The organism is Curtobacterium sp. AG1037 (assembly GCF_003349855.1).
GTDB classification, from domain to species: Bacteria; Actinomycetota; Actinomycetes; order Actinomycetales; family Microbacteriaceae; genus Curtobacterium; species Curtobacterium citreum.
In genome coordinates this window covers 396,956-450,676 of record NZ_QQAO01000003.1, presented here as the reverse complement: position 1 = coordinate 450,676, position 53,721 = coordinate 396,956, and the positions used below count along the sequence as shown (strand labels likewise).

Below are 53,721 nucleotides of genomic sequence, written 5' to 3'. Positions count from 1 at the left end.
GGGGGGCGGGCGGGGGCGCGGGGGCGCGGGGGGGGGGCGGGCGGGGCCCCCGGGGGGGGGGGGGGGGGGGGGGGGGGGGGGGGGGGGGGGGGGGGGGGGGGGGGGGGGGCAGGGACGGGTCGCGTCCGGACGCGACCGGGAACGGACGGGAGGCGCGGTGCCAGCCGGCACCGCGCCTCCCGTCCGTGGGGTGGTGGGGTCTACGAGACCTTCTTGCTCTCGCCCAGCCAGCCCGCGAGCTTCGTCATGTAGTCGGCCTGCGACGCGTAGTCGAGGGCCGGGAAGGTCCAGCTGTGCACCTGGCCGGCCTGCAGGGCCGCGTTGTCGGCGAACGTCGGCTGCTTCTCGAGGTCGGACACCTGGTAGCCCTGCTGCGACAGCAGGATCACGTCACCGGAGATCTGGCCGGCGTTCTCCCACGAGTAGATGCCCCAGTAGAAGCCCTTCGGCTTCGGGGTCACGAAGTAGACGCCGAACGACGAGTACATCTGCAGCGTGGGCTCGTCGGAGGGTCGCGTGACGTACGCGCCGTCGCCGTCCGCGTACATCGAGACGACCGAGACGTCGCTCGCCTTCGCGGCCTTCTCGAGCTCGTCCTCGGCCTTGTCGAAGCGGTCCTCGGCGGCCTCGACCGTCGACTCCGGGGCACCGAGCGACTCGGCGAGGTCGGCGATCTTCTCGATGACGTCCTCGCCCTTCCCGCCCCACTCGACCTGGACGACGGGCGCGATGGCCTCGACCTGCTGCTGCTGTTCCTTGTCCTTGAAGCCGTAGCCCGGCTGCGTGGTGTCGAGCGTGCCCTTGTCGTCGGTGGGGTAGACCGACGTGACGACGAGGTCCGGCTTGAGTGCCGCGAGCTGCTCGAGGTCGATGTCGCCGTAGCCGGTGCCGAGCTGCGCGATGCCCTTGGTGTCCAGGCCCTCGAAGCGCTGGTCCTTCGCCATGGTGAGCTGCCCGAAGGTGCCGACCGGGCGGAGGCCGTACTCGATGAACGAGATGGCGATGTCGTTGAGGACCACGACGCGCTTCGGGGTGCTGTCGAGCTTGACGGTCTTCCCGGTGGCGTCCTCGTACGACCAGGGTCCCTTCGCGGCGGCGCTCGAGCCGGAGCCGGCGGCGCTGCCGTCGCCGGAGCGGCCGGAGCCGTTCGAGCCGGTGCAGCCGGCGAGCAGGAGGGCCGAGAGGGCCACGGAGGTCACGAGGGCGGCGCGCACGGAGCCGCGGCGGGGGATCTTCACGTTAGGAGAGCCTAACCTAAGTCTGTACGGCCTGCCGGCCCCTGCTGGTTCAGGCCGGTCCTGCTCGTCCGGTTCAGTCCTGCTCGTCCGCCTCGGGGACGATCATCGGGGTGCCGGTCACCGGGTCGGGGACGACGCGGGCGTGCAGACCGAAGGCCCGCTCGAGCACTTCGGGCGTCAGGACCTCGTGCGGGGTGCCGTCCGCGACGACCCCGCCGTCGTGCAGCACCACGAGCCGGTCGGAGTACCTCGCGGCGAGCGACAGGTCGTGCAGGACCATCACGACGGTGGAGCCCTGCTCCCGGTTGAGCCGTCGCACGAGCCGCAGGACGTCGAGCTGGTGCGCGAGGTCGAGGTACGTCGTCGGTTCGTCGAGCAGGAGCGTCTCGGCCTGCTGCGCGACCACGAGCGCGATCCACGCCCGCTGTCGCTGCCCGCCGGACAAGCTCGCCACGTCGCGGTGCGCCACCTCGGTCAGCCCGGTCGCGGCGATGGCCTGCTCGGCGACGTCGGCGTCCTCGGCGGTCCAGGGGCGGGCCCAGGACTGGTGCGGGTTCCGGCCCCGCATCACGAGGTCGAGCACGCTCGTGCCGGCCGGGGCCACGGGGGTCTGGGGCAGGATCGCGAGCTTCCGCGCGACCGCACGGTTCGGCTCGCGTCGGATCGGGGTGCCGTCGAGCAGGACCTCGCCGGCCTGCGGCCGCAGCACCCGGCCGAAGGCCTTCAGCAGGGTCGACTTCCCGCAGCCGTTCGCTCCGAGGAAGGTCGTCACGGTGCCGCGTTCGATGCGCAGGTCCAGGTCGCGGAGCACCGGTTCGCGGTCGTAGCCGACGGACAGGCCGCGGGCCTGCAGCACGGGCACTCCGACTGGAGGCGCGGTGCGGGTCGGTCCATCGGCCGGCGTCGTCGAGGTGGTCGCGGCTGCGTCCGTGGTGGCGGACGTGGCGGCCGTCGCTGCCGTGGTGTCTGCGGTGGTCGCGGGTGCGGTGCGTGCGGTCATCGGGACATCTCCTTGCGGTGCCGGACGAGGAGCCAGATCAGGTAGGGGGCGCCGACGACGGTCGTGACGATGCCGACGGGGACCTGCCAGGGGAAGGCGGACCGGGCGAGCAGGTCGGCACCGAGCACGAGAACGGCCCCGAGGGCGCCGGCGAGCAGCAGCGGCGGCCGGTTCGTCCCGGCGAGCCGCAGCGCGACCTGCGGCACGACGAACGCGACGAACCCGACGGGTCCCGCGGCGGCGACGGCGGCGGCGGTCAGGACCACGGCCAGCGCGATGACGAGCAGCCGGTGCCGCTGCACCCCGAGGCCGACGCCCGTCGCGACCTCGTCACCGAGCTGCCCGATGCCGAGCGCCGCACTCGTCGCGAGGGCCAGGGGGACGGCGACGGCGGCCACCACGAGCAGGGGCCACACGGACGACCAGGACGTGCTCGACAGGCTGCCCACGAGCCACTGCGAGGCGGCGGTCGCCACGGTGATCTTCGCGCGGACGAGCAGGTAGCTCGTCATCGCGTCGAGGGTCGCGCTGACGCCGATGCCGACGAGCACGAGCCGGTAGCTCTGCACACCGCCGCGCCACCCGAAGCCGTACACGGCGGCGGCCGCGACGAGGGCGCCGATCGTCGCGGCGACCGGGATGCCGCCGCTGGTGACGACGCTCGACACCGAGTACGAGCCGCCGCCGAGGACGATGGCCGCCACCGCACCGACGCTCGCGCCGGAGGTGACGCCGATGATGTCCGGCGTGCCGAGCGGGTTGCGCGTGACGGTCTGGGTCAAGGCGCCCGCGACGCCGAGGACGAGCCCGACGAGCGCGCCGACCAGCACCCGGGGGAGTCGGAGCGTCGTGACGATGAAGCCCTCCGGGCCGTCCTCGACGCCGAACAGGGCGCGGACGACGGTGCCCGGTGCGATCCAGGTGCTGCCGACCGCGACGCCGAGGACGACGAGCACGACGGCGAGGGCGAGCGCGGCGACCGTGTACCCGAGCACCCGCGGGCGCCAGGCCAGGCCGACGGGGCCGACACGGACGCCGCGGCGGACCGGGGCGGCGGTGCTGCGGGGTGCTGCGGCGCTGCGCGGTGCGGCGGCGCTCACAGGGACACCAGCGATCGGCGGCGGGCGACGGCGACGAACACCGGGCCGCCGATGACCGCGAGGACGATGCCGACCTCGACCTCGGAGAACCCGCCGACGAGCCGCCCGACGACGTCCGCGACGAGCACGAGCGACGCCCCGACGAGGGCCGAGACGGGCAGGGTCCAGCGGTGTCCGGTCCCGACGAGGGCACGGGCGACGTGCGGCACCGTGAGTCCGACGAACCCGATCGGACCGGCGGCCGCGGTCGCGCCGGCGGCGAGCAGGGTGATGCCGCCGAGGCCCACGAGCCGGGCGACGAGGACGTTCTCGCCCAGGCCGCGCGCGAGCTCCGCGCCGAGGCCGAGCGCGTCGAGCGACCGGACGTTCCAGATCGCGAGGGCCAGTCCGACGAGCAGGAACGGTGCCGCGGCCGTCAGCACGTCGAGCTGCCGCGCCGCCAGGGAGCCGACCACCCAGAGCCGGTACGCGTCGAGCGACTGCTGGTCGGTCAGGACGATGAAGGACGTGACCGCGCCGAGCAACGCCGAGACCGCGGCGCCGGCCAGGGCGAGGGGCACCGGGCTGGCCGTCCCGCTGCCGGCGATCGTCACCGAGAACACCACGACGCTCGCGACCACCGCGCCGGCCAGGGCGAACCAGACCGTCGCGCCGGTGCTCGTGACGCCGAAGACGTAGACGCCGAGGACGACCGCGAGCCCGGCGCCCGACGAGACGCCGAACAGGCCCGGGTCGGCGAGGGGGTTCCGCGTGTGCCCCTGCATGAGCAGGCCCGCGATGCCGAGGGCCGCGCCGACCGCGGCGCCGATGAGCGTTCGGGGGATGCGCGAGCCCCACACCACGGCCTCGGTCGTCCCGGACCCCGAGCGCGTCAGGCCCGCGAGCACCTGGTCGACGCCCAGGCGATTGCTGCCGAACAGCATGCTGGCGACGGCGGCGAGTGCGAGGACCACGACCAGGCCGAGGACGACGGTCGTCCGACGGCGGACCGCGGTGCGGTGGACGCCCGTGGCGCTCGGCGGAGCGGGCGGTCGCGCGGGGGTCACGACGAGATCGGGGGATGGCACGCGGACCATCTTAGGTTAGCCTTGCCTCATGGCGAAGATCCCGCGGCTCATGCCCGAGAACCCCCGGCTCTTCCGTGCCCGCGTGCTCCGCTCCGCCCGGGTCACGCCGTCGATGCACCGGGTGACGGTCACCGGGGCCGACCTGCACGAGTTCCCCTTCGCCGGGTACGACCACTGGTTCCGCCTGTTCCTGCCGCTCCCGCACCAGCAGCACCTGACGCTGCCCGAGATCGACGGCAACCGCTGGTACCCGCAGTACCTCGCCATCCCGCAGGACACCCGACCGCACCTGGCGAACTACACCGTCGCGGGCTTCCGACGACTGCCGGACGGCACCGCCGAGCTCGACGTCGACTTCGTCGTGCACGCCCACGCCGACGGCACACTCGAGGGGCGTGCCGCGATCTGGGCGTGCGCGGCCCGACCCGGCGACGAACTCGCGATGCTCGACCAGGGGCGCATCTTCGACTGCCCGGACGACGTCAGCCAGGTCCTGGTCGCCGCCGAGGAGACCGGGCTGCCCGCGGTCGTCGGCATCGCCGCGTCACTGCCGCGGGACACCGTCGGCCGCATCGTGCAGGAGGTGCCGACGGCCGCCGACGTCCGCGTGCTCGACGCCCCGGCCGGCGTCGAGGTCACCTGGATCGTCCGCGAGCACCTCGACCCGCACGGGGTCCCCGGACGTGCCGCGCTCGCCGAGCTCCAGCGGCACGTGCCGTGCGACGACCGGGTGTACGCCTTCGTCGTGGGGGAGTCCCGGCTCGCAACCGAGGGGCGCCGGCACCTGCACCGCGCGGGGGTCCCGAAGTCCCGGATCACGTTCTCCGGGTTCTGGAAGCACGACGCCCGGCAGGCCGTCCCCGCGTGAGCCCGGCCGTCCCCGCCTGACCCCGGCCGGGTAGCGTGCGGGCATGAGCGTCCGACTGAGCGAACTCGTGCTGAACTGCGACGACCCCGAGGTGCTGTCGCGCTTCTGGTGCGCCGTCCTGGACTACGTCGAACTCGGCAAGGACGAGGACGGCATCGAGATCGGCCCGGCGTCCGGCTTCGGCGGGGCGACCCCCACGATCATCCTGTCGAGGAACCCGCAGCCGAAGCACCAGCCGCTCCGCCTGCACCTCGACGTCTCACCGGTCGACCAGGACCAGGACGCCGAACTCGAGCGGCTGCTGGCCCTCGGCGCGCGCCCGGCCGACGTCGGGCAGACCGGGGAGGAGTCGTGGCACGTGCTCCAGGACCCCGAGGGCAACGAGTTCTGTCTCCTCCGGACCCGCCTCGATCCGCTCTGAGTCGTCTCCGACGCGGACGTTCCTTCCCATCGCACTCGCGGTAGGAGGACGTTCCGCGCACGGAACGCCGTTCCTCCGGGTCTCCTTTGCGCGGATCTGCCTCCCACGCGCGGATCGGCTTCCGACGCGCGGATCGGCGACCGGCGAGCGTGGGCGCGGGGTCGCGCCGGGACGGACGGGAGGCGCGGTGCCAGCCGGCACCGCGCCTCCCGTCTGTCGTGGGGTGGCGTCAGCCCTTGAGACCGGAGCCGGTCACACCCTCGACGATCTGCCGCTGGAAGACCAGGTACAGGATGATCAGCGGCAGGGCCGCCAGGATCGCCCCGGCCTGGATGTCGGCGTACCGCTGGCCGAAGCTGCCCTGGACCGTGGCGAGTCCGACCGGGATCGTCATGAGGTCCGGGTTCGACAGCACGAACAGGGGCAGCAGCAGGTTGTTCCACACCCCGACGAACGTCAGGATCGCCACCGCGGCGATGACCGGACGCGACAGGGGCAGGATGACCGACCAGTAGATCTTCCACATGCCGGCGCCGTCGATGCGCGCGGCCTCCTCGAGCTCCTTCGGGATGCCGTCGAAGAACTGCTTGAAGATGAACACCGCGATCACGGCGGGCACCTGCGGGAAGATCACCGACCAGTAGGTGTTCAGCAGGTTGACGGCGTTGAGCTCCTGGAAGATCGGGATGATCAGGACCTGCGTCGGGATCATGATGCCCAGGATGATGAGCAGGAACGCGACGTTCCGCCCGCGGAAGGCCAGCCGGGACAGTGCGAACGCCGCCATCGAGGCGAACAGCACCGTGAGGGCCGTGGTGAGCAGGCTCGTGATGCCGCTCGCCAGGTACCAGTTCCAGATGTCGCCGGCCTGGAACAGCGACGCGTAGGAGTGCAGCGTCGGGTTCCAGTTCGACAGGATCGCGTTCGCGCCCAGGGCTGCGACGCCGTTGTCGGACAGCGACGTCTTCAGGGCGAACAGGCTCGGGATGAGCCAGATGATCGCGAACACGGTCAGGATGATCGCGGCCGTGATGTTGAAGCCCTTGCCGGAGACGCCGATCTTCGCGGCGTTCGCGGGAGCTGCGGCCGAGACGCCCGTGCGGACGCGCCGGCGGCCGGTGGTGATGCTCTCGGTGGCGGTCATGTCAGGCACCGATCTCTCGCTTGGCGGCAGCGCGCTCGACGAGCTGCCGGATGACCGCGATCGCGACGATCACGATGAACAGGAGCACCGAGGCCGCGGACGCCGCACCGAGGCGGTTGTCCGTGAAGCCGACGCCGGTGATGAGCTGCAGCGAGACCTGGGTCGAGATGCCCGGCCCGCCGTTCGTCATCAGGTACACCTGGTCGAAGATCTTCAGGCTCGCGATGATCTGCAGCAGGATGACGAGCGTCGTGGTGCGGGCGAGCAGCGGCAGCGTGATCGACTTGATCTGCTGCCAGCTCGACGCCCCGTCGACGGCTGCGGCCTCGTAGAGCTCGCGGGGGATCTCCTGCAGCCCGGCCAGGTACAGCACGAAGTTGAACCCGAGCGTCCACCAGACCGTGGCGATCGCGACGCCGATCATGGCGGTGTTCGGGCTCGCCAGGACGCCCGCGCCGGGGGTCAGGCCGATCGCCTGCTGGACCGAGGCGAACAGGCCGGTGGCCGGGGTGAAGATGAACACCCAGATCAGCGAGATCGTCGCCGACGGCAGGATGAACGGCAGGAAGAACGCCAGGCGGAAGAACCACTGCCCGCGGTTCATCCGGTTGGTCAGCACGGCGAACACGAACGCCAGGATGACGAGCGGCGGGGTCGTGTAGAGCGTGAACTGCAGGGTGTGCCAGAGCGACGACCAGAAGTCGGCGCGTCCGAGCATCTCGGCGTAGTTCGCGAACCCGGCGAAGCTGCCGAGTCCGGTGCGGACGGTCGAGGTGTTGAAGAAGCTCGTGACGAGCATCCACACCGTCGGGCCGAGCAGGAAGGCCAGGTAGAACAGGCCGAAGGGGGCGAGGAAGAGCCAGCCGGAGCGTCCCTGACCACGGCTCATGGCGTTGACGCGGGGACGCGAGCGGCCGGTGACGGCCCTGGCGTCCGTGGGTCGGGTGAGAACTGGTGCAGCGGTCACGTCATCGTGCCTCTCGTGCGGGGTCCACGTGGATCGAAGGGGTCGCGCGCCGGATCACAGCGGGCTCGGGGTGTTGAGGTACGTGGACAGCTGGTCCTTGATCGCCGAGAGCGCCTGGGCCGGTGAACTGCTGCCCTGCTGCACCAGGGCGAGCTGCGCCCCGACGGTGTTCTCGAAGGTGGACCCGGAGCCGCCGTACCAGGCGGGGTCGTCGAAGACGGCGGTCTCGGCGGCCGACGCGTAGTTCGACTGCGGTGTGAGCTCCTTGAACGCCGTGCTGTCGAACGTCGGCATGTAGGCCGGCACGTGCCCGCCCTGCGCCCACGTCAGGCTCTGCTCGAGCATCTGCTTGATGAACAGCATGTGGGCCTTGCGCTGCTCGGGCGTGCGGTCCTTGCGTGGCAGGATGAACGTGTGCGAGTCCGCCTGGGTGGCCGGCTCGTCGTACAGCTGCGGTACGGGCACCATGCCGAACTTCAGGCCCTTGATCGACTGGGCGGTGCTGATCTCCCACTCGCCCTGCATGAAGAAGCCCGCCTTGCCCGTGAACATCAGTGTCTGGGCGGTGGCGTAGTCGAGGCCCTTGTTCAGCCAGCCGTTCTTCACCCACTTCTGGGTCATGTCGGTGACCTTCATGTAGGCGTCCTCGTTGACGGTGAGCTTCGCGCCGCCGTCGCTGATGAACGGCGTCGCCCCGTTGATCTGGTTGTACATCGTCCAGAAGAAGCGCCACGGGGTCGCGACCTCGCTGACGTTCGCGACGTTCAGCGCGGTGCCGCCGGTGACCTTCGCGACCGCGGCGAGCGCGGCCTCGAAGTTCTCGAGCCCGTTCAGGTCCTTGAGCTTGCCGTCCGAGTCGATCAGGCCCGCCTTCTGGCACACGTCAACGTTGTAGAAAAGGACGAAGGGGTGCGTGTCGAGCGGGATGCAGATGTTCTTGCCGTCGGTCTTCTGCGCCGTCCACGCCTTCTGGTTGAAGTCGCTCGCGCTCAGGCCGACGCTGGCCAGGTCGTCCGCGGAGATCGGGTCGAGCAGGTCCCCGTCCCAGAGCGGCTTCGCCCGGGTCAGGTGCGCGATGGCGACGTCCGGTGGCTTGTTCCCGACGGTCGCCAGTGTGACCTTCGAGTAGTACGGGTTGCCCCAGGCGAACGTGGTCGCCTGCAGGGACGACGAGCCGCCGTGCTGCTTGGCGTAGCCCGCCTCCATCGCCTGCATGCGGAGGCCGTCGCCGCCGCCGAACAGGTTCCAGAAGACGAGCGTCTCGGGGTTGAGGGGAGCGCCGGCGACACCGGCGGCGAGCGGGCTGGAACACGCTGCGAGGGGCAGGACCGCGGCTCCGGCGGCGGCTCCGGCGAGCAGGCTCCGCCGGGTGAAGGCACCGCCGCGGGACTGCGGGGTGGGGACAACGGATCGGATCGGCATGGCATCACTCCATCGGGACAGGCCGAGTCGGAGCAGGGTCGGTGCTCCGTGAGCGCTCACACTAGTGGTGCTCGGGGAGCCCCGCCACCCCTTCCGTGAACGTCACGACGAGGGCGCCTCCCCGCTTCCGCACGGCGCCGGAACCCGCTAGCGTTGCCGAAGGACGTGAGCGCTCACTTTCGTGTCGGGCTGCGCACGTCCACCTGCAGCACGACGCACGAACCGCACACGGCACCGCCGCCGCCAGCAGATCGAAGGAGATCCATGCCCCGCACACACCTCGTCCTCGACAGCGCGTTCACCGTGGGGCCGGTGCGCCGTCGCCTGTTCGGCGGGTTCGTCGAGCACCTCGGACGCCACGTCTACGACGGCATCCACGAGCCCGCGCACGAGACCGCCGACGAGCACGGCTTCCGGAAGGACGTCGTCGAGCTCGTCAAGGAGCTCGGTGTCTCCGCCATCCGCTACCCGGGCGGCAACTTCGTCTCGGGCTACAAGTGGGAGGACGGTGTCGGCCCGGTCGAGCAGCGCCCCCGCCGCCTCGACCTGGCGTGGCACTCGACCGAGACGAACGAGGTCGGCCTGCACGAGTTCCAGCACTGGCTCGACGCCGTCGGCTCCGAGCTCATGCTCGCCGTGAACCTCGGCACCCGCGGCACGCAGGAGGCCATCGAGCTCCTCGAGTACGCGAACATCGACGCCGGTACCGCCCTCAGCGAGTACCGCCGCTCGAACGGCCGCCAGGAGCCCTTCGCCATCAAGATGTGGTGCCTCGGCAACGAGATGGACGGCCCGTGGCAGCTCGGTCACAAGAACGCCGAGGACTACGGCAAGCTCGCCGCGATGACCGCCAAGGCGATGCGCCAGATCCAGCCCGACCTCGAGCTCGTGGCCTGCGGATCGTCCGGTGCCTCGATGCCCACCTTCGGCGAGTGGGAGCGCACGGTCCTCGAACACGCCTACGACGATGTCGACTACATCTCCGCCCACGCCTACTACGAGGAAGAGGGCGACCTGTCCTCGTTCCTGGCCTCCGGCGTGAACATGGACCACTTCATCGACACCGTGACGACCGCGGCCGACCACGTCAAGGCGCACAAGAAGTCCGACAAGCGGATCGACATCTCGTTCGACGAATGGAACGTCTGGTCGCTCAGCAAGTGGAACGAGCAGCAGAAGACGTTCGAGCTGCAGGACTGGCCGGTCGCGCCGCGCCTCCTCGAGGACGTCTACACCGTCGCGGACGCGGTCGTCGTCGGCGGCCTCCTCATCACGCTGCTCCGCCACGCCGACCGCGTCGCGTCGGCGAGCCTCGCGCAGCTCGTCAACGTGATCGGCCCGATCATGACCGAGCCCGGCGGGCCGGCCTGGCGCCAGACCACGTTCTTCCCGTTCTCGCTCACGTCGCGCCTGGCGAACGGCACGTCGCTGCAGGTGAAGGCCTCCGGTGACACCGTCGACGGCGGCAAGCACGGCGAGGTCCCGGTCGTCGACTCGGCCGCCACGGTCGAGGACGGCAAGGCGGCGGTGTTCCTCGTGAACCGCCACCAGACCGAGACCACCACGGTCACGATCGACCTGGCCGGCCTGCAGGTCGACGGTGACGTCCGTGCCGAGGGCGTCTGGGACGACGACGTGCACGCCGTCAACGACCTCGGGAACCGCGAGCGCGTCGGGCTGCGGACGAACGACACGGTCCGTCGCGACGGCGACACGATCACCATCGAGCTGCCGCCGGTCTCCTGGACCGCGGTGTCGATCGGCTGAGCTCCGCCGGCTCCGGCCGGCGGTCGAGCGCCTCGGCGAGCGCCACGGTGAGCGTCGAGTGAGCACGGGAGGGCGTCGGTCCGCGTGAGCGGGTCGGCGCCCTCCCGCTGTCCGTCGGACCGCTCGCGACCCGGCACAGGACGGACGGGAGGATCGTGGCGGGGCCGCCACGATCCTCCCGTGGCGGGGCCCGGTCCCCGCACCGGGCCCCGCGCACGCGGCGGACGTGCCTGCAGTGCGGGGCATGACGGGGACGGAGGAGCCGGACGGAGCGGGACAGCTCGGGCCGTTCCAGGACGACTTCGTCGCGTCGATGGCAGCCTGGACACCGTCGGGGGACGCCGGACCCGAGCCCGGTTCGTCCGCAGGACGAAAGATCCGGTGACCGGCGGTTGACGTCTGCCGTCGGTCCGGTCATCCTCGGAGCACGGCAGCGTTGCGGTGGTGGATCAGGTCCCCGTGACGCGGGGTCGGTGCCTGTTCGGGTCAGGTCGCCCCGGTGACCGCGACCGACCGGGTCGCGGTCACCGCCGTCACCGCCGTCACCGCCGTCACCGCCGTCACCGCCGTCACCGCCGTCACCGCCGTCACCGCCGTCACCGCCGCAGCGTCTGTCGCGGGTACTCGCGGACGGCGCGGAGGTACTCGCCCGCGAACCGGCCGAGGTGTCGGCCGACACCCGCCGCTGACGATCACCGGGTCCGTGCCGCCCGGTCCTTGATCGCCTCGATGACCTCGGTCTTGGCGTCGGCGTACGCGTTCATGTCGTCCCAGCTGCGGGTCATCAGCGCCCGCTTGACGTCCTCGTAGCGCTGCCGGTCCGCGGCGTCCCGGCGGAGGTGGTCCCGGAGCAGCAGGTACGCGTCGAGCGCGGGCGCGCCGTGCTCGTACACGTGGACGTGCACGTCGCGCTCCGGGGTCCGGACGAGCCGGTGCCCGGGCTCGCGGACGCGCAGCTCGTAGCCGGCGGCCAGGAGCGGCTCCAGGTACGCGGCCTCGTCGGTGACGTCCGGCACGGCGACCGCGACGTCGACGATCGGCTTGGCGGCGAGCCCGGGCACCGCCGTCGACCCGATGTGCTCGACCGCGACGTGCTGCCCGGCGAGCGCGGTCGTGATGCGGTCCCGGTGCGTCGCGAAACGCTCCGCCCAGGCCGGGTCGTGCTCGTGCAGCCCGACGGTCAGTGCTTCGGGACCGCCGACGATCTCGGTCGTGTCGACATCCGGCGCGCGGTGGGCGCCGGTGCGGATCCAGAAGCGCAGCAGGGTCTGGCCGTCCGGGGTGACGACGCTCCGCTCGTACCGGCCGCCGTTCCGTTCGATGACCCGACGGGACGCGGGGTTCGTGGCGTCGCACGTCAGGAGCACCTCGGGCATCCCGCGCTCGGCGGCCGTGTCGAGCGTGGCCGCGAGGGCCGCCGACGCCAGGCCGCGCCCGCGCGCGGACGGGCGGATGCCGTACCCGACGTGGCCGCCGTACTCGCGGAGCCAGTCGTTCAGCTCGTGCCGCAGGGCGATGCTGCCGAGGTACTCGTCGCCCTCGACGATCCACCGGTAGGTGCAGGTCACGTGGCCGAGCTCGACCGCGGCCGTGGTCTCCTCGGCGAGCAGCTGGTCGACCCAGCGGCCGAAGCCCTCCGGGTCGCGCAGTGCCGCGGCGTCCCGGACACCGGCGCCGTCCTGGTGGGCGTCGCCCCACTCGTCGAGGGCGCGGACGAACGAGGGGAAGAAGGCGTGGGACGGCGGGACGAGTTCCATCACGCCGAGCCTAGGGGCTGGCCGGGCGGCCGGGCGCGCGCGCAGCGCTGTCCGGCGTGGTCAGGCCGGTGGTGCCGCCGTGCTCGCCCGCTCCACGAGCCGCACGGGGACCAGGTCCGTCGCGGTGTGGACCGGGTCGCCCTCGATCTGCGCGAGCAGGTTCGCGACCGCACGGCGGCCGACCTCGTCGAAGGACTGGTGCACGGTGGTCAACGGCGGCCAGAAGGAGTCGGACTCGGGGGAGTCGTCGAAGCCCACGACGCTGAGCGAGTCCGGGACGCTCCGGCCGGACTCGTGCGCCGCGCGCAGGACCCCGAGCGCGGTCTGGTCGTTCGCGGCGAACACGGCCGTGATCTCCGGTCGCCCGGCGATCTCGAGCCCGGCGGAGTATCCGTGCTCGGTCGTCCACCCGCCGTGGAACACCGGCGGGACGGTCCGTCCGGCGCGCTCGAGGGTGTCCTGCCACGCGGCCAGCCGGCGTGCGGCGGAGTACTACGACTCCGGGCCGGCGACGTGCCAGACGGTCTCGTGCCCGAGGTCGAGCAGGTGCTGCGTCGCCTGGCGGGCACCGTCGGCCTGGTCGGTGTCGATCGCAGGGTGCTCGGTGGTGCCGGTCGAGTCGACGACGACCATCGGCACACCGTCCGGCAGGGCGACCTCGGCCGTGTCGATGATGTGCGACTCGATGATGATGACGACCCCGTCGACGGCCTGCTCGTGCAGTCGGGAGAACGCCGAACGCACGCCCTCTTCGGTCCGGGAAGCCATCGGCAGCAGCGTGATCGTGAAGTCCGCGGCGCCGGCGGCGTCGGCGATCGCCTCGAGCGTGCGCATGTTGCCGAAGGACGCGAGCGTGAACATGATCACGCCGATCGTGCGGAACCGGCCGGAGCGCAGTGCCCGGGCGGCGCGGTTGGGGCGGTAGCCGAGGGTGTCCATCGCGCGCTGGACGCGTTCGCGGGTGTCGGGGCTGACGTTGTCGAACCCGCGGGACACGCGGGAGACGGTCTGCATCGAGACCCCGGCGGCCTCGGCCACGGCGGCCAGCGAGGGCGCGCGGCGCGCGGCGGCGATCTCGGTCGACACGAGCGCTCCTTCCCCCTCGGGCGGCTCCCGCAGCGAAGCCGTCCCCGAACGGTAGCGCATGTTGACGTTGCCATGCTACGGTTCCCGAGTTCGATGTTGACGTCAACATCGACGCACCCGAACGCAGCACGACAAGGGAGTCACATGACCACGCTCGAAGCGCGTGCGCCAGGAGCCGCAGCTCCGGCGACGCCGCCGCGGCGCCGGAACCGGCAGCGCGGCCGCTGGACCGGCTGGATGTTCGTCGGTCCGTTCGTCGTGGTCCTCGTGGCCATGCTCGTCGTCCCGATCGGCTACGCGCTCTGGCTCAGCCTGTTCCGCGATCAGCTGATCGGCGGCAACCAGTTCGTCTGGTTCGCCAACTACGTGCAGCTGTTCCAGGACGCCAAGTTCTGGACCGGGTTCGGCCGCGTCGTGCTGTTCCTCGTCGTCCAGGTGCCGATCATGCTCGTCGTCGCGCTGATCGCGGCGCTCGCGCTCGACAGCGCCCGCCTGTGGGCGGCGTCCTTCTTCCGGATCGCGATCTTCCTGCCCTACGCGGTGCCCGGCGTGGTCGCGGCGCTCATCTGGGGCTTCATCTACGGCAACCAGTTCGGTCTCACCGGCACGATCAACTCGGCGCTCGGCATCGACCTGCTGCAGCCGTTCAGCCCGGACTGGATGCTCGCGTCGATCGGCAACATCGTCACGTGGGAGTTCGTCGGCTACAACATGCTGATCTTCTACGCGGCCCTGCGCGTCGTGCCCGGTGAGCTCTACGAGGCCGCCGAGATCGACGGTGCCGGCCCGATCCGCACGATCTGGTCGATCAAGATCCCGGCGCTCCGCGGCTCGATCGTCATCGCCACGATCTTCTCGATCATCGGCAGCTTCCAGCTCTTCAACGAGCCGAACCTGCTCAAGACGCTCGCCCCGAACGTCATCGGCACCTCGTACACGCCGAACATGTACGCCTACTCGCTGTCCTTCAGCGGCCAGCAGTTCAACTACTCCGCCACCGTCGCGATCGTCATGGGCGTCATCACCGCCGTGATCGCCTACGTCGTGCAGGTGCGCGGGACCCGAGCGGAGAACCGATGAGCACCCTGGACACCCGCACGACGCCGCCCACCGTGACCGAGGCGGTGACCACCCGCGGACGCAGCGGGGCGGGCCGCACCCGTGCCTCCCGTCCGAGCGGCCCGAAGGGCCGTGGCCCCCGCGCCCGCAAGTCGACGCTCCTGCTCGTGGTGATGATCGTCATCACCGTCTACTCGCTGCTGCCGCTCTTCTACCTCGTCGTCAACGCGACGAAGTCGCAGGACGACCTGCTCAGCACCTTCGGGCTCTGGTTCGGCAACGGCTTCTCGCTGTTCCAGAACATCGGCGAGACGCTGACCTACAACGGCGGCATCTACCTGCGCTGGCTCGCGAACACCGTGCTCTACGTGGTGGTCGGCGCCGGCGGGGCGACGCTCCTCGCGACGATCGCCGGCTACGGCATGGCGAAGTTCCGGTTCCCGGGCCGCCGTGCGGTGTTCGCCGTCGTGCTCGGCGCGATCGCGATCCCCGGCACCGCGCTCGCCGTCCCGACGTTCCTGCTGTTCTCGTCGGTCGGCCTGACGAACACCCCGTGGGCGATCATCCTGCCGTCGCTCATCAGCCCGTTCGGCATGTACCTCATCTGGACCTACGCGATCGACGCGGTCCCGACCGAGGTCATCGAGGCGGCGCGGATGGACGGCGCGGGCGAGTTCCGGATCTTCTTCACGATCGCCCTCCGCCTGCTCGCCCCCGGCGTCGTGACGGTCCTGCTGTTCGCCGTCGTCGCGACCTGGAACAACTACTTCCTGCCCCTGATCATGCTGAGCGACCCGAACCTCTACCCGCTCACGGTCGGCCTCAACCAGTGGAGCGCGCAGGCGCAGGGCGTCTCCGCGCACCCGATCTACAACCTCGTCGTCACCGGATCGCTCCTCACGATCATCCCGATCGTCGTCGCGTTCCTCTTCCTCCAGCGCTCCTGGCAGTCCGGCCTCGCGGCCGGCTCCGTCAAGGCGTGACCTCCCGCACCACCCGAAGCACCTGCTTCACGATGAAGTGAAAGGCACCCTCATGCACAAGCGTCTCCGTCGCGGGCTCAGCGCCCTCGCGATCGGCGTCACCGCGGCCGTCGCCATGACGGCCTGCGCCGCCGGCGGCTCGTCCTCCTCCGGTGGATCGGCCGACGACATCACGAAGGCCCTCGAGAAGGGTGGGTCGCTGACCTACTGGTCGTGGACCCCCTCCGCCCAGGCCCAGGTCGCCGCCTTCGAGAAGGCGTACCCGAAGGTCAAGGTCAAGCTCGTCAACGCCGGCACCGGCAACGACCAGTACACCAAGCTGCAGAACACGATCAAGGCCGGCTCCGGCGCCCCCGACGTCGCGCAGATCGAGTACTTCGCGCTGCCGCAGTTCGCCCTGAGCGACTCGCTCGTCGACCTGAAGTCGTACGGCTTCGACAAGCTGGCGGACAAGTACGGTGCGGGCACCTGGCAGTCGGTCGACCTCGACGGCAAGGTCTACGGCCTGCCGCAGGACTCCGGCCCCATGGCGATGTTCTACAACAAGAAGACGTTCGACGACGCCGGGATCACCACGCCGCCGAAGACGTGGGACGAGTACGTCGCGGACGCCGAGAAGATCCACGCGTCCAACCCGAACGCCTACATCGCCGCGGACAGCGGTGACGCGGGCTTCACGACCTCGATGATCTGGCAGGCCGGCGGCCGTCCGTTCGAGGTCAAGGGCACCGACGTCACGGTGAACCTGCAGGACGCGGGCACCAAGAAGTGGACCTCGACCTGGAACCAGCTCGTCGAGAAGGGCCTGCTCTCGCAGACGCCCGGCTGGACCGACGACTGGTACAAGCAGCTCGGCAACGGTGAGATCGCCACGATGGTCACCGGCGCCTGGATGCCCGGCGTGCTCGAATCGAGCGTGAAGGACGGCAGCGGCAACTGGCGCGTCGCCCCGATCCCGACCTACGACGGCTCCTCCGACGTCACCGCGAACAACGGTGGCTCCGCCGAGGTCGTCATGAAGCAGTCGAAGAACCCGGCGCTCGCAGCCGGCTTCCTGAAGTGGCTGAACTCCTCGCAGGACTCGATCGACGTGTTCCTGAAGTCGGGCGGCTTCCCGTCGACCAAGGCGCAGCTCACCTCGTCGACCTTCACCGCCGAGAAGCCGGAGTACTTCGGTGGCGAGGCGATCAACGAGACCCTGTCGAAGGCGTCCTCCAGCGTCGCCGAGGGCTGGCAGTACCTGCCCTTCCAGGTCTACGCGAACAGCGTCTACGCGGACACCGTCGGCCAGGCGTACCAGGACAAGTCCGACCTGAACGCCGGGCTCGAGGCCTGGCAGAAGGCGATCGTGAAGTACGGCAACGAGCAGGGCTTCAAGGTCACCTCGAAGTAACACCGTTCCACCACCACCTCGGGGCCGTGCGGATCCTTCCGCACGGCCCCGTTCCCTGAGAGGGTCACACCATGCGCTTCGCCATCGGCGACACCGACTTCCTGCTCGACGGCGAGCCGCACCGGGTCCTGTCCGGCGCGATCCACTACTTCCGCGTCCACCCGGACCTGTGGCAGGACCGGATCCGCAAGGCCAAGCTCATGGGCCTCAACACCGTCGAGACCTACGTCGCCTGGAACGCGCACGCACCCCGTCCGGGCGAGTTCGACCTGACCGGCGGGCTCGACCTCGGCCGCTTCCTCGACCTGGTCGCCGCCGAGGGCATGCACGCCATCGTCCGCCCCGGGCCGTACATCTGCGCCGAGTGGACGAACGGCGGCCTGCCGTACTGGCTGTTCACCGACGGCACCGTCGGCGTCCGCCGCGACGAGCCGGGGTTCCTCGCCGCCGTGCAGGACTACCTCGAGCAGCTCGCGCCCGTGCTCGTCCCGCGGCAGATCGACCACGGCGGGCCGATCGTGCTCGTGCAGGTCGAGAACGAGTACGGCGCGTACGGCTCCGACCCCGTCTACCTGACGAAGCTCGAGCAGATGCACCGGGACATCGGGCTGACGGTGCCGTTCACGAGCGTCGACCAACCGATGGGCACCATGCTCGAGGACGGCTCACTGCCGTCGCTGCACAAGACCGGCTCGTTCGGGTCCCGCTCGGCCGCGCGGCTCGAGCGACTCCGCCAGGCGCAGCCCACCGGTCCGCTGATGTGCTCGGAGTTCTGGGACGGCTGGTTCGACAGCTGGGGCGAGCACCACCACACCACCCCGGCGGGCGACTCGGCCGCGGACCTGGACGTCCTGCTCGCCGCCGGCGGCTCGGTCAACGTCTACATGTTCCACGGCGGTACGAACTTCGGCTTCACGAACGGCGCGAACGACAAGGGCGTGTACCGGCCGATCGCGACGTCGTACGACTACGACGCACCGCTCGACGAGGCCGGTCGCCCGACCGACAAGTTCCACGCCTTCCGCGCGGTGATCGAGCGCTACGCGCCCGTCCCGTCGCTGCCTGCCTCGATGCAGCCCGGTGGATCCGGTCGCCTCTCCGAGGACGGGTCCGGCCTGGAGGCACGCCCCGCCTCCGCCACGGACGTCGCCGTCCGGCTCGACCGGGTCGCGTCGCTCCGCTCCCTGCTGCCCGCGCTGACCGGGTGGACGACCCACGACGAGCCGCCGACCTTCGACGCGCTCGGGGCGGCCAGCGGCTTCGTGCTCTACCGGACCGAGGTCGACCTGCCGACCGGCGGTGTCCTGACCGTCGGTGACGAGGTCCGCGACCGCGCCGTCGTCACCGTGGACGGTGTCGTCGTCGGCGTGCTCGAACGCGAGCACCACGACCGTGCGATCGCGCTCCCGCCGGTCACCGGCACGCTCGAGCTGCTCGTCGAGGACCAGGGCCGGGTCGACTACGGCCCCCGGATCGGCGAGCCGAAGGGCCTGCTCGGCGGGGTCGCCGTGGACGGGGTCCCGGTCGCGCGGTGGAGCGCCTCGCCGCTCGCCCTCGACCCGATCGCGCCCGCAGCGCTGGCGCAGCTCGCCGAGACCGCGCCCACCGACGGCGACGTGCTCGCCGGCCCGGTGTTCGCCGCGGGGTCGTTCGACCTGACCGAGCCGGGGGACCGGTACCTGTCGCTCGACGGCTTCCGGAAGGGCGTCGCCTGGGTGAACGGCTTCTGCCTGGGGCGCTACTGGTCGCGGGGGCCGCAGCGGACCCTGGCCGTGCCGGGTCCGGTGCTCCGGGCCGGCCGGAACGAGGTCGTCGTGTTCGAGGTGCACGCCGCCGCGTCCCGTCGGGTGTGCCTGCTCGCCGAGCCGGACCTGGGCCACACCGAGGCCTGAGCGGCCGGTCGAGTTCCGGCTGTACGGTCGGGCCGACACGGCCGGTCGAGGCCTGCGCACACGGACGGTCCGGCGCGACCGGATCAGCTCGGCGGAGTCGACGCCACCACGTTCGCCCCGGCGACGAAGAGCCAGGCGCCGTCGCTGCGCAGCGCCGTGAACGTGAGCACTCCGGCGCTGTCCGGGACGGCGAGCGCGGGGTCGGCGTCTGCCGCTCGTTCGAGGCGCCATCCGACCTGCACCACCGCGACACCGTCCGCCGCGGCGTGCTGCTCGACGTCGTGGGCGCTGAGGGTCGCCCCGTCCAGGCGGCTCGCGAAGGCCGCCTCGTGACCACGTTCGATGCCGGTCCGACCGGACATCCGGATGCCGTAGATGTTGACGAACTCGGCGTCGTCGGTGAACAGGTCGGCGAGTGCCCCGGCATCACCGTCGTTGAAGGTCGTGACGAAACGGCGGGCGAGGTCCGTCGCCCCGAGGTCGTTGGCAGTGCGGGACGACGAGGAGGACGGTCGCTGGGTCGGTGATCCGGTGTCGGCGCAGCCGTGCAGACCGATCGAGGAGACTGTTGCGATCGCGACGGCGGCGGTGACGGCGAGCGGGCGAGTCGTGGGTATGGTGGTCCTCCTGGCAGTGATGTCCAAGATTTCAATGTAGCGGTTCGTCGGACTGCGCGCCGTCGAGCACGGCGAGCGCGCGCTCGGCGTCCGCGACCCGGTCGGCCTCTGGACGGGTCCACCACTCGGGTCCGCGTTCGCCGAGCCCGTGCTTGGCCAGGCCGTTCCGTCGCCGCGCCGCCGCCAGGGCCTCGTCGTCGCCGTCGCGCCTCGCCCGGCGGACGGCATTCCTCCCGCGACCCAGGTGCGACCGGAGCGCGGCCGCGACGTCCTCGGGGATCGCCGGGTCCGTCCGGCGCCACCGTCGACCGTCGACGACGAAGAAGTGCTCGTCGGGTTCGCTCATCCTGCGAGTCTGCCCCCGTGACGGACGGGGAGCGCTGACGCGTCCCCGTCCGTCCGAGCCGACGGCGACGCCGGGTCAGCTGCGGGTCAGTGAGAAGACCTTCGAGGTCGTGTCCTCGCCGTCGACGGTCTGCACGAACCGCAGGTGCAACGAGTACAGGTCCGCGGGGACCGTGTGGTCGAAGCTCCACGTGCCGTCCGCGGCGACCGGGATGACCTGGTCGTGGCTCTGCCAGCCGTTGAGGAACTCGACGTGCAACGTTGCCCCGGGGGTCGCGGTGCCGGCGAAGTGGTTCTCGACGCCGGGACGGAACGTCGAGTTCTCCAGTGTCGGGGCGACGACGCCGGCCTCGCCGTCAGCGGGGGTCGCGCCCTCGACGTCGACGGTCAGCGGGTCGGAGACGCCGTGCAGCGCGCCGAGGAACTGCTCGACGCGGAACACGAACGTGCTGGCGGTCGTCGGGACGGCTACCTCGGCGCTCCAGGTACCGTCGTCGCCGACGCGCAGGTCGCCCGGGACGACCTGGCGACCGTCGACGTCGAGGATGCGGACGTGGGCACCCGGCGTCGCCGTCCCCGCGATGCGGGCCGTCGTGCCTGCGCGCACCGGCCCGGACACGACGGTGGGGGCGGTGAGTTCCTGCGGGTCGTTCGGCGCGGGCGTCCCAGGGCCTGCGGCGAGCGTGAAGAGCTCCGAGACGCCGGTCTCGTCGCCGAGCGTCTGGGAGAAGCGGAACTGCAGCGTGGTCTCACCAGCCGGTGGCGTGTGGTCGAAGGACCAGGTGCCGTCGGCCGCCACCGGGATGTCGAACGGGTGGCTCTGCCAGCCGGTGGTGAAGCCGACCCGGAGTGTCGCGCCCGGCGTGGCCGTGCCGGTGAAGCGGTTGGCCACACCGGGGACGAAGCTCGTGTTGTCCACCGTGGGGGCGACGAACTCGGGTCGCCCCACAGGCGGGGTGGCGCCGTCCACGTGCACGGTGAGGACCCCGGACACGGCGCGCCGGTCGCCGAGCTCCTGCGCGAGCCGGAACGCGAACGTGTCGTCGGTGCTGGGGACGTCGACCTCGAAAGACCAGGAACCGTCATCGCCCACTCGGGTCTCACCCGGGACGATCGTCCGTCCGTCGGGGTCGAGGACCGTGAGGTACGCCCCGGGCGTCGCGGTCCCGTCGATGCGGCGCTTCCCGCCGGCCTGGACGCGCTCGGTCACGACGGCGGGATCGGCCAGTTCGGCGGGGACCTCGGGCGCGGGCGTCCCGGCGCCGGCGGTCAAGGTGAAGACCGGCGAGACCCGTTCGACGCCGTCGACCCGCTGCGAGAAGCGCATGAGCAGGCTTTCCGAGCCGGCCGGGGGCGTGTGGTCGAATGACCAGGTGCCGTCCGCGCCGACGGGGATGTCGTGGGGGTGGGACTGCCATCCGGTCAGGAACCCGACGCGCAACGTCGCGCCGGGGGTGGCCGTCCCGCTGAACCGGTTCGCCATGCCGGGGATGAACGTCGTGTTCTGCAGCGTGACGTCGCGCGGGGCGGTCGGGTCCTCGGGGGTGGGCGTCCCCGCACCCGGCGCCAGGGTGAAGATCTGCGAGACCCGCTCGGTGCCGCCGACCTGCTGCGTGAAGCGCATCAGCAGGCTGCTGAGGCCTGCGGGTGGGGTGTGGTCGAAGGACCACGTGCCGTCAGCACGCACGGTGATGTCCTCCGGGGACTGCTGCCACCCGGTCAGGAACCCGACCCGCAGGGTGGCGCCCGGGGTCGCGGTCCCGCTGAACCGGTTCTGCACGCCGGGGGCGAAGCTCGTGTTCGTCACGACGACGTCGCGGATCTCGGCCGATGCAGCGGCGGCGGACGGCCACGCCGACGCAGGGACGCCGGCGACCACGACGGATGCGAGGCCGAGGCAGCCGAGGCCGACGAGGGCGCCGAGTCGGTTCCTGCGGTGGGACCGGGGCGGTCGTGTGGGGGATGGGTTCTGCACGGGAGTCCTCTGCTGGGTGTGGGATGCGGACGGTCCATGCAAGCCGATCCGACTGGAGGAATAGAGAATGCGATGTATTGCTCCTGCGCTGCTCTGGCCACGGACACGTCGGTGGGTGCTGGTAGGAACGTGCCGGTGAACACTCGTCCCGAACGACCGCTCCTCGACGTCCGGCGCATCTACGCCGAAGCCGCCGCGCTCGACCTGCCGCGCGGACAGGACGTGGTGGCGCGGTGGCCGGACGCCGAGATCGTCCCCGTGGCCTCGCACTGGAACATCCCCGAGGTCCACGGCGACGAACGCAACGTCCGCCGCTGGGTGCGGATCAAGACCGAGGCGCTCGTCCTCGGCGTGAAGAAGTCGCTCGTCACCCGTCCGAACGGCCGCTCCGCCGACTTCATCGCCCCCTCGACCGCGAACGGCTGCGCGATGGCGTGCGCGTACTGCTACGTGCCGCGACGCAAGGGCTACTCGAACCCCGTGACCGTCTTCGCGAACATCGACCAGATCACGAAGCACGTCGCGCGGAACATCGCGAAGCAGGGGCCGAAGACCGAACCGAACCAGTGCGACCCCGACGCGTGGGTCTACGACATCGGCGAGAACAGCGACTGCTCGGTCGACGCGCAGCTCAGCGAGAACGTCCGCGACCTCTGCGATCTGTTCCGGATGAGCCCCACCGCCAAGGCGTCCTTCGCGACGAAGTACGTCAACCGGGACCTGCTCGACTGGGACCCGATGGGCCGCACGCGCATCCGGTTCTCGCTCATGCCGCACGAGACCGCGAAGGTCACGGACATCCGGACCTCGCCCGTGGCCGAGCGGATCGCCGCGGTGAACGACTTCGTCGACGCCGGCTACGAGGTCCACCTGAACTTCTCGCCGGTGATCCTGACGCCGACGTGGGAGTCCGACTGGGCCGACCTCCTGCGACAGGTGGACGACGTCCTCTCCCCGGCGGCCAAGGCACAGCTCGCGGCCGAGGTCATCTTCCTCACCCACAACCAGGGCCTGCACGAGGTCAACCTCGGCTGGCACCCGAAGGCCGAGGACCTGCTCTGGCGCCCGGACCTGCAGGAGCAGAAGGTGTCGCAGAACGGCGCCGTCAACGTCCGCTACCGGGCGGCGACGAAGGGGCAGCTCGTCGAGCGCTTCCGGGAGCTCGTGGCGGAGCACGTGCCGAGCTGCCGCATCCGCTACGCGTTCTAGCGGCTGAGCGGCTGAGCGGCTGAGCGGCTGAGCGGCTGAGCGGCAGAGCGGCAGGGCCCCGGAACGGCGGACGCCCGCACCGCCTGGTGGCGGTACGGGCGTCAGCGGTGCTCGAGGCTCACTTGCCCTCGAGGTGGTCCTTCGCCTTCTCCTTGTCGAGGCGCGCCTCGCCCATGACCTGGTCCTTCTGGCCCTGGTGCGTCAGTTCGGCGTCGTCCGTGTGCTTGCCGACGGCCTCCTCGACCTTGCCGACGATCTTCTGGGTGGCGTCCTTCGCCTTGTCTCCGAGCGACATGGTGTCGTCCTTCCTCCGGGGATCCCGCCGAGGGTCCCCGGCGCCTGTGCACCCGACTGAACCACGAGCCTCCCGTCCCTTCGCGGCGCAGCCGGAGGTTCACGTACCCCGATCTCGCCGACGGGGTACGACTACGGGACCAGGCGGTCCGCCCGGTAGCGGTCGAACAGATCGGCGAACGCGCGGTCGGTGCGCCGGTACCCGGTGAACCCGGCCTCGCGGCTCTTCCCCATGTCGGTGACGACCTCCATCTCGCGGCCGAGGTCGGCGTCGGTGTGCCACCACGAGGCGAGCCGCGTGACGTCGGGTTCGACCAGGCCGTGCCGTTCGGCGATGCCGGCCCAGGCGTGCTCGTGCGGCGCCATCTGCTCCTCGAGCGGGCGCGGACCGTCGGCGTACCCGACGACGCGCGCCGGGTCGACGCCCAGGTGCGCGGCGAGTCGCGGCCACATCCACCGCCAGCGGAAGACGTCGCCGTCCACGACGTTGAACGCCTCGTCGGCACCCTCGGGGCTCGTCGCCGCCCACACCATGTGCTCGGCGAGGAGCCCGGCGTCGGTCATGTCCGTGAGCCCGTCCCACTGCGCGGCGCTCCCCGGGAACACGAAGTCCAGGTCGAGCTCCTTCGCGAGCGTGGCCTGCACGGCGAGCGTCAGGCCCATGTTCATCGCGTTGCCGACGGCGTGGCCGATCACGGTGTGCGAGCGGTGCACCGACCACGTGAATCCCTGGCGCTCGGCGGCGGCGAAGAGCTCGTCCTCCTGCGCGTAGTAGAAGTTCGGGACGTCCAGCCGCGGCTCCTCCTCGTGGAAGGGCGTGTCCGGCACGACCCCGGCGGCGTACGCCTCGAACGGTCCGAGGTAGTGCTTCAGGCCGGTGACGAGCGCGACGTGCTCGAGCGGCGCGTTCGACAGGGCGGCGAGCAGGTCGCGGACCATGCCGCCGTTCACGCGGATGTTCTCCGCCTCGGTCTCCTGGCGCTGCCACGCGGTGAAGAACACGTGGGTCGGGCGTTCGCCGGCGAGTGCCGCGTCGAGGGACGCCGGGTCGCGGAGGTCGGCGGCGACGGTCCGGACGCCGTCGCGGGCGAGCGGTCGGCGGGACAGCGCGGTGACGCGCCAGCCCAGGGAGAGGAGGTGGTCGACGAGGGCGGAGCCGGTGATGCCGCTGGCGCCCACGACGAGGGCTTCGGGACGGACGGGGGTCGCTTCGGTGGAGGTCGTCATCCCCGGGTGCAACGCGGTCGGGCGTCAGGTGTTCCCTACCGGGGACGTCGGATCCGGATCGGTCCCTTGGCGGTGGACGGGTCGACGACGGTGCCGTGCTGGGTGATCTCGACCTCGCCCCGCGCCACCATCCGGCGGGCAGCCCGGCGCGCCGGCTCCATGAGCGGGCGCCAGTCGTCCGGCTCGAGCGAGCGGGCGGCCTCGGACGGGCAGATGCTCGCCGTGCGGGGGCGGGCGGCGAGCAGCTCGTCGATCCGCTGCTCGAGCGCCCGGTCGGTGGCGTCGACACCGTGCTTCCGGCACGCGGCGGAGCACCACTTCGCGTCCGGGGCGGCGGACGACGGCATCCGGCGGCCGCACGAGGCGCACGTCCGCTCGGCCTGCACCTCGGCCGACGCCGACGCGTCCGCAGCGGTCCTGATCGCTCGTCCCATGCCGACCATCCTGGTCCCGCTGTCCGGTCCCGCACACAGCCCAGGCTCGGGCTGGCAGCATCGGGTCGGTGAACGCCGCCGACGAAGCAGCCCCCGCCCGCCCGGAGGATCCCGCGTGGGTCGAGCACGCGATGTGGTGGCACGTCTACCCGCTCGGAGCCGTCGGGGCCGAGATCCGTCCGACGACGCCGGTCGACGAGCGGCCGGTCGAGCACCGGTTGTCCCGGCTCGTGCCGTGGCTCGACCACGTGGTCGACCTCGGGCTGAACGGGCTGCTCCTCGGTCCGGTGTCCGCGAGCAGCACCCACGGCTACGACGTCGTCGACCACTTCCGCGTCGACCCGCGCCTCGGCGACGACGCCGACCTCGACGCCCTGCTCGCGGCGGCGCACGACCGCGGCGTGCGGGTGCTGTTCGACGGGGTCTTCAACCACGTCGGACGGGACCACCCCGCGTTCCGCGCGCTCGAAGAGCACGGACCCGACGCCCCGACCGCCGACCTGTTCGCGGTGGACTGGACGGGCTGGCAGCCGGGCGACCCGGTGCCGGTGGGGGACTTCGAGGGGCACGACATCCTCGTGGCGCTCGACCACGACTCCCCGGCGGTGCAGGACCTGGTGGTCGAGGTGATGACGCACTGGCTCGCACGGGGGATCGACGGCTGGCGGCTCGACGCGGCGTACGCGGTGCCGCCGGCGTTCTGGGCGGCGGTGCTGCCCCGCGTGCGGGAGCGGTTCCCGGACGCATGGTGCAGCGGCGAGGTGATCCACGGCGACGCGACCGCGATCGTGACGGCGTCGACGATGGACTCGACCACGCAGTACGAGCTCTGGCAGGGCACGTGGCACGGGATCGCCGACCGGAACTGCTTCGAGCTGGCGCACGCGGTCGAGCGCCACGACGCCCTGCTCGGCACGTTCGTCCCCACGACGTTCGTCGGCAACCACGACGTCACCCGCATCGCCAGCGCGGTGGGAGAGCGCTTCGCCGGGCACGCGGCCGCCGTCCTGTTCACGGTCGCCGGGACCCCCGTGGTCTACGCCGGCGACGAGTACGGCTGGACGGCCGTCAAGGAGGAGCGCCTGGGCGGGGACGACGCCGTGCGTCCGGAGCTGCCCGCGACGCCGCCGAGCCCGACCGACCTGACCCGCACCTACCAGGCCCTCGTCGCCCTCCGCCGGCGGATGCCGTGGCTGCACCGCGCCCACACCGACGTCGTGCACCTGACGAACACGGCACTGGTGCTGCGGACGGCGACCGCGGACGCGGCCGTGGTGACCGCCCTGAACCTTGCCGACGACCCAGCCGAGGTGCCCGCAGCCGACGCGACGCGGGTCGAGGCGGGCGGTGGCGACCTGCGTGACGGGGCCCTGCGCCTCCTGGCCGGTGGGTGGGCCGTCCTGACCGCCTGACCCGGTCCGCAGAACGAAGCGGTGGAGCAGAAGACGTCGGGCGCCACACGGCGACCCGACGTCTTCTGCTCCACCAGGGAGGGGCCCTCCACCAGGGGAAGGGGAACGGGGTGGGACCCGCCCTACTTGCGCGCGGACGCAGCCCGACGCTTGTTGAACACGTCGAACGCGACGGCCGCGAGCAGCACCAGGCCCTTGATGAGCGACTGGTACTCGGTGCCGACGCCGAGGATCGACATGCCGTTGTTCAGGATGCCGATGATGAGACCACCGATGATCGCGCCCGGGACGGTGCCGATGCCGCCGGTGACCGCTGCGCCACCGATGAACACGGCCGCGATGGCGTCGAGCTCGAAGCCGTTGCCGGCACCCGGGGCGGCCAGGTTGAGCTGGCCGGTGAAGACCACGCCCGCCAGCGCCGCGATGACGCCCATGTTCACGAACAGCAGGAACGTGACACGCTTCGTCTTCACACCGGACAGCTGCGCGGCGAGGGCGTTGCCGCCGATCGCGTAGACGTGGCGGCCGAACACCGCGCTCCGCATGACCACCGAGTAGACGACCACGAGCAGCCCGAGGACGACGAGGACGATCGGCGTGCCGTTGTAGCTGGCGAGCAGCAGCGCGACGTAGATGACGAGCGCGACGCCGAAGGCGAGCTTGACGAGGAACCAGACGAGCGGCTCGCTCTCGAGCTGGTACTTGCGCCGGGTGGCACGGCCACGGAGCGAGACGACGATCATGATCGCCGCGGCGGCGAAGCCGAGCACCATCGTCAGCGGCTCGTAGCCCGAGGTGCCGAACGAGGGCAGGAAGCCCGAGCCGAGCGAGCGGAAGCCGTCCGGGAAGGGCGAGATCTGCTGGTTCTGCAGGACGATCTGCGCGGCACCGCGGAAGGCGAGCATGCCCGCCAGGGTCACGATGAACGCCGGGATCCCGAAGTAGGCGATCCAGAAGCCCTGCCAGGCGCCGACCAGGCCGCCGAGCACCAGGCAGAGGACGACCGCGATCGGCCACGGGATGCCCCACTGCGTGATCATCACACCGGCCATGGCGCCCGTGAAGGCGACCACCGACCCGACCGACAGGTCGATGTGGCCGGCGATGATGACCATCACCATGCCGATGGCGAGGATGAGGATGTAGCTGTTCTGGACGATCAGGTTCGAGACGTTGATCGGGGCCAGCGTGATGCCGCTCGTCGTCACCTGGAAGAAGATGACGATGACGATCAGCGCGATGAACAGGCCGATCTGTCGGAGCTGCCCGGTGAGGTAGCCGGCGGCGGACTTAAGCGCGTTCATTGACAGGGGTCTCCCGTTCCTGGGTCATGTACTGCATGAGGACCTCGGGTGTGGCCTCGGAGCGGGGCACGTCCGCGGTGATCGTGCCCTCGGAGAGCGTGTAGATGCGGTGGCAGATGCCGAGGAGCTCCGGGAGCTCCGAGGAGATCACGATGACCCCCTTGCCCTGGTCCGCCAGGCTGTTGATGAGCGTGTAGATCTCGTACTTGGCGCCGACGTCGATGCCTCGGGTCGGCTCGTCGAGGATGAGCACGTCGGGGTCGGCGTACATCCACTTCGACAGGACGACCTTCTGCTGGTTGCCGCCGGAGAGCTTGCCCGTGACGGCGTTCACCGACGGGGCCTTGATGTTCATGCTCTTCAGGAACGAGCCCGCGACGGTGGTCTCCTGCGAGCCGTTCACGAAGCCCCAGTTGGCGAGCTTCCCGAGCGCCGAGCCGGAGATGTTCCGCTTGATGTCGTCGATCAGGTTCAGGCCGTAGCGCTTCCGGTCCTCGGTCGCGTACGCGATGCCGTTGTCGATCGCGCGCGTGACCGTGTTCGTCTTGATCGGGACGCCGCGCTTGTAGACCGTGCCGCTGATGCCGGTGCCGTACGAGTGCCCGAACACGCTCATCGCGAGCTCGGTGCGCCCGGCGCCCATCAGGCCCGCGATGCCGACGACCTCGCCGGCCCGGACGTTGAGGTTCGCCTGGTGGATGATCTCGCGCGAGCCGTCGAGCGGGTGGTGGACGGTCCAGTCCTCGATGCGCAGGAGCTCCTCGCCGATGACGGGGTTCTCGCGCTCGGGGTAGCGGCTCGACAGGTCACGGCCGACCATCCCGCGGATGATCCGGTCCTCGGAGACGTCGTCGGCGTGCATGTCGAGCGTCTCGATCGTCTTGCCGTCGCGGATGATCGTGACCTTGTCCGCGATCGCCTTGATCTCGTTGAGCTTGTGGCTGATGATGATCGCCGTCATGCCCTCGGCCTGCAGCGAGCGGATGAGCTCGAGCAGGTGGGCCGAGTCGTCGTCGTTCAGCGCCGCGGTGGGCTCGTCGAGGATGAGCAGCTTGACGTCCTTCGAGAGCGCCTTCGCGATCTCGACGAGCTGCTGCTTCCCGACGCCGATGTCGACGATCTTCGTGACGGGGTTGTCCTTGAGCCCGACGCGCTGCAGCAGCGACGCGGCCTCGAGGTTCGTCTGGTTCCAGTCGATGAGCCCGCCCTTGACGCGCTCGTTGCCGAGGAAGATGTTCTCGGCGATCGACAGGAAGGGGCTGAGGGCGAGCTCCTGGTGGATGATGACCACGCCCGCGGCCTCGGAGTCGTTGATGGAGCCGAACTTCACCGGCTGGCCGTCGAGCAGGATCTCGCCGTCGAACGAGCCGTGCGGGTAGACGCCCGACAGCACCTTCATCAGGGTGGACTTGCCCGCGCCGTTCTCGCCGCAGATCGCGTGGACCTGGCCGCGCTCGACCTCGATGGAGACGCCCTGCAGGGCCTTCACACCGGGGAAGGTCTTGGTGATGTCCCGCATCTCGAGGATGGTGTCCGCCATGTGGGACCGCCTTTCCGTCGTGCGCGCTTCCGCGCGCGGGTGGAGACGGACGGGAGGCGCGGTGCGGATGTGCACCGCGCCTCCGGTCCGGCAGATGGTCGGGACCTACTCGAGGTCGGTCTCGGTGCCGGGATCCGGCACTGTGCCGGAGTCGACGATCGTCACTTGAGGTCGGCCTCGGTGTAGTAGCCGCTGTCGATCAGGACGGACTTGTAGTTGTCCTTCGTGACGACGGTGGGCTGGAACAGGTAGGTCGGGACGACCTTGACCTTGTTGTCGTAGCTCTTGGTGTCGTTCACCTCGGGCTTCTTGCCCGTCAGCAGGTCCTCGGCCATGGTGACCGACTGCTTGGCGAGCTTGCGGGTGTCCTTGTAGATCGTCGAGTACTGCTGGCCGGCGATGATCGACTTGACCGAGGCGGCCTCGGCGTCCTGGCCGGTGACGATCGGGAGCGGACGGTCCGAGGTGCCGTAGCCGGCACCCTGGAGAGCCGAGATGATGCCGATCGACATGCCGTCGTAGGGCGAGAGCACGCCGTTCAGCGTGGTGCCGCCGGAGTACGACTTGGCGATCAGGTTCTGCATGCGGGCCTTGGCGGTCGCCGGGTCCCACTGCTGCGTCGCGGCCTGGGAGAGCTGGTCCTGGCCGGACTGGATCTTCAGCGTGCCGTCCGCGAGGTACGGCTTGAGGGTGTCCATCGCGCCGTTGAAGAAGAAGCCGGCGTTGTTGTCGTCGAGCGATCCGGCGAAGACCTCGATGTTGAACGGACCCTTCTTGTCCGTCTTCTTGCCGTCCGCGTCGACGAGGCCGAGTCCCGTCAGCAGCGACGTGGCCTGGTCGACGCCGACCTTGTAGTTGTCGAACGAGACGTAGTAGTCGACGTTCTTGTTGCCGGTGAGCAGGCGGTCGTAGGAGATGACCTTGATGCCGGCCTTGGCGGCGGCGTCGAGCTGGTCGGAGAGCGCCCCACCGTCGATCGACGCGATGATCAGGACCTTCGCGCCCTTGGTGATCATGTTGCTGACCTGCTGGGCCTGCTGCTGGACCTTGTTGTCGCCGTACTCGAGGTCGACCTTGTAGCCGGCCTTCTCGAGGTCGCTCTTGACGGCGTCGCCGTCCTTGATCCACCGCTCGGAGACCTTGGTGGGCATGGCGACGCCCACGAGCGCGCCCTTGTTGTCGCCGCTGCTGGTGCCGCCCTCGGTCGACGCCCGGCCACCGGCCGAGCACGCCGCCAGGGAGAACGCGATGCCGACTGCTGCGACGCCCGCGATGATCCTGCGCTTCATCATCGAAGTACCTCTGTTCCTCTCGCGTCGTCCTCGACGCGCTCAGGTGCTGGGGCTGCTGTGCCCCGTGGGATTGCTCGGGTGAGCGCTCACATACTGAGGGTTCCGTCACGGGGTGTCAACTCGTCGTGACCGTTTCGGGACCTTGCCTCGTCGGGCGGACTGCGCGGTACGCTCAGCCCCGTGACGACCACGACCGCGCTCGGTGGTGCCGGCGGCAGACGCCGCAAGGCCCCGACGATCTTCGACGTCGCCGAGCGCGCGGGCGTCTCCCACCAGACCGTCTCCCGCGTCATCAACGGCGACCCCACCGTCCGCGAGGCCTACCGCTCGCAGGTGACCGACGCCGTCACGGCGCTCGGGTACCGACCGCGCGCGGCCGCCAGGGCCCTGGCCGGTGGCCGCAGCCGTGCGCTCGGCATCATCACCGCCGGCGACGCCCTGTACGGGCCGTCGAGCACGGCGATCGGCTTCGAGCGCGCCGCGCGGGCCGCCGGGTACCACGTGCTCCTGTCCACGCTTCCGGACGAACCGCGGCCCGTCGACCTCTCCGGCGCGCTCACGACCCTGCTCGCCCAGGACGTCGCCGCGATCGTCCTGGTGGCGGCGGACAACCGGGTGCTCGACGCGCTCGCGTCGCTGACGATCCCGGTCTCGGTGCCGGTCGTCGTCGCGAACGCCGTGCAGCGCGACGCCAGGACCCCCGCGGCGCCGAGCGTGGCCGCGGTCGCCATCGACCAGGCCGCCGGGACGACCCTGGTCATGGAGCACCTGTTCGGGCACGGGTACCGGCGGATCGTGCACATCGCCGGACCGTCGGTGTCGCAGGAGTCCGAGGTGCGCCGCGCCACCTACGAGCGGGTCATGCGCGAGGCCGGGCTCGAACCGGTCGTGCTCGACGGCGACTGGACCCCGGCGAGCGGGTTCGCCGCCGCCCGGCACATCGACGCGACCGTGGTCGACGCGGTCTTCGCGGGGAACGACCAGATGGCGCTCGGGGTGCTGCACGCCTTCGCGGACGAGGGGCTCCGCGTGCCGGACGACATCGCCGTGGTCGGGTTCGACGACGTCCCCGAGGCCGCGCACTTCACGCCGCCGCTCACCACCGTGCGGCAGGACTTCGTCGCGATGGGGCAGCGGGTGCTCGAGACGGTGCGGGCGCTCGTCGAGGGGGAGCCCCGCGACGAGACGCTCCTGGCGCCCGAGCTGGTGGTGCGGCGGAGCACGTAGCGGTCCCGCGCGTGGGAGGCCGATCCGCGCGTGGGAGGCCGTTCCGCGCACGGGGTGCCGATCCGCGCATGGTTGGTCGTCCGTTCCGACCGAGTACGCGCGGATCGGCTTCCGATGTCGGGTGCGATGGGCAGGAACGTTCGTCGTGCGCCCGCCGGCTTCACCGCGCGAGCGGGATCCAGACGCGCATCGGCTCGGGCCCGCGGTTCGCCCAGGCGTAGTACGGCACGGCGGTCGCCGTGACGGACTGGAGGATCGTGGCACGGTCGCCGGACCCGGCCACGTCGTCGACGCTGGTCGCGTCCGCGGGGCGATCCGTGCCTCCCGTCCGGTCCGTGTCGAGCCGCCGGTACGGCCACGCTGCCTGCTCGTGCCGGGACGGCGCGGACCCGGGCACGCGCAGCGTGACGACGCCGTCGAGGAGGTCGTCGCGACGCTCCTCGGTGATCGGCGCCGACGCGTCGACCGTCAGGTCGTCGACCGTGAAGCCCTGCTGGTCCGCCTGCTCGACGGCGTAGACGAGCGGCCCGCGCTCGATCGCGACCTGCCCTCGGGCGGCGTCGATGCGGGGGTCTGCGACGTACCGGTGCGGTGTCGTGTCGAGGACGAGCTCGACGGTGTCGCCCGCCGACCACGTGCGGTCCAGGACGTGCCGCGTGCCCGGGGCGGGATGTGCCGTGCCGTCCGGCCCGGTGACCGTCGTGGTGTCCGACCAGGCGGGGATGCGCAGCCCGAGGGCGAGTGGCCCGTCCTGCGTGACCGTGACGACCACGCGGCCGTCGTGCGGGTACCCGGTCTCGACACGGACCGGGCCGAGGTCGGCGGTGGCGTACTGGTGCACCTGCAGGCCACCGTCGGTCGCGGTGGCCAGGTAGCCGTCCAGGCTCGCGAACGTGCGCATGATGTTCGGCGGGCAGCAGGCGCAGTCGAACCAGCCGCGGCGGCCGTGGGCGGGGGAGCGGTTCTCGTCCGGGTGGGCACCGTCGCGGTGCTGCAGCGGGTTGACGTAGAAGTACTCGGTGCCCGCCAGGCTCACGCCGGCGAGGAACGCGTTGTACAGCAGGCGCTCGATCGCGTCGGCGTAGACGGGCTTCCCGGTCGCCAGGAGCAGGCGCCACGCCCACTGGATCCCGCCGATGGCCGCGCAGGTCTCCGCGTAGCCGCGGTCGGAGGGGAGCTCGTACGGGTCGCCGAACGCCTCCCGGTCCCAGCGCGCGCCGAGGCCGCCGGTGATGAACGCCTTCGTGGCCTGCATGTCGGCGAACTGTCGCTCGCTCGCGGCCAGCAGCTCGGTGTCGCCGGTCTCGACCGCGACGTCCACGGCACCGGCGGCGAGGTACACGGCACGCACGGCGTGGCCCTCGACCGTGGTCCCCTGCCGTACCGGGACCCGGTCCGAGAAGTACGTCGGCTCACCGCCGGCGCGCTCGATGATGCCGTGTCCGCGGGCGTCGACGAACCAGTGCGCCAGGTCGAGGTAGGCGCGGGTGCCGGTCTCGCGGTACAGCTCGACGAGGCCCGTCTCGACGACCGGGTGTCCGTCGATGTCCACGGTCTTCCCCGGTCCGTCGCCGAAGGTGGCGACGAGGTGGTCGGCGTTCTTGATCGCGACGTCGAGGAGCCCGGTGTCGCCCGTCGCCCGGTGCTGCGCGACGGCCGCCTGGTACAGGTGCCCGGCGCAGTACAGCTCGTGGCTCCACTGCAGGTCGACGTACCGCTCGCCCTTGCCGCGGACCTGCTGCACGGAGTCGACGTACCCGTCCGCGGCCTGGGCCCTGGCGTACAGGGCGGTGACCTCGCGCTGCAGGGTGAGGAGGTCCTCGGCGGGGGCGCGGCCGTACTCCCACGCCACCGCCTCGAGCCACTTGGTGACGTCCGAGTCCATGAAGACCGGGCCGACCGCCTCGCCCTGTTCGTCCCCGGCGGCGATGCGTAGGTTCCGGAAGTTCCCGGCGGCGTCGAGCCGGTCGTACCCGCTGCGGATCGCGTCGCGGCCGTTGCGGTCCTGCCGCAGGGCCCAGAAGCCGCCGGTGATCCGGGCGTCGCCGGTCGGGAGCGGCCGCAGCGCGAGGTGCGCGCCGGCGGTCGGGAGGACCGGGGTCGCGGTCCGTGCTCGGCTGTCGGTGGGGAGCGTGGTCGTCACGGCGCCTCCTCGCGCTCGGGCGCTCCTGCGTCGGGACCGGGGCGGGGACCGACGCGTCCGACGGGCGGAAAGCGCTTTCCGTGGCGACCGTACGGCAGGTCGGTCCCGGGCGCAAGAGCCGGTTCCCGTAGGCTCCGACGGGGGACGATCGTCCCGGAAAGGACGTTGCCGTGTCGCACGACCCCTCTGGCCACCCTGCCCACCTCGGGCGCCCCGGGCACTCCGGGCACCCCGGGCGTCCCGCTCGCATCGCGGACGTCGCGGCGCTCGCCGGGGTGTCGATCGGGACCGCCTCGAAGGCGTTGAACGACACCGGGCAGCTCCGTGCCGAGACCCGGGAGCGGGTCAAGGCCGCCGCCGAGCAGCTCGGGTTCGTCGGCGACGCCCGGGCCCGGGCGCTGTCGTCCGGTCGCTCGTACACGGTCGGGATGGTGACGACCGACTCGTTCGGCCGCTTCACGATGCCGGTGCTGCTCGGCGCCGAGGACGCCCTGTCCGCCGGCGAGGTCATGGTCCTGGTCGCCGACACCCGCGACGACCACGTGCGCGAGGCCCACTACCTGCGCTCGCTCGTCTCCCGCGGTGTCGACGGCATCATCGTCACCGGCCGTTCCGCCGACGCCCGGCCGCCGATCGAGGTCCCGGTCCCGGTGCCCGTCGTCTACGCCCTGACGCCGTCCACGTCGGACGCCGACGTGTCGGTCACCCTCGACGACGCCGCGGGCGCCGCTGCCGCCGCGACACACGTCCTCGGGCTCGGGCGCCGACGGGTCGCGGTCGTCACCGGGCCGGTCACCGCGCGCTCCGCCGAGCTCCGGGCCGCCGGGGCGCGCTCGGTGCTCGGCGACCGGATGACCGGCGAGCCGCTGTTCGGCGACTGGTCGGAGCGCTGGGGGCGCCGGGCCGTCGACCAGCTCGACCGCACGCACGGCGGGGTGGACGCGGTCGTGTGCGGGAACGACCAGATCGCCCGGGGGGTGTGCGACCGCCTGCGGGAGACCGGACGGTCGGTGCCCGGGGACGTCGCGGTGACGGGGTACGACGACTGGGACGTGGTGGCACTCGCGAGCCGCCCGCCGCTGACGACGGTGGACATGCGCCTCGACGAGCTCGGGAGGATCGCCGGGCGGTCGCTGCTCGAGCTCGTCGCCGGGGGTCGGCCGGCCTCGACCGCGGTCACGCCGACGCTCGTCGTCCGCGAGAGCACCGCCGGCGCGTAGGGGCGGGGCGCGCGTGGTGGGTCGTTCCGCGCATGGTTGGTCGTTCCGCGCATAGGTGGTCGTTCGTTCCGACCAGGTACGCGCGGATCGACTTCCCATGTCGGGTGCGATGGGAAAGAACGTGCACGGGCTGCCCTCGGAGGCTGCTGGGGACGCGGGGAGCGGGGCGTTCCGCGCTGCGGTGGGCGTTCCGCGCTGAGGTGGTCGTTCCGCGCATGGTTGGTCGTTCGTTCCGACCAGGCACGCGCGGATCGACTTCCCATGTCGGGCGCGATGGGAAAGAACGTGCACGGGCTGCTCTCGGAGGCTGCTGGGGGCGCGGGGAGCGGGGCGTTCCGCGCGTGGTTGGTCGATTCGGGCATGGTCGGTCGTTCGTTCCGACCAGGTACGCGCGGATCGACTTCCCATGTCGGGTGCGATGGGCAGGAACGTGCGTCGCGACCGGCCTGGAGGCGCGGTGCCGGTCCGCCGGGCGTGCGCCGCGCCTCCAGGCTGGTCGCTCCCACCCCCGTGGCCGGTCCCGCGGGCATGGCCTGCCACCCGCGCGGCCGTGCGCGCGGGAGCTCACGGGCTGGGCGACACCTCACGCGCGTGGCCGCCCATGATGTGTCGCTCAGCGCGTGGAGTGCCGCACCGAGCGTGCCCGGCGCGCCGTCGCGTTGCGGGTGTGAGCGCTCACCTGCCATGATGTGAGCGCTCACGCAGGACGACGAGGTCTCGGAGGGACAGATGCGCGACGACCGCCGACAGCAGGTCGAACAGGGCCGGACGACACTCGGCATCGAGCTGGGCTCGACCCGCATCAAGGCGGTGCTCGTCGACGAGGACCTCCGTCCGATCGCGAGCGGCTCCCACGAGTGGGAGAACGAGTACGTCGACGGACGCTGGACGTACTCCCTCGAGTCCGTCGAGACCGGGGTCCGCGCCGCGTACGCCGACCTGGTAGCCGACGTCGAGCGGCAGGTCGGGGTCCGCCCGACGACCTTCCGCGCCGCCGGGGTCTCCGCGATGATGCACGGCTACCTGCCGTTCGACGCGGACGGCGAGCTGCTCGTGCCGTTCCGCACGTGGCGCAACACCTCGACGGGGCTGGCCGCCGAACAGCTCAGCGCTGCGCTGGACTTCAACGTCCCGCAGCGCTGGTCGATCGCACACCTCGCGCAGGCCGTCCTCGACGACGAACCGCACGTGGCGCAGGTCGCAGGGATCACGACTCTCGCCGGGTACGTCCATCGGGTGCTCACCGGCCGGGACGTCCTGGGCGTCGGCGACGCGAGCGGGCTGTTCCCGATCGACTCCGGCCCCGTCGACAGCGCACCGGGTGAGCCCGGCCGCCGCGACTACGACGCCGCCATGCTCGCCACGACGCAGGAGCTGCTCGGCGGACGGGTGCCGGACCTCCGCGCCCTCCTGCCCGAGGTGCTCGTCGCGGGCGAGGACGCCGGTGCGCTCACCCCCGAGGGCGCCGCGTGGCTCGACCCGACGGGCACGCTCCAGCCGGGCGTGGCGTTCTGCCCGCCGGAGGGCGACGCGGGCACGGGCATGGTCGCGACGAACGCCGTCGCACCCCGCACCGGCAACGTCAGCGTCGGCACGAGCATCTTCGCGATGGTCGTGCTCGAGCGCCCGCTGGGCACCCCGCACGAGGAGCTCGACGTCGTCACGACCCCGGCCGGCGACGCCGTCGCGATGGTGCACTGCAACAACGGTGCGAGCGAGATCGCCGCGTGGGCTCGGGTGTTCGGGCGGTTCGCCGAGGCCTCGGGTTCGCCGCTGCCCGTCGACGACGTGTACGCGACGCTCCTCGCCGAGGCGGTCGACGCCGACCCCGACGCGGGTGGGCTCCTGTCCTTCAACTACCTGGCCGGCGAGCCGGTCACGGGCGTCGAGGACGGCAGACCGCTGCTCCTCCGCACGCCGGGCGCCCGCTTCACGCTCGGCAACCTGGTCCGCTCCGAGGTGCACGGCGCCTTCGCCACGCTCGCGATCGGCATGGACGTCCTGCACGGCGAGCACGTCGCCGTCGACCGGATGACCGCGCACGGCGGGCTCTTCCGGACGCCGGGTGCGCCGCAACGCCTGCTCGCCGCGGCGCTCCGCGTGCCGGTCGCGCTCGAGGAGACCGCGGGGGAGGGCGGCGCCTGGGGCATCGCGGTCCTCGCGGCCTACCTGGAGCACACCGACCGGTCGCTCGCGGACTTCCTGGCCGAGACGGTCTTCGGGGGTGACTCGGTGCACGTCGCCGATCCCGAGGAGCGGGACGTCCAGGGCTTCCAGGACTACCTCGCCCGGTACCGCGCGGCGCTGCCGGTGCAGGACGTGGCGGCAGCGGCGACCCGCACCAGCCCGACCACCGACCAGGGCGAGCCGACCGACGGGGGCGATCCGCGCCTCCAGGCCGACGCCGGCGACGGGACGGCCGACGCCGACGTGGCCGACATCGACGCCGCCGCGGCCGACGCCGGCACGGCCGACGCAGCGCCCACCCAGCACACCGAGAAGGAGCCGACCGCATGACGGACCTGACCACCGACGAGACCGAGGCGGCCGTCGCCCGCGCGCGCAAGCGCGTCGCGACACTGCACGGCGAGCTCGTCCGCTACGGCCTCGTCATCTGGACCGGCGGCAACGTGTCCGAGCGCGTCCCCGGCACGGACCTGTTCGTGATCAAGCCGAGCGGGGTGTCGAGCGACGACCTGACCCCCGAGAACCAGGTCGTCTGCACGCTCGACGGCGTCCCGGCCGAGGGCTGGGGCAACGCCCACGGCCCGTCCTCCGACACCGCCGCGCACGCCTTCGTCTACCGGAACATGCCCGAGGTCGGCGGGGTCGTGCACACCCACTCGACCTACGCGACGGCGTGGGCGGCCCGCGCCGAGGAGATCCCGTGCGTCATCACGGCGATGGCGGACGAGTTCGGCGGCCCGATCCCGGTCGGCCCGTTCGCGATCATCGGCGACGACTCGATCGGCCGCGGCATCGTCGACACCCTCGCGGGTCACCGGAGCCGCGCGGTGCTCATGCAGAACCACGGCGTGTTCACGATCGGCAAGGACGCGAAGGACGCCGTCAAGGCCGCGGTGATGTGCGAGGACGTCGCCCGCACCGTGCACATCGCGAAGCAGGGCGGGGAGCTCGTCCCCATCGCCCAGGAGAACGTCGATCGACTCTTCGATCGCTACCAGAACGTCTACGGACAGAACCCCGAAGGAGCCATGCGATGACGCAGGTGAACCCCCAGGCCACCCTCGACAGCTACGAGGTCTGGTTCCTCACCGGGTCGCAGGGCCTGTACGGCGAGGAGACCCTCCGCCAGGTCGAGGAGCAGAGCCGCGCCGTGCACGCGCAGCTCGAGAGCGCGCTCCCGGTCAAGCTCGTCTGGAAGCCCGTCCTCAAGGACGCCGACGGCATCCGCCGCGCCCTCATCGAGGCGAGCGCGGACGACAAGGTCATCGGCGTCACGACGTGGATGCACACGTTCAGCCCGGCGAAGATGTGGATCGGCGGCCTGCAGGCACTGACGAAGCCGCTGCTGCACCTGCACACGCAGGCGAACGTCGCCCTGCCGTGGGGCGACATCGACTTCGACTTCATGAACCTCAACCAGGCCGCGCACGGCGACCGCGAGTTCGGGTACGCCCTGGCGCGCCTCGGTGTCCGGCACGCGACCGCGGTCGGACACGTGTCCGACGAACGGGTGCAGCACCGGGTCGCGAACTGGACGCGCGCGGCAGCCGGCGCCGCCGCGGTGCGGGAGCTCAAGCTGACCCGCTTCGGCGACAACATGCGCTACGTCGCCGTGACCGAGGGCGACAAGACCGAGGCCGAGATCGAGCTCGGCGTGCAGGTGAACACCTGGGCCGTCAACGAGCTCGCGGCGGCCGTCGCGGAAGCGGAGGCCGACACCGCGGCGGTCGACGCACTCGTCGCGACGTACGAGCGTGACTACGACGTGGTCCCGGAGCTGCGGAACGGCGGCGACCGCCACGACGCGCTCCGCGACGGTGCCGCGATCGAGCTCGGCCTCCGTGCCCTGCTCGAGCAGAACGGCTCCGCGGCGTTCACCACGAACTTCGAGGACCTCGGGACGCTCAAGCAGCTGCCCGGCCTGGCCGTCCAGCGCCTGATGGCCGACGGGTACGGCTTCGGCGCCGAGGGCGACTGGAAGACGGCCGTCCTGGTCCGTGCGATGAACGTCGCCGGTGCGGGGCTGCCCGGTGGCGCCTCGCTGATGGAGGACTACACGTACGACCTCACCCCGGGGGCGGAGAAGATCCTCGGCGCGCACATGCTCGAGGTCTCGCCGACCCTCACCACCTCGAAGCCGACACTCGAGATCCACCCGCTCGGCATCGGCGGCAAGGACGACCCGGTCCGCCTGGTCTTCACCGCCGACGCGGGTGAGGCCGTCGTCGTCGCGCTCTCCGACACCCGCGACGGCTTCCGCCTCACCGCGAACGTCGTCGACGTGGTGCCGCCGACCGAGGCGCTGCCGAAGCTCCCCGTGGGCCGTGCCGTGTGGGAGCCGCGCCCGTCGTTCCCGGTCGCCGCGGAGGCCTGGCTCACCGCCGGCGCCGCGCACCACACCGTCATGACGACGGCCGTCGGCCTGCAGGTCGTCGAGGACCTCGCGACGATGGTCGGCACCGAGTTCCTGGTCATCGACGAGCACACCACGGCCCGCGGCTTCCGCGACGAGCTCCGGCTGCAGCAGGCGTGGCACCGTCTCGACCGGGGGTTCTAGGACCGTGACCGTGGCTGCGACGACGCGCACGAACTGGGCCGGGAACGTCACCTACGGTGCGTCCGACCTGCTCTCGCCGACCTCCGTCGACGAGGTCCGCCGCGTCGTCGCGGCCACGCCGCGCCTGACGGCGCTCGGTTCGACACACTCCTTCAACCGGATCGCCGACACCGACGGCGTGCAGGTGACGGTCGCCGGGCTGCCGCCCGTGCTCGACGTCGACGCCGACCGCCGGGTCGTCCGGGTCGCCGCAGGCATGACGCACGCCGCGGTCGCGGCCGGCCTGGAGGCTCGTGGCTGGGCCCTCGCGAACCTCGCCTCCCTGCCGCACATCTCCGTCGCCGGGGCGGTCGCGACCGGCACGCACGGTTCCGGGGTGCGCAACCCCTCGCTCGCGCAGGCGGTGGTCGGTGTGGAGGTCGTGCGCGCCTCCGGCGACGTCGCGTGGGTGGACGCGTCGACGCCGGACGACGCCCTCGACGCCCACCGGGTGGCGCTCGGCGCGCTCGGGGTCGTGACGGCGGTCGAGCTCGCGATCGAGCCGACGTTCCAGGTCGCCACGACGGTGCACCTCGACCTGCCGTGGGACGCCGTGCTCGAGCACTTCGACGCGGTGGTGTCGGACGCGTACTCGGTGTCGCTGTTCACCTCGTTCGATGACCGCGGTGCCCGTCAGGTCTGGACGAAGCGCCGCACCGACGAGCCAGCCCCGACGGTCGACCTCGTCGCGCTCGGCGCCCGGCCGGCCGACGGCCCCGTGCACCCGGGGGAGAACGACACCGCGGGCGTCACCGAGCAGGGCGGCGTCCCAGGACCCTGGTCCGAGCGGCTGCCGCACTTCCGGTCGACGTTCACCCCGTCCACCGGCGCCGAGATCCAGGCCGAGTACCTGATCCCCGCGTCGCACGCGGTCGCCGCCCTCGAGGCCCTGCGTCCGCTCGATCCCGTGTTCGCGCCGCTGCTCATCGCGGCCGAGGTCCGGACGATCGCCGCCGACACCGCCTGGCTCGCGCCGTCGTCCGGACGCCAGTCGGTCGGCCTGCACTTCACGTTCCGGCGGGACGCCGAGGCCGTGGCAGCGGCGGTCGCGCGGATCGAGGACGTCCTCGCGCCATTCGACCCGCGGCCGCACTGGGGCAAGGTGTCCGCGGCAGGTGTCGAGCGACTGCACGAGGCGTACCCGCGGCTCGACGACTTCGCGGCGCTCGCGCGGGACCTCGACCCGACCGGACGGTTCCGCAACGCGTACTTGGCGCGGCTGCTGGCCTGACGCGCGCGGGGAGCCGATCCGCGCGTGGGAGGCCGAACCGCGCGTGGGAGGTCGATCTGCGCATGGTGCGTCGTCCGTTCCGACTGCCGATGCGCGATCCGGCCTCCCATGTCGGCTGCGATGGGCCGGAACGACGGGAGCCCGAGGCCGTCGTGCGACCGGCCCAGCAGATGCGCAGGCGTTGGTCGGGTGCCGCACGGGCGCATCGCTGAGTGCTCACATGTGTGATCACAAAGGTTGGGTCATGGCGAACCTCAACCGGATCCTCGGCATGGCCTCGAAGGTCATCGACAAGCAGATGCAGAAGCAGCGCGGGCAGGGGAGCCCGGACGCCGCGAACCGGCAGTCGTCGGGTGGGACCGACTGGCGGGACATCGTCCGCACGGCGGCGGACAAGCTGACGGGCGACGACCGGCAGCGACCGCAGCAGCCGCAGCCGCAGCAGCCGGCGCCTCAGCAGTACGGGTACCAGAGCCAGCAGCAGTACGGCCGGCAGCAGCACGGCCAGCAGCAGGGCGGCCAGCCGAAGCAGCGCGGGCAGGCCGACCCGGACGCGGTCGCCCTGGCGAAGTACGACTACCTGCTCCGCACGGCCCCGCCGGAGCGCCTTGAGCAGGTCCACCACGACGCCTTCGCGCGGCTCACGCCCGAGCAGCGCCAGCAGGTCCGGGACCGACTGAACTCCGAGCTCCCGCCGCACGAGCACCTGCGCGACGACTCTGCCGGCGGGATGGCCCGCGCGGCGACCCGGGCCGAGGTGTCCCGACCCGGCCTGCTCGGGCGGGCGCTCGGCGGCCGCGGTGGGTCGTTCGCAGGCGGCGCCGCGGTCGGTGCCGGCGCGATGGCGGTCGGCGGCCTCGCGGTCGCGGTCGCCGGTGGCGCGGTGCTGAGCGCCGCAGCCGGGCCGGTGCTCGCGGGAGCCGCGGACCTCGGGGTGGACTTCGAGGGGATCGCCGCGGGTGGCGAGGCGTTCCTCGGCGGGCTCGGTGAGCAGGCCGGCGGCCTCGGGGAGCAGGTGTCGGGGCTCGGCGAGCAGGCGAGCGGTCTGGGTGAGCAGGCCAGCGGGCTCGGCGAGCAGGCGTCGAACCTCGGTGGCGACTTCCTCGGCGGGTTGTTCGACCGCTGACCCTGGTCGTCGGCGACGCGCTCACTCCCTCCGGACGAGCGCGTCGCCCACGGTGCTCCGGTAGTACAGGACGGCCCGTCCGTACCGGGTGCGGTTGAGCAACCCGCCCCGCTCCATCACGCGCAGGTGCTGGTTCACCGCCGACGTCGACACCCCGAACCGCATCGCCAGGTCCGTCGACGACGCCGGCTCACCGAGCGCCTCGAGGAGCGCCGCCCGCGTCCGCCCGAGCAGGTCCCGCACGGCGCCGGCATCGGGGTGCGACGCGGTCGACCACATCGCGCCCTGCCCCCGTGCCGGGTACATCACCGTCGGCGGCAGGTCGTCGTCGATCGGGGTCGACGCCCGGACGACGAACACCGACGGCACGAGGGTGAGCCCCTCGCCCTGCACCGGCCGGTCCCGTGCGATCGGGCTGCTCAGGCGGACGTCGACGTGCCGGCCGTCGAACCGCACGCTCTCGGACAGTCCGGCGAGCACCGCGCCGACGCCCTCGTGCGCCGCGACCCGCCCCCGGTGGGCGACGTCGGCCTGCAGCACCCGTCGCATCCGCGGCCAGTACGGCGCGAAGCACAGCTCCCACGTCGTCGCGAGCGCCTGCTGCAGTCGCTCGACCACGCGGTCGTGCCGCCCGGCGAACACCGCGGGGACCGTGCCGTGCACCCGCTCGAGGTCACTCCGGAGCCGCTCCGGCCGGATCCGCCCGAGCGCGCGGAGCTCGTCGTCGAACGACGTCAGCGGCGAGTCCGGTCGCGGGTTCACGAAGTCGGCCACCCAGCGTCGCTCATCGACGAGTCCGGACAGGACCTCGCGGTCGAGCAGCGGCAGCACCCCGGCGATCCGGTCGGTCCACGGCCGCTGCAGCGGATAGCGCTCGGGTGCACGGAAGGCGCGCAGCCCCAGGCCGAGCTCGGACAGCGGCGAGATGCCGAACCGCACGGCGGACACGTCCGACGGCTCGAGTCGGTACCGGATCATGAAGCCCGAACCTACATCCGTTCGTGCAGGACGTCGGCCCTGCCAGAACTGAGGGGTGAGCACCACCGAGCAGCAGGTCCCGATCCGCACCCTCGTCCGTCGGGACACCACGCTCCGACGCCTGCTCACGGTCACGCTCGTCGACACCCTCGGCCGGGGCGCATTCTTCACGCTGACTTCGCTCTACCTGATCACGATCGTCGGCATCCCCGCCGTGGCGGTCGGCCTCGGACTGACGGTCGCCGGCGCGGTCGGGGTGGCATCGTCCCTGGCGTTCGGACACCTCGCCGACCGGTTCAGTGCCCGCCGGATGCTCATCTGGCTGCACGTCGTCCAGGGGAGCGCCCTCGTCGCCTACGTGCTCGTCCACGACGTCGCGACGCTCATCGTCACCGCGTCGATGGTCACGCTCGCGCAGCAGGGCGGCGGCTCGGTCCGGAGCGCCGCGATCGGTCGGGCCTTCCCGGGGTCGGAGCGCGTCCGGGTCCGGGCGACGATGCGCACCGTGACGAACGTCGGGATCGGCGTGGGGACGGCGCTCGCCGCGATCCCGCTCGCGATCGGCACGGGCGAGGCGTACCGCGTGACGATGGTCGTGTCCGGGCTGCTCTTCGTGTCCTCGGCGTTCCTCGTCACGGGGCTGTCGTCGGCGCGGGTCGACCCGACCCCGGCCGACCGGACGGACACCGGCACGATCGTCCGTCGGGAGCCCGCGGGTCGCAGTCCGTACCGGGACGTCCGGTTCCTCGCGGTCGCGGCGCTGACCGGGGTCTTCGGCATGCAGTTCGGCCTGTTCGAGGTCGCCGTGCCGCTGTGGGTCGTGCAGCACACCGTCGCGCCGGACGTCCTGGTCTCGCCGCTCCTGCTCGTGAACACCGTGTGCGTGGTCCTGCTCCAGGTCCGGATGAGCCGGGGGACCGACACCGTCGCCGGTGCCGCGCGGGTGATGCGGCACGCGGGCTGGGTGATGGCGCTGGCGTGCGGGCTCTGGGCGGCCGCGGGGTGGGTCCGCGGGGACGACTGGGTGCCCGCGGCGACCGCCACGGCCGTGCTCGTCGCGGCCGCGGTCGCGCACTCGCTCGCCGAGATCACGTCGAGCGCGGCGGGCTGGGCGCTGTCCTTCGAGCTCGCACCCGCCGACCGCATCGGGGCGTACCAGGGCGTGTACGGGACCGGCTACGCCGTCGCTGCGATGGTCGCACCGGCCGTGGTGACGCTGACCGCGATCGACCTCGGGACGCCGGGCTGGGCGATCCTCGCGGTGGTGTTCCTGGCGGCGGCGCTCGGTGTGGCCGCGATCGCCGGGCGGGTGGCGCGCACGACCGCACCGGCCTGACGGCGTCGCGCCGAGCCTCCAGGCCGTGCAGCGCAACGCGACGGACGCAACCGCACAACGCGGCGGACCGTGCCGGCGCGACGGACGCAACCGAGCCGGCGCGACCACCCGCCGCGCGCGCCGGACCACCCGGGAATACGCTCGGGTCACACGCGTTGTCGTGTTGCGCCATGCAATGTTGCGTTGCGTGTCATCCGGACCCCGCGAGGGTTCGGACCCCGCCCCGGCCCGGTGCCAGGATGGACCGCCCGCCGGCCCACCGCCCGGGCGCAGCGACACCCCCACCCCCCGACGAGGAGCAGGACGCCATGCACCGCCCCAAGCGCTTGACCATCACCGCGGCCGTCGCCGCCGCCGCAGCCCTCGTGCTGACCGGCTGCTCGGGTGGCGGGGCATCGGACGACGCATCGTCCGGCACCACCAAGGGCGGCACGCTGAACATCCTCACGCCGCAGACCGCGCTGCACTTCGACCCGGCCACGAGCCAGAGCCTCGGCATCACGTCGATGGGCCTCGTCGCACGCCGCCTCACCACGTGGGACGTCGAGCCGGGCAAGACCGCGAAGGTCGTCCCGGACCTCGCCACCACGACCGGTGAGTCGAGCGACGGCGGCAAGACCTGGACGTACACGCTCAAGGACGGCCTGAAGTTCCAGGACGGCACCCCGATCACCACCAAGGACATCAAGTGGGGGATCGAGCGCTCGTTCGCGCCGAACCTGACCGGTGGCCTGAGCTACCACAAGTCGCTCCTGGTCGGCGGCAGCCAGTACCAGGGTCCGTTCGAGGGCAAGACCCTCGACAGCATCGAGACCCCGGACGACAAGACCATCGTCTTCAAGCTCGACAGCGCGTACGGCGACTGGCCGTGGCTCGCGTCGATGCCGGCGTTCGCCCCGGTCCCCGAGGGCGACGGCAAGGACACCGGCGCCTACGACGCGAAGCCCGTGTCGTCCGGCCCGTACCAGATCGAGTCGAACACGCAGGGCTCGCAGGTCACGCTCGTCCGCAACAAGGAGTGGAGCGCGAAGACCGACGGCATCCGCACCGCGGGGCCGTCGAAGATCGTGTTCAAGGAGTCGCAGGACGCCTCGACCACCACGCAGAGCCTGATCGCCGACAACGGCGACGCGAAGGACTCGTTCGGCGCGATCTACCTCGGCGCCGCCGAGCTCAACCAGGTCCGCGCGAACCCGTCCGCCCAGGACCGCCTCGCGACGAGCAAGGCCGGCCCGATCACCTACATGGCGATCAACACGCAGCGCGGCAAGCTCCAGGACCTCAAGGTGCGCCAGGCGCTGCAGTACGCGGTGGACCGCAAGTCGTTCCGGATCGCCGCGGGTGGCGCGCTCGCGGGCGAGTACGCCTCGACGCTCATCACGCCGGGCATCGCGGGCCGCAAGGACTACGACCTGTACAAGACGAGCGCCACGGGTGACGTCGACAAGGCGAAGGAGCTCCTCAAGGAGGCCGGCGCCGAGGACCTGAAGCTCACCCTCGTGTCGCAGAACGACCCGACGTACCTCGCCCAGGCGCAGGCACTGCAGGCCGGGCTCAAGCGCGCCGGGATCCAGGTGACGCTGAAGCCGCTCGACTACGACTCCTTCACGCAGGCGACCACGAACGGCACCGACTTCGACCTCTCCCTGTCGAGCTGGCAGCCGGACTTCCCGAGCGCGAACGCCAACCTGCAGCCGCTGTACGACTCGTCGCAGATCGGCGGGGGCGGCTACAACGTCTCGAAGTACTCGAACCCCGAGGTCGACGCGCTCATCGCGAAGGCCACCGGCACGATCGACCAGTCCGACGCCCAGAAGCTGTGGGCAGAGGCCGACCAGAAGATCATGGCGGACGCCCCCGTCGTCCCGCTGATCTACGCGAAGCAGTCCTTCCTGGCCGGCTCGAACGTCGAGAACTTCCGCATCGCGGACTTCCCGGCGTACCCGAACTACCTCAAGGTCTCGCTCGCCAAGTGAGTGCACCGCTGCTCGAGGTCGAGGGGCTCCGCGTCGCGTTCGGCGACGCGGAGCCCGTCGTCCGTGACGTCTCCTTCACGCTGACGCCCGGCCGGGTCCTCGCGCTCGTCGGCGAGTCCGGGTCGGGCAAGTCCGTGAGCGCGATGAGCGTGCTCGGGCTGCTCCCGCCCGAGGCACGGGTGACCGGCAGCGTCCGCTTCCGCGGCGACGAACTCGTCGGTGCGTCGGCGGAGCGGCTCCGGGCGGTCCGCGGTGCCGGCATCGGCGTGGTGTTCCAGGAACCGATGAACTCGTTCACGCCGGTGCTGTCGATCGGCACGCAGATCGCTGAGGCCGTCCGGGCGCACCCGACCGACCTCGACCGCGCGGGCGTCTCGGCCCGGGTCGACGAGCTGCTCCGGTCAGCCGGGCTCCGTGATCCGCGGCGGATCCGGAAGGCGTACCCGCACGAGCTCTCGGGCGGGCAGCTGCAGCGCGCGATGATCGCGATGGCGCTCGCGGGCGACCCGGTCGCGCTCATCGCCGACGAGCCGACGACCGCGCTCGACGTCACGGTGCAGGCGGGCATCCTCGACCTGCTCCGCACGCTCGGCCGGGAGCGCTCGCTCGCCGTCCTGCTCATCACCCACGACATGGGCGTGGTCGCGGACGTCGCGGACGAGGTGCTCGTCATGCGCCGGGGCGACCCCGTCGAGACGGGCACGGTCGCGGAGGTGTTCGCCCACCCCGCCGCCGCCTACACGCGGCAGCTCCTCGACGCGGTCCCGGCCCTCGAGTCGGACCCCGGCCGGGAGGCCCGTGGCGCGTCCGCCCCGGCGGCTGCGGCGGGCGGGGCGGAGACGACCCGTGCCTCCCGTCCGGAGGGGGTGGTCGCGCAGCTGCGCGACGTGGCGGTGCGCTACGCGCGTCGCGGCGACCCGACCGTCTCCGGGATCGACCTGGAGTTCCACGCCGGGCGGACGCTCGGGCTCGTGGGGGAGTCCGGCTCCGGGAAGTCGACCATCGGTCGTGCGCTCGCGGGGCTCGTCCCCGTCGTGCACGGCAGCGTCGCGGTCGAGGGCGCCGACCTGCGCACCGCGCGGGGGAAGCGGCTCCGCGACCTCCGCAGCCGGGTCGGCATCGTGTTCCAGGACCCGGCCTCCTCGCTCAACCCGCGGCAGACCATCGGGTGGAGCATCGCCGAGCCGCTCCTCGTGCACGGGGCCGGCTCCGCCGCCGACCGTGCCGCGCGGGTGGGCGAACTGCTCGCCGCCGTGCAGCTCGACCCGACGTGGGCCGAGCGGTTCCCGCACCAGCTGTCCGGCGGGCAGCGGCAGCGCGTCGCCGTCGCGCGGGCGCTCGCCCTGCGCCCGGCGCTCGTGATCGCCGACGAGCCGACCAGCGCCCTCGACGTCACGGTGCAGGCGGCCGTGCTCGACCTGCTCGCGCGGCTGCAGCAGGAGTTCGGCTTCGGCATGCTGCTCGTCAGCCACGACCTCGCGGTCGTCCGGCAGCTCGCGGACGACGTCGTCGTGCTGCACGAGGGCCGGATCGTCGAGCGGGGCACCACCGACCGGGTCCTCGACGACCCGCAGCAGGACTACACGCGCATGCTGCTCGCGGCGGCGCCGGTCGCCGACCCGGTGCGGCAGGCCGAGCGCCGGCAGGCCTGGCGTGCGTGGGAAGGAGCAGCACCGTGACCGCGAACGTCGTCGACAGCCCGGTCTCCGCGGCCGCCGGACGCTCGACCGGGTTCCGCGCCGTCGTCCGCCGCGTCCGGCGCGACCGGTGGGCCGTCGGTGCCGCGGTCGTCATCGTGGTGTTCGTCGTCGTCGCCCTGGCGGCGCCGCTCATCGCGCTCGTCAGCGGCCAGGACCCCTACGCGTACCACGTCGACGCGCTGAACGACTTCGGTGCACCCCGCGGTGCCCTCGGCGGGGTGAGCGGTGATCACTGGTTCGGTGTCGAGCCGCTGACCGGCCGTGACCTCTTCGCGATCGTCACCTACGGCGCGCGGACGTCGCTCGGCATCGGGCTCGCCGCGACCGCGATGTCGATCGTGATCGGCGTGCTCGTCGGCGTGACCACGGGGTTCCTCGGCGGTTGGTACGACCGGGTGCTGTCCCGCGTGGTGGACGTCATCTTCGGGTTCCCGTCGCTCGTGTTCATGATCGCGCTGACCGCGGTGGTGCCGACGTCGTTCCCGAAGCCGCTCCTCGTGGTGCTCGTGATCGGGTTCTTCGGCTGGCCCGCCGTCGCCCGCGTGGTCCGGGGGCAGACGCTCTCGCTCGTCACCCGGAACTACGTCGTGGCGTCGACCGCGATGGGCGCCGGGCGCTGGCACGTCATCCGGACGCAGCTGCTGCCGAACCTCGCCGCCACGATCACCGTCTACGCCACGATCTCGATCCCGTCGATGATCGGCGCCGAGGCCGCGCTGTCGTTCCTCGCCGTCGGGGTCACGCCGCCGACACCCTCGTGGGGCCGGAGCATCGGTGACGCGATCGGCTGGGTGCAGACCGACCCGATGTACCTCGTCTTCCCCGGAGCCGCACTGTTCCTCATCACCCTGGCCTTCAACGTGCTCGGTGACGCCCTGCGCGACGCCCTCGACCCGCGAGGGGGTGCCCGGTGAACGCCGCCCGGTTCCTCGCCGTCCGCATCCTCGGAGCCGTCGTCGTGCTGCTCGTCGTCGCGGCGATCACGTACGCGCTCTTCATGCTGCTGCCGACGAACCCCGCGCGGGCGATCTGCGACAAGCCGTGCACACCCGAGCGCCTGGCCGACGTGCAGGCGTTCCTCGGCACCGACAAGCCGTGGTTCGCGCAGTTCGCGGCGTACCTCGGCGGCATCTTCACGGGCCGCACGTTCGGTTCCGGCGCCTCGACGATCTCGTGCGCGGCGCCGTGCTTCGGGTACTCGTTCCAGCTGCACGACTCGGTGACGAACCTCATCACGTCGCGCCTGCCCGTCACCGCGTCGATCGCGATCGGCGCCGCGGTGCTCTGGCTCGTCGCGGGGGTCGCCGGCGGGACCGTCTCAGCGCTCCGCCGCGGGACGATCGCCGACCGTGCGGTGATGACCGTCGCGGTCGCCGGGGTGTCCTCGCCCGCGTACCTCATCGGGCTGCTCGCGATCCTGCTCTTCGGCTTCACCCTCGGGTGGCTGCCGACGAGCGGGTACGTGCCCTTCGCCGAGGACCCGGTCGGGTGGGTCACGCACCTCGTGCTGCCGTGGTGCGTGCTCGCGTTCATCAGCGCGGCGATCTACGCCAGGCTGACCCGGGGCGAGATGCTCGAGTCGATGTCGCAGGACTTCGTCCGGACCGCCCGTGCGAAGGGTCTGCGCGAGCGCCAGGTCGTCGTCCGGCACGGCCTGCGCACGGCGATCCTGCCCGTGGTCACGCTGTTCGGGCTCGACCTCGGGTCGTTGCTCGGCGGTGCGGTCATCACCGAGAAGGTGTTCTCGATGCAGGGGCTCGGCGCGCTCCTGATCGACGCCGTGCACACGCTCGACCTGCAGGTCGTCGTCGGCTTCACGGTGTTCTCGGCGCTGTTGATCGTCACGGCGAACCTGGTCGTCGACGTCGTCTACGCGTTCGTCGACCCCCGGGTCCGACGCCGGGCCTGAGTCCCCTCACACGCTCACGGCGCGGATCCCGGGCGCGTCGCTGAGACTCCCCTCACCTGCGCACGGGACCGGCCGCGCAGGTGCTGAGGACGTCCCCCGGCGGTCCTCCCAACGCAGGACTTGTCGGGCGCCAGGGGCAGGTCGAGCATTCGGTCGTGATCAACTCTCAAGGGGATCCCGCGGTGACACCGACGACGGTGCGCTCGCGGGCGAAGAAGACGTTCATCGGGATCGCGGTCGCCGCGGTCGCCATCGCGGGGACGGTCGGCCTCGCGGCTCCGGCCCTCGCGAGTCAACCGGGCCTGAACACCGGGGGAGGGCCCTCCGCCGCGGCGAACAGCGCCATCGCGTACGCGGAGAGCATGTGGAGCAGGACGGACGGCGGGCCTGCCGACACCAAGTACGTGCTCGGCGGCAACGGACCCACGGAGTGGGACTGCTCCGGGCTGGTCTGGAAGGCGTACCTCCAGGCGGGCATCGACCTGTCGAACGGGACCTCGCGTCCCGTCGTCGGCGACGAGTTCAACGCGCTCAAGGGGAACCTCGTGTCCCGGGCGGACGCCGAGCCCGGCGACGTGCTGTTCTGGACGTCGAACGGCACGACCTCGGGGAACTTCCTGCACGACGGCATCTACCTGGGCAACGGGTACATGGTGGCGGCGGCTGCTCCGGGTGAGGGCGTCAAGGAGCAGACGCTCTGGTCCGAGCCCGGGGAGCAGCTGCTGGACGTGGTCGGTCGGCCGACCGGTTCGCTGTCCGGCTCCGGTTCCGGGGCGGGCACGGTGCACACCACCTCGTACGTGACGGCTGAGCAGGTCAACACCGGGAAGCTCTGGAGCGTCACCGCGAGCAAGGCAGCGACCGCGTACCCGGTCGGCGTCGCCTCCGGGACGAGCCCTGCGATCGCCACGCTCGGCGGCGGCAAGTACGTCACCGCGTTCCAGGCCGCCGGTGGCGCGCTCTGGACGATCACGTCCGACGGTGCAGCGACGTCCTTCCCGGTCGGCATGAAGGCAGGGACGAGCCCGTCGATCATCCCGACGTCGGGAGGAGGCTACGTGGTCGCCGTGCAGACGAACACCGGCGCGCTCTGGACCATCACGAACACGAAGGCGGCGACGGCCTTCCCGGTCGGGATGGCCGCGGGCACCAGTCCGTCGATCACGGCGACCGCGGGCGGGCACTACGTGGTGGCGGTGCAGACGAACTCCGGTGACCTCTGGAGCATCACCGACACGAAGGCCGCGACGGACTTCGGCGTGGGGATGAAGACCGGCACGAGCCCGTCCGTGACGACGACCGCGAACGGCGGCTACGTCATCGCGGTGCAGACCAACACCGGCGCGCTGTGGAGCGTCACGAACACCAAGGCGGCGACGGCGTTCCCCGTCGGCATGCTCGCCGGTACGAGCCCGTCGATCCTGGCGCAGCCGTCCGGCGGGTACGTCATCGCGGTGCAGACGAACACGGGCAAGCTGTGGACGATCACCGACGGCAAGGCGGCGACCGCGTTCGACATCGGGATGGCTGCGGGCACGAGCCCGGCGATCGCCGCGGTCGGCAGCGGGTACGTCGTGGCCGTCCAGACGAACAGCAGCGACCTCTGGTCGGTCACGAACGACGACGCGGCGACGTCGTTTGGCGTCGGGATGCAGCCGGGCACCAGCCCGGCGATCCTGGCGCAGTGACGCCCGGGAGGCCGGGGTCTCGTCCCCGGCCTCCCTCGCCGCGGTTCCTCTCGCGGAACGCAACGTGGGCGGGTCCTCGCAGCGGTACGTCGCTGCGAGGACCCGCCCACGTTGCGTCTTGCGGGCCGCGCCGCGCTCGCGCCGCCCCCGCCGCGCCCCTAGAAGTACGTGATGCCGTGCGGCGCTCGCGCCGGCGTGAGCATCGCGCGCAGGAGCACCGTCGGCGCCGGGTCCGTCGCCCGCACGAGCCCCGCCGCCGCGAGGGTCACCGGGGACACCGAGCCGATCAGCAGCGCGCCGAGGTCGGCCACGTCGAGCCGCACGTCGGCCTCGCCGGAGTCGTCCGCGGCCGTGCGGGTCACGGTGCCGCGGCCGTCGACGACGTCCAGCCGGTAGGTGCCCGCCGCGAAGCCCATCGTGTCGGAGACGGCGAGCACGATCGACCCGTCGACCGCGTACGGCCGCGAGGCCAGCACCGCGGGCACGTCGAGCACCCGTAGCCAGACGTGGTCCTCCTCGTGGTCGACGTCGTACGCCCGGTTGTCCCCGAGCGCGGCGACGATCGGGTCGTCGAGGCGCGAGCGCTTGTACGACACCACGTCGTTCAGGTCGATCGAGAGCAGGAACTCCCACAGCGACAGGTACGCCTCGTCGGTCGCGTAGACCAGGTCGACGACCTCGAGCACGGTGTCCTGGTCGCGGCCGGAGCCCTCCTTGACGCGCCAGGTCACGTAGCCGTCGACGGCGTCCGCGTCGGTGGCGCCGTCCGGGCGGTGCACGGCGGCGCGGACGTCCTTCGCCGACTCACCGTCGCCGTTCCGCAACCCGGTGACGATCGGCCAGGTACTCGTGTTCCGCTTCATGGAGCCCGGCGTGCGCGCGTCGAACCGGTCGAACACGGCGCGGGCGTTCCCGTCCGCGAGCCACTCCGGCGTGACGACGCTGACGGTGCCGGTCGTCGGCGCGAGGAACGGCAGCGCCCGGGCCCGACGGACGCGGACGGCTCGCTCGCGGATCGCGCAGCCGAACCCGAAGCGCCGGTAGATGGTGCCCTCGGACGCGGTCAGCGACGCCACCGCGTAGCCCTCGGCGACGCCACGCTCGAGCGCGTGCGTCATCATCCGACGCAGGATGCCCCGTCGGCGTTCGGTCGGCCGGACGGTCACCGCCGAGATCGCCTGGGTCTCGACGGCCTGGCCGTCGCCCCAGCTCAGGGACTTCGGGAACCACGCGAAGGTACCGGCCGGCCAGGTCTCGTCGACGGACCCCGGGAGCGGACGACGGACGTGCACGCCGAGCCAGGTCTCGCGGTCGGCGACGAACGCCTCGGCCATCAGCGCGGCGACCTCGTCGTTCGGGTGCGGTTCGTGGAAGCCGAGGCCGACGGCATGCATCCACGCGTCGGTCGCGGCGTCCGGCGCCCCCTGCTCGTCCGTGCCCGGCGCGAACTCGCGCAGCTCGTAGCGGTCGTCGAATGCCTCGTTGCTCACGTTCCCGACCCTACCGGCGCCGCTCGCGCGGCCGCCTCCCCCTGTCGGTGGAGCAGGAACCGGCGGGTGGCAGCACCGGACCCGACGTCGTCTGCTCCATC

General features: G+C 71.9%; 42 protein-coding genes and 1 pseudogene. 22 read left to right on the top strand and 21 right to left on the bottom strand.

All coding sequences use genetic code 11. The features are described 5' to 3' along the window. Positions 1 to 200: 200 nt before the first annotated feature. The 4 genes from DEU32_RS06835 to DEU32_RS06820 all read right to left on the bottom strand — a co-directional run bounded on the left by DEU32_RS06835 (position 201) and on the right by DEU32_RS06820 (position 4,405). Positions 201 to 1,238 (bottom strand): ABC transporter substrate-binding protein, encoded by a 1,038-nt coding sequence (locus DEU32_RS06835; protein ID WP_114849853.1) that lies wholly within the window; start codon positions 1,236 to 1,238, stop codon positions 201 to 203. Positions 1,239 to 1,311: 73 nt separating this feature from the next. Then, on the bottom strand, positions 1,312 to 2,238 hold the full coding sequence (locus DEU32_RS06830; protein WP_258554802.1) for an ABC transporter ATP-binding protein: 927 nt from the start codon (positions 2,236 to 2,238) through the stop codon (positions 1,312 to 1,314). Next, positions 2,235 to 3,338, bottom strand: a complete 1,104-nt coding sequence (locus tag DEU32_RS06825) for an iron chelate uptake ABC transporter family permease subunit (protein WP_258554801.1) — start codon at positions 3,336 to 3,338, stop codon at positions 2,235 to 2,237. The genes DEU32_RS06830 and DEU32_RS06825 overlap by 4 nt, the downstream gene beginning before the upstream one ends. After that, complete coding sequence (locus DEU32_RS06820; protein WP_258554800.1) at positions 3,335 to 4,405, bottom strand: iron ABC transporter permease; 1,071 nt, start codon at positions 4,403 to 4,405, stop codon at positions 3,335 to 3,337. The genes DEU32_RS06825 and DEU32_RS06820 overlap by 4 nt, the downstream gene beginning before the upstream one ends. Before the next feature lie 28 nt (positions 4,406 to 4,433). Between DEU32_RS06820 and DEU32_RS06815 the strand changes: the two genes are divergently transcribed. Together DEU32_RS06815 and DEU32_RS06810 are read left to right on the top strand one after the other, a co-directional pair. Continuing rightward, positions 4,434 to 5,273, top strand: a complete 840-nt coding sequence (locus DEU32_RS06815; RefSeq protein WP_114849851.1) for a siderophore-interacting protein — start codon at positions 4,434 to 4,436, stop codon at positions 5,271 to 5,273. A 43-nt stretch (positions 5,274 to 5,316) separates the two neighbouring features. Next, positions 5,317 to 5,694 carry a VOC family protein gene (locus DEU32_RS06810; protein ID WP_058740502.1) on the top strand — a complete coding sequence of 126 codons (378 nt, stop codon included), beginning with the start codon at positions 5,317 to 5,319 and terminating at the stop codon, positions 5,692 to 5,694. Between the two features lie 229 nt (positions 5,695 to 5,923). Here DEU32_RS06810 and DEU32_RS06805 read toward each other — a convergent pair whose 3' ends face one another. The 3 genes from DEU32_RS06805 to DEU32_RS06795 are packed head-to-tail and all read right to left on the bottom strand — an operon-like array spanning position 5,924 to position 9,227. Then, positions 5,924 to 6,838, bottom strand: coding sequence for a carbohydrate ABC transporter permease (locus DEU32_RS06805; protein ID WP_114849850.1), 915 nt, complete (start codon positions 6,836 to 6,838; stop codon positions 5,924 to 5,926). A 1-nt stretch (position 6,839) separates the two neighbouring features. After that, positions 6,840 to 7,805, bottom strand: a complete 966-nt coding sequence (locus DEU32_RS06800; RefSeq protein ID WP_114849849.1) for a carbohydrate ABC transporter permease — start codon at positions 7,803 to 7,805, stop codon at positions 6,840 to 6,842. Between the two features lie 54 nt (positions 7,806 to 7,859). After that, positions 7,860 to 9,227, bottom strand: a complete 1,368-nt coding sequence (locus tag DEU32_RS06795; RefSeq protein ID WP_114849848.1) for an extracellular solute-binding protein — start codon at positions 9,225 to 9,227, stop codon at positions 7,860 to 7,862. A gap of 264 nt (positions 9,228 to 9,491) precedes the next feature. Here DEU32_RS06795 and DEU32_RS06790 point away from each other — a divergent pair, with 264 nt between their 5' ends. Further along, the gene (locus DEU32_RS06790; RefSeq protein WP_114849847.1) at positions 9,492 to 10,994 is read left to right on the top strand and encodes an alpha-N-arabinofuranosidase; all 1,503 of its coding nucleotides are present in this window, start codon (positions 9,492 to 9,494) and stop codon (positions 10,992 to 10,994) included. Between the two features lie 692 nt (positions 10,995 to 11,686). Here DEU32_RS06790 and DEU32_RS17480 read toward each other — a convergent pair. Next, positions 11,687 to 12,751, bottom strand: a complete 1,065-nt coding sequence (locus DEU32_RS17480; protein WP_254631481.1) for a GNAT family N-acetyltransferase — start codon at positions 12,749 to 12,751, stop codon at positions 11,687 to 11,689. 60 nt (positions 12,752 to 12,811) lie between these two features. Further along, a pseudogene (locus DEU32_RS06775) lies at positions 12,812 to 13,897 on the bottom strand (LacI family DNA-binding transcriptional regulator). Between the two features lie 84 nt (positions 13,898 to 13,981). Between DEU32_RS06775 and DEU32_RS06770 the strand changes: the two are divergent. From DEU32_RS06770 to DEU32_RS06755, 4 genes are all read left to right on the top strand, one after another. Continuing rightward, positions 13,982 to 14,917 (top strand): carbohydrate ABC transporter permease, encoded by a 936-nt coding sequence (locus DEU32_RS06770; protein WP_114849845.1) that lies wholly within the window; start codon positions 13,982 to 13,984, stop codon positions 14,915 to 14,917. Further along, entirely contained in the window at positions 14,914 to 15,879 is a 966-nt protein-coding gene (locus tag DEU32_RS06765) for a carbohydrate ABC transporter permease (protein ID WP_058740512.1), read from the top strand. Before DEU32_RS06770 ends, DEU32_RS06765 begins: the two co-directional genes overlap by 4 nt. 52 nt (positions 15,880 to 15,931) lie before the next feature. Further along, on the top strand, positions 15,932 to 17,272 hold the full coding sequence (locus tag DEU32_RS06760) for a sugar ABC transporter substrate-binding protein (RefSeq protein WP_174777809.1): 1,341 nt from the start codon (positions 15,932 to 15,934) through the stop codon (positions 17,270 to 17,272). A gap of 71 nt (positions 17,273 to 17,343) precedes the next feature. Next, positions 17,344 to 19,164, top strand: coding sequence for a beta-galactosidase family protein (locus DEU32_RS06755; RefSeq protein ID WP_114849844.1), 1,821 nt, complete (start codon positions 17,344 to 17,346; stop codon positions 19,162 to 19,164). A gap of 83 nt (positions 19,165 to 19,247) precedes the next feature. Here DEU32_RS06755 and DEU32_RS06750 read toward each other — a convergent pair whose 3' ends face one another. From DEU32_RS06750 to DEU32_RS06740, 3 genes are all read right to left on the bottom strand, one after another. Further along, on the bottom strand, positions 19,248 to 19,808 hold the full coding sequence (locus DEU32_RS06750) for an SgcJ/EcaC family oxidoreductase (protein WP_181819218.1): 561 nt from the start codon (positions 19,806 to 19,808) through the stop codon (positions 19,248 to 19,250). A 4-nt stretch (positions 19,809 to 19,812) separates the two neighbouring features. After that, positions 19,813 to 20,127: a biopolymer transporter Tol gene (locus DEU32_RS06745; RefSeq protein WP_114849842.1), complete on the bottom strand. Its 315-nt coding sequence runs from the start codon at positions 20,125 to 20,127 to the stop codon at positions 19,813 to 19,815. A gap of 75 nt (positions 20,128 to 20,202) precedes the next feature. Beyond that, the gene (locus DEU32_RS06740; protein ID WP_147281417.1) at positions 20,203 to 22,101 is read right to left on the bottom strand and encodes a hypothetical protein; all 1,899 of its coding nucleotides are present in this window, start codon (positions 22,099 to 22,101) and stop codon (positions 20,203 to 20,205) included. Positions 22,102 to 22,236: 135 nt separating this feature from the next. Between DEU32_RS06740 and DEU32_RS06735 the strand changes: the two genes are divergently transcribed. Beyond that, the gene (locus tag DEU32_RS06735) at positions 22,237 to 23,310 is read left to right on the top strand and encodes a spore photoproduct lyase family protein (protein WP_258554799.1); all 1,074 of its coding nucleotides are present in this window, start codon (positions 22,237 to 22,239) and stop codon (positions 23,308 to 23,310) included. Between the two features lie 118 nt (positions 23,311 to 23,428). On the opposite strand, the gene DEU32_RS06730 is transcribed toward DEU32_RS06735, so the two are convergent. From DEU32_RS06730 to DEU32_RS06720, 3 genes are all read right to left on the bottom strand, one after another. Further along, entirely contained in the window at positions 23,429 to 23,605 is a 177-nt protein-coding gene (locus tag DEU32_RS06730) for a CsbD family protein (protein WP_114849839.1), read from the bottom strand. A gap of 131 nt (positions 23,606 to 23,736) precedes the next feature. Beyond that, on the bottom strand, positions 23,737 to 24,831 hold the full coding sequence (locus DEU32_RS06725; RefSeq protein ID WP_114849838.1) for an SDR family oxidoreductase: 1,095 nt from the start codon (positions 24,829 to 24,831) through the stop codon (positions 23,737 to 23,739). Positions 24,832 to 24,866: 35 nt separating this feature from the next. Continuing rightward, the gene (locus DEU32_RS06720) at positions 24,867 to 25,265 is read right to left on the bottom strand and encodes a DUF3253 domain-containing protein (RefSeq protein ID WP_114849837.1); all 399 of its coding nucleotides are present in this window, start codon (positions 25,263 to 25,265) and stop codon (positions 24,867 to 24,869) included. A gap of 131 nt (positions 25,266 to 25,396) precedes the next feature. Here DEU32_RS06720 and DEU32_RS06715 point away from each other — a divergent pair, with 131 nt between their 5' ends. Then, positions 25,397 to 26,677 (top strand): alpha-amylase family glycosyl hydrolase, encoded by a 1,281-nt coding sequence (locus DEU32_RS06715; RefSeq protein WP_114849896.1) that lies wholly within the window; start codon positions 25,397 to 25,399, stop codon positions 26,675 to 26,677. Between the two features lie 122 nt (positions 26,678 to 26,799). On the opposite strand, the gene mmsB is transcribed toward DEU32_RS06715, so the two are convergent. The 3 genes from mmsB to chvE form a co-directional block, all read right to left on the bottom strand. Next, the gene (gene mmsB, locus DEU32_RS06710; RefSeq protein ID WP_058740518.1) at positions 26,800 to 27,981 is read right to left on the bottom strand and encodes a multiple monosaccharide ABC transporter permease; all 1,182 of its coding nucleotides are present in this window, start codon (positions 27,979 to 27,981) and stop codon (positions 26,800 to 26,802) included. Then, positions 27,968 to 29,521: a multiple monosaccharide ABC transporter ATP-binding protein gene (gene mmsA / locus DEU32_RS06705; RefSeq protein WP_114849836.1), complete on the bottom strand. Its 1,554-nt coding sequence runs from the start codon at positions 29,519 to 29,521 to the stop codon at positions 27,968 to 27,970. The genes mmsB and mmsA overlap by 14 nt, the downstream gene beginning before the upstream one ends. A 161-nt stretch (positions 29,522 to 29,682) precedes the next feature. After that, positions 29,683 to 30,813, bottom strand: a complete 1,131-nt coding sequence (gene chvE, locus DEU32_RS06700) for a multiple monosaccharide ABC transporter substrate-binding protein (protein ID WP_114849835.1) — start codon at positions 30,811 to 30,813, stop codon at positions 29,683 to 29,685. A 180-nt stretch (positions 30,814 to 30,993) separates the two neighbouring features. Between chvE and DEU32_RS06695 the strand changes: the two genes are divergently transcribed. Next, positions 30,994 to 32,040 carry a substrate-binding domain-containing protein gene (locus tag DEU32_RS06695; protein WP_083519745.1) on the top strand — a complete coding sequence of 349 codons (1,047 nt, stop codon included), beginning with the start codon at positions 30,994 to 30,996 and terminating at the stop codon, positions 32,038 to 32,040. Between the two features lie 160 nt (positions 32,041 to 32,200). On the opposite strand, the gene DEU32_RS06690 is transcribed toward DEU32_RS06695, so the two are convergent. Next, positions 32,201 to 34,183, bottom strand: coding sequence for a glycoside hydrolase family 127 protein (locus DEU32_RS06690; RefSeq protein WP_114849834.1), 1,983 nt, complete (start codon positions 34,181 to 34,183; stop codon positions 32,201 to 32,203). 170 nt (positions 34,184 to 34,353) lie between these two features. On the opposite strand from DEU32_RS06690, the gene DEU32_RS06685 reads away from it, so the two are divergent. From DEU32_RS06685 to DEU32_RS06660, 6 genes are all read left to right on the top strand, one after another. Then, positions 34,354 to 35,403, top strand: a complete 1,050-nt coding sequence (locus DEU32_RS06685; RefSeq protein WP_114849833.1) for a LacI family DNA-binding transcriptional regulator — start codon at positions 34,354 to 34,356, stop codon at positions 35,401 to 35,403. A gap of 729 nt (positions 35,404 to 36,132) precedes the next feature. Continuing rightward, on the top strand, positions 36,133 to 37,920 hold the full coding sequence (locus tag DEU32_RS06680; protein ID WP_114849832.1) for a xylulokinase: 1,788 nt from the start codon (positions 36,133 to 36,135) through the stop codon (positions 37,918 to 37,920). After that, a complete protein-coding gene (locus tag DEU32_RS06675; protein ID WP_058743322.1) occupies positions 37,917 to 38,627 on the top strand; it encodes an L-ribulose-5-phosphate 4-epimerase in 711 nt (236 codons plus the stop codon). Before DEU32_RS06680 ends, DEU32_RS06675 begins: the two co-directional genes overlap by 4 nt. Further along, positions 38,624 to 40,147, top strand: a complete 1,524-nt coding sequence (gene araA, locus DEU32_RS06670; protein WP_114849831.1) for an L-arabinose isomerase — start codon at positions 38,624 to 38,626, stop codon at positions 40,145 to 40,147. Before DEU32_RS06675 ends, araA begins: the two co-directional genes overlap by 4 nt. A gap of 10 nt (positions 40,148 to 40,157) precedes the next feature. Continuing rightward, the gene (locus tag DEU32_RS06665; protein ID WP_181819217.1) at positions 40,158 to 41,417 is read left to right on the top strand and encodes a D-arabinono-1,4-lactone oxidase; all 1,260 of its coding nucleotides are present in this window, start codon (positions 40,158 to 40,160) and stop codon (positions 41,415 to 41,417) included. Between the two features lie 244 nt (positions 41,418 to 41,661). After that, entirely contained in the window at positions 41,662 to 42,543 is an 882-nt protein-coding gene (locus DEU32_RS06660) for a cation-transporting ATPase (RefSeq protein ID WP_114849829.1), read from the top strand. 21 nt (positions 42,544 to 42,564) lie between these two features. Here DEU32_RS06660 and DEU32_RS06655 read toward each other — a convergent pair whose 3' ends face one another. Further along, complete coding sequence (locus DEU32_RS06655; protein ID WP_058743319.1) at positions 42,565 to 43,521, bottom strand: DUF5937 family protein; 957 nt, start codon at positions 43,519 to 43,521, stop codon at positions 42,565 to 42,567. A 55-nt stretch (positions 43,522 to 43,576) separates the two neighbouring features. Here DEU32_RS06655 and DEU32_RS06650 point away from each other — a divergent pair, with 55 nt between their 5' ends. The 6 genes from DEU32_RS06650 to DEU32_RS06625 all read left to right on the top strand — a co-directional run bounded on the left by DEU32_RS06650 (position 43,577) and on the right by DEU32_RS06625 (position 52,130). Then, entirely contained in the window at positions 43,577 to 44,857 is a 1,281-nt protein-coding gene (locus DEU32_RS06650) for an MFS transporter (RefSeq protein WP_114849828.1), read from the top strand. Between the two features lie 308 nt (positions 44,858 to 45,165). Next, complete coding sequence (locus DEU32_RS06645; RefSeq protein WP_181819216.1) at positions 45,166 to 46,833, top strand: ABC transporter substrate-binding protein; 1,668 nt, start codon at positions 45,166 to 45,168, stop codon at positions 46,831 to 46,833. Continuing rightward, positions 46,830 to 48,512 (top strand): ABC transporter ATP-binding protein, encoded by a 1,683-nt coding sequence (locus DEU32_RS06640; protein ID WP_114849826.1) that lies wholly within the window; start codon positions 46,830 to 46,832, stop codon positions 48,510 to 48,512. The genes DEU32_RS06645 and DEU32_RS06640 overlap by 4 nt, the downstream gene beginning before the upstream one ends. Further along, on the top strand, positions 48,509 to 49,447 hold the full coding sequence (locus tag DEU32_RS06635) for an ABC transporter permease (protein ID WP_114849825.1): 939 nt from the start codon (positions 48,509 to 48,511) through the stop codon (positions 49,445 to 49,447). Before DEU32_RS06640 ends, DEU32_RS06635 begins: the two co-directional genes overlap by 4 nt. Next, the gene (locus DEU32_RS06630) at positions 49,444 to 50,442 is read left to right on the top strand and encodes an ABC transporter permease (protein ID WP_058742326.1); all 999 of its coding nucleotides are present in this window, start codon (positions 49,444 to 49,446) and stop codon (positions 50,440 to 50,442) included. Before DEU32_RS06635 ends, DEU32_RS06630 begins: the two co-directional genes overlap by 4 nt. A gap of 182 nt (positions 50,443 to 50,624) precedes the next feature. Beyond that, the gene (locus DEU32_RS06625; protein ID WP_141862440.1) at positions 50,625 to 52,130 is read left to right on the top strand and encodes an NlpC/P60 family protein; all 1,506 of its coding nucleotides are present in this window, start codon (positions 50,625 to 50,627) and stop codon (positions 52,128 to 52,130) included. 158 nt (positions 52,131 to 52,288) lie between these two features. On the opposite strand, the gene DEU32_RS06620 is transcribed toward DEU32_RS06625, so the two are convergent. After that, entirely contained in the window at positions 52,289 to 53,620 is a 1,332-nt protein-coding gene (locus tag DEU32_RS06620) for a GNAT family N-acetyltransferase (RefSeq protein ID WP_114849823.1), read from the bottom strand. Positions 53,621 to 53,721: the final 101 nt, after the last annotated feature.

Bases quoted from the DNA above. Each gene is read 5' to 3' on its own strand.
- DEU32_RS06830 (WP_258554802.1), bottom strand. From the start codon at position 2,238: ATGACCGCACGCACCGCACCCGCGACCACCGCAGACACCACGGCAGCG.
- DEU32_RS06815 (WP_114849851.1), top strand. From the start codon at position 4,434: ATGGCGAAGATCCCGCGGCTCATGCCCGAGAACCCCCGGCTCTTCCGT.
- DEU32_RS06810 (WP_058740502.1), top strand. From the start codon at position 5,317: ATGAGCGTCCGACTGAGCGAACTCGTGCTGAACTGCGACGACCCCGAG.
- DEU32_RS06805 (WP_114849850.1), bottom strand. From the start codon at position 6,838: ATGACCGCCACCGAGAGCATCACCACCGGCCGCCGGCGCGTCCGCACG.
- DEU32_RS06795 (WP_114849848.1), bottom strand. From the start codon at position 9,227: ATGCCGATCCGATCCGTTGTCCCCACCCCGCAGTCCCGCGGCGGTGCC.
- DEU32_RS06790 (WP_114849847.1), top strand. From the start codon at position 9,492: ATGCCCCGCACACACCTCGTCCTCGACAGCGCGTTCACCGTGGGGCCG.
- DEU32_RS17480 (WP_254631481.1), bottom strand. From the start codon at position 12,751: ATGGAACTCGTCCCGCCGTCCCACGCCTTCTTCCCCTCGTTCGTCCGC.
- DEU32_RS06770 (WP_114849845.1), top strand. From the start codon at position 13,982: ATGACCACGCTCGAAGCGCGTGCGCCAGGAGCCGCAGCTCCGGCGACG.
- DEU32_RS06765 (WP_058740512.1), top strand. From the start codon at position 14,914: ATGAGCACCCTGGACACCCGCACGACGCCGCCCACCGTGACCGAGGCG.
- DEU32_RS06760 (WP_174777809.1), top strand. From the start codon at position 15,932: ATGCACAAGCGTCTCCGTCGCGGGCTCAGCGCCCTCGCGATCGGCGTC.
- DEU32_RS06755 (WP_114849844.1), top strand. From the start codon at position 17,344: ATGCGCTTCGCCATCGGCGACACCGACTTCCTGCTCGACGGCGAGCCG.
- DEU32_RS06745 (WP_114849842.1), bottom strand. From the start codon at position 20,127: ATGAGCGAACCCGACGAGCACTTCTTCGTCGTCGACGGTCGACGGTGG.
- DEU32_RS06730 (WP_114849839.1), bottom strand. From the start codon at position 23,605: ATGTCGCTCGGAGACAAGGCGAAGGACGCCACCCAGAAGATCGTCGGC.
- DEU32_RS06725 (WP_114849838.1), bottom strand. From the start codon at position 24,831: ATGACGACCTCCACCGAAGCGACCCCCGTCCGTCCCGAAGCCCTCGTC.
- DEU32_RS06720 (WP_114849837.1), bottom strand. From the start codon at position 25,265: ATGGGACGAGCGATCAGGACCGCTGCGGACGCGTCGGCGTCGGCCGAG.
- DEU32_RS06715 (WP_114849896.1), top strand. From the start codon at position 25,397: ATGTGGTGGCACGTCTACCCGCTCGGAGCCGTCGGGGCCGAGATCCGT.
- mmsB (WP_058740518.1), bottom strand. From the start codon at position 27,981: ATGAACGCGCTTAAGTCCGCCGCCGGCTACCTCACCGGGCAGCTCCGA.
- mmsA (WP_114849836.1), bottom strand. From the start codon at position 29,521: ATGGCGGACACCATCCTCGAGATGCGGGACATCACCAAGACCTTCCCC.
- chvE (WP_114849835.1), bottom strand. From the start codon at position 30,813: ATGATGAAGCGCAGGATCATCGCGGGCGTCGCAGCAGTCGGCATCGCG.
- DEU32_RS06680 (WP_114849832.1), top strand. From the start codon at position 36,133: ATGCGCGACGACCGCCGACAGCAGGTCGAACAGGGCCGGACGACACTC.
- DEU32_RS06675 (WP_058743322.1), top strand. From the start codon at position 37,917: ATGACGGACCTGACCACCGACGAGACCGAGGCGGCCGTCGCCCGCGCG.
- araA (WP_114849831.1), top strand. From the start codon at position 38,624: ATGACGCAGGTGAACCCCCAGGCCACCCTCGACAGCTACGAGGTCTGG.
- DEU32_RS06660 (WP_114849829.1), top strand. From the start codon at position 41,662: ATGGCGAACCTCAACCGGATCCTCGGCATGGCCTCGAAGGTCATCGAC.
- DEU32_RS06655 (WP_058743319.1), bottom strand. From the start codon at position 43,521: ATGATCCGGTACCGACTCGAGCCGTCGGACGTGTCCGCCGTGCGGTTC.
- DEU32_RS06645 (WP_181819216.1), top strand. From the start codon at position 45,166: ATGCACCGCCCCAAGCGCTTGACCATCACCGCGGCCGTCGCCGCCGCC.